The organism is Paenibacillus sp. FSL H7-0357 (assembly GCF_000758525.1).
GTDB lineage: Bacteria > Bacillota > Bacilli > Paenibacillales > Paenibacillaceae > Paenibacillus_AQ.
Map to the genome: position 1 here is coordinate 3,517,159 of NZ_CP009241.1, position 57,671 is coordinate 3,574,829.

The following is a 57,671-nucleotide window of genomic DNA, read 5'->3' on the forward strand; positions in this document are numbered from 1 at the left end:
CCGGTAAAAAGTGATTTCGCCTGATATCCCGCTCCCTTTAATGCTTCGGCCAGCATTAGATTGATATCCTCATGATCTTCAATAATCAGAATAGTCCCCACAGCCCTATGCTTCCTTTCTGTTTTCAATTCCTTACATACATAACACAGGGTTTCCCTTGGTGGCAACTGTTTTGACTGGAGATGGTATAATAATACAAGTGCGCATAAATGTGCGCCAACGATTTGGTATAGGGGTGAGCAGAGTGCTGGAACGCTCAATGGAAAATATCATGGGTTCAGGAAGGGAAAGGAGGGATGCGCAAAAAAAACAAATGAAATGAGGATGATTATGAGATGAACAGAGGACAAGTGATAAGCAATGACGGTGTTAAACTGAATTATGTTGTACAAGGAACCGGGCCAAAGATATTGGTTATAGGCAGCAGCGTCTATTATCCGCAACTCTTCTCGGCAGAGTTATTTGCACAATTTCAGTTTATATTCCTTGATCATAGAGGTTTTGCCAGTCCGTCTGCAGCCTTGAAGCCGGAGCAGTACCGGCTGGACCGGGTGCTGGATGACCTCGAGCTCGCAAGGCAGCAGCTTGGCCTGAGTGATGTGGTCATAATGGGGCATTCGGGGCATGCTTTTATGGCGCTGGAGTATGCCAGGAAATATCCGGAGCAGGTTCACAAAGTAATTCTGCTGAATTCAGCCCCAAGCAATAGCCGGGAAAGGCAAAGTCAGAGCACTGCATTTTTCAATGAGACTGCAAGTCTGGAGAGAAAGACAGGATTCGAACAGGACATGGCTCTGCTAGAAGGCGACATCAGGCTAGACCCGGAACGCCGCTTCGTTCACATGTGTATTCGAATGGGTGCACAGAGCTTCTACGACTATTCCTTTGATGCAGCCTATATGTGGGAACAGGTACAAACAAATATGCCGGTTATGGATTATTTGTGGGGTGAGGTATTTGCCGGGATGAATCTGCTGCAGATGCTGAAGGATGTCAGCATGCCGGTTTTTATCGGGCTGGGAAGATATGATTATCTGGTTGGGCCTGTTTCCTTATGGGAGGCTATCGACGAGACATATCCCCATGTAAAGAAGGTAATCTTCGAGCACAGCGGACATAATCCGATGTTTGAACAACCGGAGCTGTTTAATCAAATATTAATAGAGTGGATGACACAGGAGTAAGCTTTGTTTAGATACGCTATATGAGTTGAACTAAAGAACTACCAAGAGGCTAAAGCAACGGAGGGGAATTTTGGAACTGTAGGAGCGATAGCGACCGCCTTTGTCTCCGGATTTCAACCGCAAATGGCGGTATAAATCAAGAAATCTGGGGACAACAGCGGCCGAAAGTCCAAACATTCACCGCAGTTGCGTTCTATGCCGGCTCGGTAAAACTAAAGTTTAACTTATATAATCGTTTGAAAAAAGGATCAGAGAAGATCGCCGACGGCGAACTTTCCTGATCCTCTTTACGATTCCGGTTGCTTAAAGTTGACCTAAAAATCCATCCATATAGGCATAAAACTCTTCCTTGTTACTGAGATGCACATTATGGTCGGGATGGGACATTTCATAGGCAAGACCATTCGCTAGCAGGGACTGCATTTTGTTATAATCCTCGTCTGGTACGCCCTCACTGTTCTTAGCTCTAATCAGTAAAACGGGACACTTGATCTCCGGCAGCAGGTGATACCAATCTGCATTGTAATGAATGTTGGCAGCCATCGCCTGGGGACTGAACATCATCTGGTATCCATCGACGGTTTCGATCAGACTGTTCATGAAATATTGATAGCTAAGCTCCGATTCCATGGCCTGCCGGATATAGTCCATCGCTTCGTTTAGGCTGGAGAAGGGCAGCGGCCAATCCTTGGTTACAGGCTCAACACATGGTAGCTGATCTAATGGCAGCAGGCTTGGCGTGGCAGGCCCGGCTGGGGATTTATCCAATATCGCTAAGGCTTGTATGTAATTTGGGTACATGGCTGTCAGATATCCGGCTACCCTCCCGCCCATAGAATGGCCTACCAGAATGATCGAATCGATTTTCAGATGATCCAATAGTTCAACAATGTCCCCGGCCATTTCTTCACCCGTATACTTGGATACAGGTTTGCTGCTTAGTCCGTGACCTCTTTGATCGGGGGCGATAATTCTGTATTGTTTGCCGTAATGCCGCATGAAATCAACCCACGTTTCTGCTCTGCCCCATCTGCCGTGGAGACAAAGAATGACCGGACCTTCCGTACGTGTATCCAGATAAAACATTTCCAGACTGTTCAGCTTAGCCAGGTTTCTGTAGATTTTTGGATGCTCCAGCTTTTCCTCTAAGATTGAATCCCGCATAATTAACCTCCAAGCGAATCTAATGTATTTGGATGAATTATACCATATGAACTAAATAAAGGGAACATATGTTTCTTTTTTTTATGCGATTACTCCCAGTAGGGTGTGCATGTGAACAGAAATTGTTCTTTGTTAACATAATGCTTAAACTCTCTGGAGGCCAGTCTTTGAATATGCTCCGGCAGCCAATCCTTGGCATCAGGCAGCCCTATCCAGAAATTCATGGTTTCAAGCTGTGCGGCTACAAAAAAAACCTCCAACAGCTCAATGTGATTAGGCGGCAGCATAAAATGACCGGAGTAGGATTTCAATAATTGTTCCCTGAATGCCGGGTGAATATAGGAGAAGGTCCACCCCAGATCAAACAGGAAATACCCGAACCCACAGGCACCAAAATCAATAGGGCGGCATTCTTGGTTATAAAAAATAAAATTGCTGGGGATCAGGTCAGCATGAATGATTCCCCAATAATTTGGCGTGGTATCGAGGGTATTCATCCTGTTCATCACAAGTTGGCCTGCTACTGTAAGCAGCTCTGCATTTTCTCTTTCGATTATCCCTGCCTTACCCCAATGATGAAGCTTATCAAGCGCTTGCCCGATCCGCTTTCCATCATAGACCGGTCTTGTGAACTGTTCAGGTACAGTCCATGAGAAAGCCCGCTGATGCAACTTTCCTATCATTTCACCTATCCGTCCGGCGTCTTCCACGGTAGTAATGAATTGTTGTTGTTCCCCTTCCAGCCATTCAATAAGTGTACACTTCACTCCGTCTACATCCGTCACCAATTCGCCATGATGATTCCGGCAGGGTGCTGGTGCAGTTAAGTCTGTCCCCGCCGACTGGGCCTCTAACCATATCATTTCCGAGCGGAGCGTTTCCGGTGAGGTCCAATCACTGTCCATGGTTTCACTTTTTGCTGCATGAATTCGCAGGCTATAACCGTTGTTGCGGGTATCCACAATTTTAAAAACCTGGCTTGCACTTTGTCCGACAAAATGAATAGACGCTACTTCTATGCGATACTGCTGTAAAGCTGCTTCTGCCAATGCGAGCATAGTGTTCAAAAGCTTCCCTCCAATAAAAGGTATTATAATTCCTTATTTTAACAGGATTCTTTGCTTCTTTTCCGGGAATTAACGCTTATAAATAAACTGTCCCAAATATAGCGTGTGTTAAAAAGTGGAACTTCTGGTAGACAAAACGGTCTACAAGTTGTAAACTGTGACTATATTAGTCTACAGCTTGTAGACCCAAAGGAGTTCTGCAGAATGGATAAAATCAGACTGACGGAGATGGAAACTAAATTTGCGGACCTCATCTGGAGCCATGAGCCAGTCCCGTCGGGCGACCTTGTGAAGCTATGCGAATCTGAACTGAACTGGAAAAAATCGACGACCTATACGATGCTGAAACGTCTGGAGAGCAAAGGGGTTTTTAAAAACAAAGAGGGTATGGTGGCAGCGCTCATCTCCAAAGATGATTTCTATGCCCAGCAGAGCAAGCAGTTTGTAGAGGAGACCTTTCAGGGATCGTTGCCGAAGTTTCTGGCCGCATTCACAAGAAGCCGTAAACTGAGCGACACAGAGATTGACGAGTTTCTAAAAGTGATTCAGGATCATAAGGAGGAATAGCGGTGGAATCGCTGTTTTTGCAACTTTTGAGTATGAGCCTTACCGGCAGCTATGTCATCGTGTTTGTGATTGTGGCCCGGCTGCTGCTTAGAAAAGTTCCCAAGGTTTTCTCTTATGCCCTGTGGTCAGTGGTGTTGTTCCGGCTCGTATGCCCGTTCTCCTTCGAAAGTGTATTCAGCCTGATTCCTGCCAAAGCGCAGGAGATCCCGCTTCAGCGGATCGCCACACAGCCGCCCCAGATTCCAAGCGGATTAGCCGGAGGCGGGCAAGCATTAAATAACCTGCTGGCTGAACCTGCAACTGCCGCTGCATCTGTGGTGGATACAAGTACTGCTGCCGATACGAATATCTGGTTGCTTGTGGGCCAATATGTATGGCTGTTTGGGATTGCGGTGCTGCTCCTCTACAGCATTAGGGCAACGGTCCGGTTAGTTCGGAGCTTGAAACCTGCACAGCAGATCAGCGGAAATATCTACGAGATGAAGGGACTCGCAACCCCATTTGTGTTCGGGGCAATCAGGCCCAAGATTTATCTTCCGGCAGAGCTTGGAGAACATGAGCGGGGGTATATTCTGAAACATGAACAGGTGCATATCAAAAGACTTGACCATCTGATCAAACCTTTAGCATTTGCTGTATTATGCATACATTGGTTTAATCCGCTGGTCTGGATAGCTTTTGTTCTGATGAGCGAGGATATGGAGCTGTCTTGCGATGAAAGTGTCATCCGGCAGCTGGGCAGCGGCATCAAAAAGGATTATTCCACTTCACTTTTAACACTTTCGGCGGGCAGACGGTTCATAGGCGGTTCACCGCTTGCCTTTGGTGAGAATAACACGAAAGGACGCATTCTCAATATCCTGAACTACAGGAAACCCGCGTTCTGGGTAGTTAGCCTTGTTATTATTGTCATTGCTGCTGTCAGTGTGGGTCTTATGAGTAATCCGAGACAAACCACATTAACTGAACGGGATTATGCCGAGCAGTTCATTAAAGAGGAAATTGCGGGTTTTGCCAGCAATGAGGCAAATGAGTTCAAAATTGTGGACAGCAGCATCACGAAGTTTGAAAAGCTGGCAGAGTTTGATAATCTGATGCCTGCTTCTTTGCAAATCTGGCACCTGGAGTATCGCCTGAAGCCTGATGATCCGGCTAAAGTAAGTGGGGCATTTGATCTGAAAGACGGAATGCTTATCGAAGAGGGCAGCATGGGCGATCCGATAATGGTTTTTTCCTATGAACAGGATACTCCGAATTATTTGGGCTCATTCCGGAGCGCAGAATATGATTTAAGTACAATTGCCGGCCAGGAGACCGCACTTCGTGTATTCCTTGAAGGCAAACAGCTATTATCTCATGAGACCTATAGCGGGAAGCATATTCTGGTCAAATTTCCACTGACCCTGGGGGAGACCAGCCAGCTGCTGTTATCACAGCCCGCGCAAGCAGGGGATAAAGGAATTTGGGCCGTTGAACGCTGGAAGGATACCCGTGGCAATGAGTACTACCATACTCCGCAAAGTGATCTCCCGCCCGCAGAATATTATGACCGTTTGCAGGCACAAGCTGATCAGGGGGAGGAGGCCTGGCTTCTTGATCCTCAGCAGGTGGCCATTCGGTATATCAAAACTTTTATCGGGCCAACGGTTGCCAAGGATAAGCTTGAGGTGGATTATAATGCAACAGCAGCAGACTTTGCCGTCACTCCGGAAAGCACTACTTTAGGATATGTTCTGAACTTCAGCTTGGACAGTGAATCCTTTGATTTTGACAATGTTGAGTGGCTGACACTTGAGGATTCTGCGCGGTTTAAGGATTTGAATATTACGGAGGAAAACTTGCCGGGCGGATTCTATATTCTTAACAAATATACAATTACAGACCCCATGAAAGTAACCGGTGAAACGAAGTATAGCCTCCTTGACCAGGAGAACTGGGGCTCTTATAAAGACGTAACCAAGCAGGAATTTATTGAATTTCTCAATCAATACTCTGACAATTCGCCCTTATGCAAAGTTACTTACAAGGATGATTTTGTTACCGGCATTTCTGAGGTGTATCTGCCATAATCTAAACCTTTGAATATTAGATTCAAAAACAGGCCGTCTTCCAGTTTTGGGAGGGGGTCTGTTTGCTGTTGAATGTGCGTTATGCGCAGAGTTGGGTGATTTCTTTGCATGTTTCGGTTGACCTTAGGTCAGACCTAAGGTTTATAGTAGAGATATCCAAAAGAGACAAAGGAGCCCCGCATATGAGAGATACCCTTACGATTAGCCAATTATCACAATTAATGAACGTTTCCGTTCATCAGCTGCGTTATTTTGAAGAAAAGGGCGTGCTATACCCGGCATTTACGGAAGACAATCAATACCGGATGTATGGGATCGATGAGATTTATCAGCTATCCCATGTTTTGCTGCTGCGCAAACTGAATATTCCGGTTAGTCAGATCGAGCAATGTCTCACTTCATACTCCGGCAGTCAGTACAAGCAGGTTTTTGAACAGTCGCTGACCAAAGTTCAGGAAGAAATCCACAGATTGGTTAAGCTGGAACAATTCATTCATAAGGTATTGAGTGAACAGGCGGAAATGGAGGGACGTGATCAGGAAGTTGTGATGGTTTCTTTGGGTCCCCGGTATTTGAGACACTGGCTGTCTCTTGATGAGCATCAAGTGCTTACTGCCGGAACATTGTATGAACACCGACCCGCTCCTTCGGATTTGTATGAACAGGATCTGCATTACTTAACAGGTGGCGGAGTGATCAGTATATGTTATGAGACCATGGAACCTGCCGATTACGTGCTTGAAGAAGGTGACTATCTGCTGAAGAACTTTTCTGTGCATCGAGAGGAAGAGATCGAACAAGAGGTTTTGCAGCTGGAACAATATATACAAGAACATGGGTATACACGCCAAGGTCAAATTGTGGTGATTGAAAAGTCCTATTTGTCCATGTTCAGCAATGAGCAGCTGCATTATCAAATCCAAGCCAAAGTGGGCTTATCGGAAAGGGAGACTGAAAACTATGCATCCACCCCAGTTTCAGATTGAGCCTTTTCATGAGGATGATCATGAGCAGGTGTGCGAGCTGCTGGTTGACTCTTTCCGGGGCAAATTTCAAGCCCTTGTTCATTTGAGCGATCGAGAGATGACTGAATTATTAATGAAGCTTTGGACCTTTGACTGCAGAGATGCATCTGTTAAACAATTTGTTGCCCGAAAAGACGGGAAGATCGCCGGTGTGCTCTGTTTAAAATGGAAGCCTTCAGAACCCCGGAATAATCCGCAGAGTCAGGTGAATTTAGTCCAGTTGATCAGACAATATGGCCCCGCAAAGGTTCTGAAGCTGGTGACAGGACTGGGTGCGCTGAGCTATGCTCCGCATGAAACCGAATGCTACATTGAACATCTTGCTGTCAGTTCCAGGGAGCGGAATCAGGGGGCCGGACAACAGCTGTTGAATTATGCCAAGAATATGGCTGTACAATCCCGGTGCAAAGTGCTTTCACTGCATGTTTCATGCAGCAATTCCCAAGCGATCCAGCTTTATCGCAAGCTGTCATTCGGCATCAGGAGGACCCGTTACAATGTGCTCAGGCATCTAATCTTCCGGGAACCAGCCTGGCATTTAATGACCTGGGAATCGAGTGTAATAACATGCAGGGAGTGAACATCACGTGAAGAAAGCGATGAAAATGACATTATGGATCATGGGCAGCCTGATCGCTGCCGCTGTTCTGTTTATACTCTATCAGAATGACTATGAAATGACTGAAAAGAGCGTGCGGATTGAAACGCCGCAAGGCATCTTAACGGGAACTTTGGTGCTGCCGGAGGAGTACTCCGGAAAGGTCGGGCTTGTTGTTTTTGTCCATGGGGACGGCCCGGTTAATGCCGATCATGAAGAAGGATACAGGCCTTTATGGGAGGTGCTGGCAACTAACGGATATGCTTCCTTGTCTCTGAACAAGCCTGGAATCGGGGGTGCTCCGGGCAATTGGCTGGAACAGAGTATGGAGGACCGGGCACAGGAGATTCAATATGCAATAGAATGGGCACAAACGTTGTCAATGATTGATGCCGATAACATCGGTTTATGGGGGGCCAGTCAAGCCGGATGGGTCATACCCAAGGTAGTGAGAGAAAACCGCCATATTGCTTTCAGCATTCTCGTCTCACCGGCTATAAACTGGATCACTCAAGGTCAATTCAATACTAAGGAGGAAATGAAGCAGGCCGGCATAAGCGCTCAGGAAATCATTCAAAAAGAAAAATACAATCAGCAAGTGTTGAACCTGCTTAAGGCAGGGGCTTCTTACAAGGAGTATTTGAGCATAGCCGATCCTGAACATCTCATCACGGAAGAGAGATGGACCTTTATCAGCAAAAACGTCCAGTCTGACGCTACCGCAGAATTAACCTATTTTAATTCACCGGTACTGCTTGTTCTGGGAGGCAAGGATATCAACGTGGATGTGGAAGAAACAGAGCAAGTTTACCGGAAAGAGATTTCAGCCGGACTGCTGACAGTAGTCAAAATCCCGGAAGCCGACCACTCCATGATGAATAAACCGCTTGCGGATTCACAGCTGCTGACCGTGATGACGGCTCTTTTTGCACCCGGGAAATTGACCAATACCGAGTATTTAAACTCGATCTCCGGGTTTGTCACTCAGCAGAAAGCAGACAGATAGCCTACACCGGGGGCTGGATTTATTGGTTATAACCAAACAATCCCTTGTAAAATATGGATGGGGGTCTGAAAATGAATGTTATGTAATCATTGCAGTTGACAGCAGATCTGGAGGATTAACCTATGATTGTTTTGAACAAAGAAGAATATAGTAAGGTAAGGCATCTTGTGGAAAGTCAGAACGAGTTGTCCGTATTTTCGGTGCTGAACGGAGAAATGCCGGGCGAGGTAAAAGTGAATTCAGCGGAACATCCGGATGCTGTACTTATTGCGACGAGTGAGACTATTTTGCTTGCCGGCAATGCAGGCGACACCGATTTTAATAAAGAAATTACTGAAGAGCTGGATTTTTGGGATAACGTAACCCCCGATTCGGGCGAGTGGCGAGACAAGATCCCAGCCATTCACCCCAATAGATTCATTAGAGAGTATACAAGGTATAAATACAGTCTCAGCAGCAGGGAGTTCATACAACCGGAGTTGTTGCTTCCTGAAGGTTATGTCATGGAGCCCGTTAACCTGAAAGACCTGAAGCAGCAAAATTACGGCAATGCAGACCGGATCTTGGAGTGGGCCCAAGCCTGGGGAAGTGAAGAACGGTTTGAGGAAGGTGGCTGCGGCTGCTACATCCGTAAGGAGAATCAAATTGTTAGCTGGTCCTTAAGTGACTGCTCCGCAGGAAACGCCATCGCAGTGGGAATTCATACAGATGCGCCGTTTCGAAAACTGGGATTGGCCAAGAAAGTTGTTGCCGGGGTCGTCCAGCTTTGTTTTGACAAAGGGTATAGCAGGGTTGAATGGTTGTGCGTCTCATCCAATGCCGGCTCCCGGGCCATTGCGGAGGGACTTGGATTTAAGAAGGAGAACGAATACGCCTCCTTTTCCTCCTACCCGCCAATTGAGAACCAGAGAGACTTAACTGAAGAGGGCTGGTATGATTGGGGGACTTATCTGGAGAGGGCGTCCAAGGAGGAGCCTAAGCTGGCTATGGATTGTTTGTATTGTTATATCAAAGCTAATGAAGTTGAAAAGACAATGACCTTCATTCGGGAACTCTCTGAGAGTGGAATGGAAATTACCTCACAGCGGTTGGCCGACGATATTTCCTGGTTTCAAAAAGAGGGATTATGTTCAGCGTTCAACAGTCCGCAGTGGGCCGAGTTTACCGCGGGAATGCTGCTGAAAAAGTAATTATAACTGCATAGGTAAACCCAAAGAAGCCGGGTTGAACACGGCTTCTTTGGGTTGTTCTTTTACTTGATTAGGACGCCGAGCCTATAGCCTGCTTGCTGATTTGTTTGCGGTATAGATGCAGCAAAGTATTGGAGAGGACAAAGGCGGCGGTAACCAGCCACAGCGGAATCCGCGGGTCCAGCTTGTAAGCCCATCCGCCGATAATGCCCGCAGGCGAGGTGAAGAGAAGAATCAGCACGGACAGCATGGAAAAGACCTTGGCGCGTTTATCATCGTCGATGGCATTCTGGACAGCGGTTTCCAGATAAGGCGAGCTGATCATTAGCCCCACTGCCGACAGGATGGTACTAAGGCCGATCCAGAGCAGGCTGGATGACGGGTAAAGCACAAGCATGACGCTTGATAAAGCGGACAACGCGAACCCCGCCATCATGGAGCGGTTCGCCCCCTGCTCCGGAATTTTAGGCATAATCAGCCAGAGCGTCAGCAGCATAATGACGGAGGACACAGCCGGAAAGAGCGACAGAATGCCGTTGTCCAGCCGCAAATAGTCTGCCAGATAAAGAGACAGATATGTCGTCTTCAATGTGGCCTGGAAGTTGAACAGGATGTACACGGCGAAGATTAGCAACAGATTACTGTCAGCCCACAGCTCGCGGAAAGCGCCGCTATACTCGATCAGGCTCTGCTTTAGCCCAAGCTCGCGCGTCTCCTGTCTTTTTTGGAGCCCGGCTGCGGTTTCGCGGGTGGTCAGATGCCGGCCGACAAACTGGAACGTCATCAGGACAAAAGCGAGAACGTACATAATCCTTACGCCTTGCACCATTCCGTACTGGGCGACGAGCAGACCGCCGAGCGGTGCGAACAGACCGCCGATGACACTGATGATCTGCAGCAGTGTGAACACGTAGGTACGGTCGGCTGGCCGGGTATCTTCAACAATCAGGCAGTAGAAAGCAACATGCGGCACACGCTGAAAACCGTTGATGAAGGCAGCGGCCACAAAAAACCACAGGTTCTGTGAGAACGCCCACAACAGCGTTGCCAAGCTCCAGCTAAGCAGGTCAAAATATAAAATCGCCCGCTTGCGGCCCAGCCGGTCAGTTAAATAGCCGCTGATAAAAGAAGACAAAACTTGAACGATAAGTCCAATTGTTGTGATCCAGCCGATATTCATCTCCGTAACGCCAAGCTCGTACATATACAAGGTTGCGTAGGTAGAGAACATGCTGAACGGGATCAGGAAAAAAGGCTCAAATGCGAGACAGCCCCGGCTGTTCCCCTGCAGACGGGCGAATAACGGTCGTGCCATGATGGTTCCTCCGGATTGTTATAATTATTGGATTCAAGCTTTAATCGTATATGAATTTGCGGAAAAATAAAAGAAGGAAGTATATGTATTATCCGATCCTATTTCCTGAAAAATGTTTACATTTCATGTGATGTATATATACTTGTAATTAAAGTTATTAAATTACCCGGAATTATCCGGCAGGGGAGGATCATCATGAGCAGCAACATTAGAGTAGGTATTGTAGGATACGGCAATCTGGGAAGAGGGGTACAGCAGGCGATTCAACAAAATCCGGATATGGAGCTGGTCGCCATCTTTACACGCCGGGATCCCGGCCCGTTGGCGGAGGAAACAGGTGTCCTGACAGAACGCCTTTCCGATGTTGAACAGTACATAGGCCGAATTGATGTAATGATTTTATGCGGAGGATCGGCGACGGATCTGCCGGATCAGACGCCGCAGCTGGTGAAGCTGTTTAATACGGTGGATAGCTTTGATACCCATGCTAAGATTCCGGATTTCTATGAAAAGGTAAACGCCGCTGCACAAGAGGGCGGAAAAGTCGGTGTGATTTCCACTGGTTGGGACCCTGGACTCTTCTCCATGAACCGCCTGTTAATGCAGGCCGTGCTGCCGGAAGGACAGGATTATACCTTCTGGGGTACCGGAGTCAGCCAGGGGCATTCCGATGCGATCCGCCGTGTGCCGGGCGTCAAGGCAGGAGTCCAGTACACTGTACCGGTGCAGGCAGTAATTGAACGTATTCGCTCCGGTGAGACGCCACAGCTGTCCACCCGCGAGAAGCACCGCCGCGACTGCTTCGTCGTAGCGCAAGAGGGGGCAGATCAGGAAGCCGTACGGCGTACCATTACAGATATGCCCGATTATTTTGCCGACTATGACACGACGGTGACGTTTATTACAGAAGAAGAGCTTGCCGCAGAACATTCCGGCATGCCGCATGGCGGATTTGTTATCCGCAGCGCAGTCACGGGCAACGGCAGCAAACAAATTGCTGAATTCGGTCTGAAGCTCGACAGCAATCCCGAGTTTACGGCCAGCGTACTTATTGCTTATGCCAGAGCCGCCTACCGGCTGAGCAATGAAGGGGCTGTTGGGGCGAAGACGGTATTCGATATTCCGCTGGGCTATCTTTCCCCGAAAGCTGCGGAAGTCCTGCGCCGCGAATTGCTGTAACTGCAGCACAGACAGATCAGGCGCGATGCACTCATAGACAAGCTGAAAGTATCATCACAAAAAGACGTGCCGGGTTGCGGCACGTCTTTTTGTTAGCTGTTTTTAAGTATGTTCTTTAAGCAGTAGTCAGGCAGCCTGTCAGTCTTAGACGACCCCTTGGGCCAGCATAGTGTCGGCTACCTTCAGGAAGCCAGCGATGTTGGCACCGGCCACTAAGTTGCCGGGCACTTCGTATTCATCTGCTGCCCGGACAGCGCTGCGGTAGATGTTCTTCATAATCTGCCGCAGCCGTTCATCCACCTCTTCAAAGGCCCAGGACAGCCGCATTCCGTTCTGGCTCATTTCCAGACCTGATACGGCTACACCGCCGGCATTGGCTGCCTTGGCCGGTGCGAACAGGATTCCATGCTCCAGAAAGTAATCAATGGCCGGCAGTGTAGAGGGCATATTGGCGCCTTCTCCGACAGCCTTCACCCCACCTGCTACAAGCGTCCGCGCTGCCTCTTCATCCAGCTCGTTCTGAGTGGCGCAAGGCAAGGCAATCTGGCAAGGGATGGTCCAGATGGCTGTGCTGCCTTCCGTATATACCGCATGGGGATGCTCTTTGACATATTCGCTGATCCGCAGCCGGTCTTGCTCTTTTAATCGCTTGACAGTATCGACATTGATGCCTTTCGGATCATAGATGTACCCGGCGGAATCGCTGCAGGCGACAACGAGTGCACTAAGCTGCTGTGCTTTTTCCATGGCATAAATCGAAACGTTGCCTGAACCGGAAACGACGACGGATTGCCCATGGAAGTCCAGTCCTTGCGCAGCCAGCATTTCCTGCACGAAATAAACGAGACCGTAGCCTGTAGCTTCTTTTCTCGCCAGGCTTCCGCCGTATAACAAACCTTTGCCGGTAAGCACACCTGCTTCATGGCCCCCGCGGATCCGTTTATATTGCCCGAACATATAGCCGATCTCACGCGCGCCTACACCAATATCACCGGCGGGGATATCCGTATCCGGGCCGATATGGCGGTACAGCTCAGTCATGAAGCTCTGGGCAAAGGCCATGATTTCCCGGTCTGACTTGCCCTTGGGATCAAAATCGGCACCGCCTTTGCCTCCTCCGATCGGAAGGCCGGTCAGAGCATTTTTGAATATCTGTTCGAAGCCCAGAAATTTGACAATGCCCGAATAGACGGATGGATGGAAACGAATGCCGCCTTTATAAGGTCCGATAGCACTGTTGAACTGGATCCGGTAGCCGCGGTTGACGCGGATCTGACCGGAGTCATCGCACCAGGGAACACGGAAGGAAATGCTGCGTTCCGGCTCAACCAGCCGTTCCAGAATCGCATGCTCCATGTAATGGGGGTGGCGGGCCAGCACGGGCACTAGGCTATCCAGAATTTCTTTGACAGCCTGATGGAACTCGCGTTCCTGTGGATCGCGGCGTTTGACCTCTTCATAGATACGCCGTACATAACTTTCGGCCGAAGCTGAGGCTTCCGGTGTAAGGGTAGACACTTGATGAACACTCCTTGTCTGTATAGTGGATATGGTTAAACCCATCATTTACTAAGAATTTAAAAGAATTTTACTAAAACCTGACATCCTTTTGCCAATCAATTCTTTTTTGATGGCCTATCAATAATTTCTATGAAACTAACAAAAGGTGTTATATTTATGCAATGGATAGCTTTTATTCTGCGCCGGCCGCAGAATAAATATACGTGTGATCCGGCAGGGAGAAGACGATTACAGCGGGGGGAATGCGGGTAAAAGTGTAGTGATTATGCACTGCGATCCACCTATGCCGTAGAGCCAAAGGGCCAAGTGTAATTCTATTGAAGGCTGTTTGAGAGAAAAAGAAGCTTACTCCTGAAATTGAAGCCTTTCTCAAAACAGCATTAAAGCCTCTTAGCGCTTCAACTCTTTAAAGGGCTTATCCGATACTTTCGACGATATTTCCTTCACTGTCTTTGATATGGGTAGGTACGATACTCACAATGAGTTCCGGCCAAGCTGGAACCGCGAAAGTTCCGGCTAACGGGGTAAGCAGCTGGGCAATTGCTGTCGCCGCAGCAGGATCAAGCTTAATTGTGACTGAATCCTCCTGTTCCTGTACTTCTCTGGCCTCACCCGGCTCGAAGACGATCCGGGTCTCCGGGCCGGATAAGGTCAAGTTACGCTTTTTCAAGATTCTTCCCCGCAGCAATTTACCAACAACCTCAGCCTGCTTTGCGCCGATGGTCAATGTCTTGGAGATGCCCCCGGCAGGTGAAGGATTCCAGGACAACTGATCAACATAGAGAATTCCGGTATTTGAACCCTCCGCCTCACTGCCAATCCGAACGGCTTCAGAAACCGCAGGGAGGCTCAGCAGCGAAACTCTCAGCAGATTAGTTGTGTAGAGCGGTATATGCTCAGAGATTGCCGAAAGAACGCCAAGCGTATTCCAGACCTGCATAGCCAGCAGCTCTTCTTGCGTAATACCGATCATTTGCAGAAACTCCACCCGCCCGTTAGGGGTCTCGATCTCCGGTAGCTGAGGATCGGCAATGAAGGAGAGGGCAGTCAGAAGCGTATCTGCTCCCTGACAAATAGGTCCATTCGCGTCCATGTAATCACCGGACCGGAAGATATTGCCGCTGCCAAACACATATCTCCCCATATTCTGAAGGAGATTCAATGCCCAGGCCGGGGGCTCATCTTCGTTGTCTGGTTTGGACAGCCGGAAGGTCAATTCAAAACCATAACCGCTGTATTCAGGATCACTGCTCTCTTTATCGTAAAGCTCTGAGAAGCCGTAGGTAACAAAATGCCAATGGGCTACAGGCTCTTTCACTTCATACACACTGATGCCATTCAGAGGATCAGGGCCTCCCAGCATATACGGAATTATAGTTCCATAGTGTTTGGGCTCTTGGTCTCCATAGATGTTCTGTAAAGCCGCGTCTATAGCGTCCCATCCCGAGGCGTTTTCTACTTCACTCATTTTCTGCAAACCTCCTTGCTTAATGTGGAAACAACTGTTTTTGCAACAACAGCCTTAATTCGTCTATGCTTGCTACACTATCTCTTGGGATGTCAATTCTTTCGAAATAATCCTTCAAGATGAAACCACAGAAAAGATGAATAGAAAGGCCTTTAATTAGTGCATCCAGGAACAATTCCCGGTCTTCCTCACCGATATATTCCGCCACCAGCTCTTGATCGCATAAGAACAATTCAAATATGATTGCAGGCAGCTCGTAATAGGCTGGAGCCATGATGCAGTCTGCAAAGTCGATTAGCGTAACGGAGCGATCAGTACCAATGATCAGATTATCCCTCGTGATATCACCGTGTACCAAAACCACTTCATCATAATCCAAGTTCTCAGCGCATCTTGCCAGCTCTTTGATGAGATTCGGATTCAACCCATCCATGCGGTTCATTCGGTTGTCTTGATTTCTGAGGTCAATACGGGGCAGCAAGTTTTGCGCCGGCTGATGGAGTTTTACAGAGATCTGTTTGATGTGATCTGCAAAATCTTTCTTCTCGGATGAAGAAGCTAATAAAAGTTCCTGAATGGAAGATGCGGCAGGTACATAATCCATAATAAGATAACGAAACAAATACTTGTCCATAAACTCACCGTGCCCAATGATCTTGGGGGTGGAAATATTATGATTCATAGCAAATTCCATTACTGCCAGTTCAGTAGCGTAGTCTTGTTGCGTATCCATATTAGTTTGTATGGGGGCGTAGATTTTAATGATTAGCTCATTGGCTTGGAAGACTGCGTTGGTGCCTGGAGGAAGATTCTCTAAGGATTCTGCCAAAGGTAAACCTTCTTTACGGAAGATCGCATTGGCTAAAGGGAAAAAGGCCTCCCTCGATTGGAAAACGCTGCTCCAGGAATCCCACCCGTTCAAAGTATGTTCAAATAACAATAAATTCTCCTCCGAACCTTCAGATTTTAGTTGGCATAGAAGACTATACTCATTAGGATACACATTTTGTATCTATTTTCCAAAGGAATATTTCACTGTTAGCGGATTATTGCCTATTTCTCCAAAACTACACTTTGATACATTATACGGATATACAACAAATTGTGGCAGAATCAGGTCTGGAGGGTAATCAATAAGGAACCTGGATTTGGTTCAGGAAGATATTCTCTTGAAGAGAGGCGTGATCCGAAGCATGAAGGCAGTTGTGATTGAACAATTTGGCGGACCTGAAGTATTGGTGGGCAAAGAAATTCCCAAGCCGGTGATTGAACCCAATCAGGTATTGATTCGGCTGAGGGCAACATCTGTAAATCCGGTGGATTTTAAAATTCGGCAAGGTGCTATGGGCTCTGCCACTGGTGATTTTCCATTAGTGTTAGGCGGAGATGCCGCCGGTGTGGTCGTTGAGGTAGGCGAGAATGTGAGCCGGTTTAAGGCGGATGAACGTGTCTTTGCACGTCCGCGTGATTTCGGCACTTATGCCGAGTATATCGCGGTAGATGCGGATATGGTGAGTAAGATGCCCAAAGCATTCAACTTTGAAGAAGCTGCAGCCGTGCCGCTGGCAGCGATGACAGCGTGGCAGGCGCTCGTTGACCACGGAAAGATTAAAGAAGGCGATAAGGTTCTAATTCACGCCGGTTCGGGCGGGGTCGGCACGTTTGCCATCCAGTTGGCCAAACATTTCGGAGCAGAAGTGGCCTCAACAGCCAGTTCCAGGAACAAGGAACTGCTGGAATCGCTCGGTGCCGATCGTTTTATTGATTATAAAGAAGAAGATTTTTCGAAGGTCCTCTCAGACTATGACCTCGTGCTGGACACGATGGGCGGGGATATCCAGCGTAAAAGCTTTGAGATCTTAAAACCCGGCGGCAGGCTGGTCTCTCTTGTTGAGAAACCTGATGAGCAGCTGCAGGAGAAATACCAAGTCACCGGCGTTCAATTCATGATGGAGCCCAGCGGCAGTCAGCTGGAGAAGCTTGCAGAGCTTGCCGATCAAGGCAAACTGCGGGTGGTAATTGACAGTACCTTCTGGCTGAACGAAGAAGGAATCAGGCAGGCGCATGAAAAAAGTGAAACGCATCATGCAGCTGGTAAAATTGTCCTTCGTGCCGAGCAGTAGGGGGAAGGCTGCGGTATTGCCTAGCGGTGCGTTCAGCTATGGCAACCGCGGGCTGTGAACCTCCGAAAGTACGTAGTACAAGCCGGAGGCAGTCTAAATAACGAAGCAAGAGCCCGCGTCTGTCGCCGGCTCTTGCTTCGTTATGTGTAAAGGCAGTGCAGCAATAGGCTGCTGATCAGCCGCAGATAGATTAGGAGGGACGGACAACAAGTTCATTAATAGCGGTATCGGCCGGTTGTTCGATGGCAAAAAGGATTGTCCGTGCGATAGCCTCGGCCGGAAGTGCCTGCTTCCGGTATTCCTTCATCAGCTCTTTCGCATACTCCTCCGAAATGCTGTTGGCCAGCTCGGATTCAGTAACTCCCGGCGAAATTAACGTTGCCCGGATTCCGCTCACGTTTTCCAGACGCAGTCCTTCCGTGATGGCCCGGACCGCAAATTTGGTGGCGCAATATACGGCCGCCGTGGGCGAAACCTCATAAGCGCCGATCGAGGCGATGTTGATGAACTGGCCGTTGCCTTGCTCCTTCATAATAGGCAGGGCGGCGGCAATTCCATGGAGTACACCGCGTATGTTCACGTCAATCATCTGGTTCCACTCCTCCAGCTTGAGACTCTCCAGAAGAGAAAGAGGCATGACGCCTGCATTGTTCACGACCACGTCAAGCCGTCCGAATTGCCGGCAGGTGAAGTCAACTACAGCCTGCATATCCACCAGCTTGGTGACATCCGCCTGACGGAAGTACACGGTGCAGCCTTCTGCTTCCAGTTCGGCAGCGATTGCTTCCAGCCGTTCGGTCCGCCGCGCTGCCATAACAACATGGGCACCGCTTCGGGCTAGCAAGCGGGCGGTAGCTTCACCTATACCACTGCTTGCACCTGTAATAACTACGGTTTTTCCTGAGATATTCTTGTTCATTTCCGCTACACTCCTCATAGGGTTACTGGTGACTCTGCTTATCATTATGCGGGGAAGCAGAGTGCTGGAGGTATAGCGTTTGTCGCGGATTATTGCCTAATTCTCCAAGCTGGATTACAGTAAAGAGAGAGGAGGGGGCAAAGATGAACCAGACACAACCGGAAGAAGAGCTGTCCTTAGAAAGGCAGAAGGAACTGGCTTCCTTGATTGAACGGCATACAAGAACCGATGGAAAGCATCTGAGCGCAATACCTTCGCTGCATTTATTCCGCGCTTCCTGCGAGCAGGAACCGCAGTTCGCGATCTATGAGCCGGCTCTTTGTATGATTGCCCAGGGAAGCAAATTGGTAATGCTGGCCAAGGAGGGCTACCGTTATGACCCGAGGTCGTATTTGCTGGCATCCGTACATCTCCCTATCAAAGGTCAAATCCTGGAGGCGACGGCAATTCGGCCGTACCTGGGCCTGCAGTTAAATTTTCAACCGGATCAGATTGTCGATATGCTGCAGATGCCGCGTTCTGGCGGGGAAACCGGGAACCATTCCAGCCGGGGGCTGGCGGTGGGTTCCGTCAGCTCCTCTCTGCTGGACGCCGTCATTCGGCTGATCCGGTTGCTGGATAACCCAGAGGACATTGAAGGTCTGGCACCATTGATGATCCGGGAGATTTTGTATCGGGTCATGCAGGGGGAACAGGGAGCGTCTATCAAGTCTTTTGTTGTCAGCGGCAGCCATGCCCAGCGTATTGCAGCCGTTATAGACCGGATTAACCGTGACTACAGGCAGCGGCTTCAAGTACATGATTTGGCCAAAATGGTCAACATGAGTGTATCTTCGCTCCACTATTATTTTAAAGAAGTTACTGCGATGAGTCCCCTGCAGTATCTGAAGCAGGTCCGGCTGCAGGAAGCCCGGCGACTCCTGTTGTCAGAGACCACAGAAGCCGCAGAGGCAGCATTTCAGGTGGGATACGAAAGCCCGTCGCAATTCAGCCGGGAATATGCCCGCCTCTTCGGGCAGCCGCCCATCAGGGATGTCAATCAGTTGCGGCATAGGTTGTCAAGAAGCTGACGCCGCAATCCCTCTATTTGACAATGATTTTGCTTTGCCCGGCCAGCAGCCGGAGTTCACGCGGAAGCCGGTCGCGTTCATGTTCGGGGATGTCCAGCTGAACGCCGTAATAATGATTATCTGCTTCCTCACGGCCCCAGCGCAGCGTGCCCTCCAACTGCAATGGTTCTTCATACAGCACGAGATTTAAGCTGACCCGGATTTGATTGCTGTCTACTCTAAGGGCAAGCGGCATCTTAAGACCACAACCTGAACGGCTGATGTCATACATGAGTGCCTGTACGGGTTTGGCGGGAGCGGGTACTCCATTTATGCTTACAATAAACAAGTTGAAGGAGACCGGCTCTTTAAAGGTGTATCGGAAAGGTTCTTTTCTGTGATTGATCTTCATCGGTACCTCCATAATTTTCCTGGCAATATCAGCATATATCTATCATCGTCAGGAAACGTCCTGTGATGAAGAGTAACACTTCAGTTCCATTGCTAGATAGGGGTTCCTAAGACAAAACCACAAATTTAAAGAAATTAGTGTTGACGTCTGCTCACTTGCCGTGTAACATATGAACAGTCGAAACACAGAAAACTACATACTGTTCTCGTATAACCTCGCAGCCATTTGCTATATACAGGGCGAGGGTTTCTACAGGAAGCCTATTCTTCCTAACTACGATGACAAGGATCAAATGTTATGATCCTTGTCCCCGGAGTTAGGATTTTTTGTGTGCAGCGGCCGATTCAGAAGATTCAGGAGGATTAATAAACATGAAAGATTTGAAATACCTCATATCCGTCTTAGTGGGGGCCATGAGCTATGGTATCCTATCAACAATTGTTGTGCTGGCTTACGGAAAAGGATATCAGCTCGGGGAAGTGGTCGGTACACAGTTATTGACCGGCTGCATACTCGCTTGGCTGCTGGCTATCTATACAAAAGTCAAAGAAAACCGCAAACAAAAGAGCCGTGGCATTCCAGCCGCAGCAACGCAGCGTGTGTCAACAGCACTGACCTGGAAGCATAGACTGCTGCTCATGCTCGCCGGAGCTCCGACGGTGTTGACTGGTCTGCTGTATTATCAGTCGCTCCGTTATATTCCGGCATCGCTGGCGATCATCCTGTTGTTCCAGTTCACATGGATCAGCGTACTGATTCAAGCTGTAAGCAAACGCCAGCGTCCCGATAAAATTACACTGCTGACTTTGCTGCTGCTGTTCGGAGGAACATTGCTGGCCGCGGGGATTTTGGATCAAGGTGCCGCCCATTTCAATATCTTGGGGCTCACTTTAGGCCTGCTGTCTGCGGTAAGCTATTCGATGTTCATTATATTCAGCGGCAAAGCCGTTCCTGCCGCACACCCGGCCTACCGGAGTGCCTGGATGATTACCGGCGGATTTGTATTATTATGCATTTTATTCCCGCCAACCTTCATCTTCAACGGTTTGCTGTGGGGACAATTGCTACTGTATGGTTTCCTGCTGGGATTGTTCGGCGCTTTTATACCGCCTGTGCTGTTTGCAATTGGTGTTCCCCATATTGGAGGCGGAATGGCAGGGATTCTTGGTGCCGCGGAGCTGCCGGTTGCAGTTCTGCTGTCCTCATTTGTACTGCATGAGCATGTAAGCTGGCTGCAGTGGACTGGCGTTATTATAGTGCTGATCGGAGTTGTGCTTCCTGAACTGTATAAGCTGCGCTGGAAAAATACACGCGTAATAACGTCATAATCTTATTGTTCCTTTGTCAAAGGCCGATATCCACTCAGGATGAGTTGGACAACCGGCCTTCTTTGATATTGTTACTCTTTTGCGAATATCATCTGTGCCACGCGCACAATTGTACGATCTCGGTTACAATAAAATAAACGGACAAGGAGATGAATTCAAGATGAACAAAAAAACGCTGGCGGCTGCTGGAGTAGTTGCTATCGCGCTGGGGGCATACCTATTTGCGGGAAACACCGAAAAACAAAAACCTGAACATGACATAGCACCAAATATTAAACAAATGGTACATGATTTCAGTACAGGCAACACAACGGCCCAATCGGCTTCCATCACTTCCGGGCAGCTTATCGTGACTGGTGACGATTCAAAAGAAATCACCTACAATCTGCCTGAGGATGAGTTTTTTCTGTCCATTGCGCCTTACATAGATAAAACACACCCTTGCGCAATCCATAGCCTGACTGGCTGTCAGGGCGAAATGACGGATGAAGAGTTCAGTGTAGCGATTGAGGATTCAGAGGGGAACTCCGTAATGGACAAAACCACAATGAAATCACAAGACAATGGATTTATTGATCTGTGGCTGCCGCGGGACAAAACATACCATATAACAGTAGAGCATGACGGGAAAACCGCGGAATCCGCCATCTCTACTTTTGAGAACGACGACACCTGTATTGCAACCATGCAATTAAAAGACAAACAGAGCTTGTAAGCCCCCTTGAGAAGGAAGCTGTTTAGCTCTAGTAATGATCGGGGGGACTATCCGGCACAACTGGAAGGCCCCCACCGTTACACCACCTTATGTCCTGCTATTGAGGATTATTTTGGTGTGTGCAGTAAAATTGTCCGTCTCGCTCTATTTCCTTCAACACTGCATATTCATGGCCCCAGTCACACATTGTATTTAACACGGGCACAAAAGATTGGCCCAACTCCGTTAGACTATATTCTACTTTTGGTGGAACCTCCTGAAAAATCTCTCTTTTTACAAGTCCGTCTTTTTCCAGCTGACGCAATTGATCGGTTAATACTTTTTGTGTGATCCCCGGAATGTACTCATAAAACTCCTTGGTTCTAACCGGATTTCGGCTCAAAAAGAAAAGAATTAAACACTTCCACTTTCCGCCCACAATATTCATAAATATATTTATCCCTGAATTATATTGGACCAAATCCCGTTCCTCCCCAATAGGCACTTAAAAGTGGGTAAACCACAATTTTGTGCGTTATTTTCCTGTGTAATCTTTACTACTATAATTTGAAAAGCAAGATAAATAAAGGTGGGAGTGGATAACATGAGTGTGAAAAATATTTTAGAACACCGGAATTCAGTCCGGCATTATGATCCGGATTATAAAATCAGCCCGGAACTGCTGGCTTCATTCATTGAAAGTGCAAGCAAATCACCCAATGGAAATAATGTACAGGCTGTGCGGTACCTGATCATTGATGATCCTCAAATCCAAAAGTCACTATTGCCTATCGCATACAATCAACAACAAGTGGCAGACGCATCCGCTGTATTGGTGATGCTTGGTGATTATAAAGCGTTCCAGGACGATAACATTATTCAGATTCACGAGGAAGGGTTTCAAGCTGGTTATTTCGATGAATCTTTAAGAGACTACCTGGCAAATGCGGCCATCGGATATTATGCCAGTAAATCAGAAGAGGACCTCCGGATGGAATTAACCAGAGATGTAAGTCTTGCGGCTATGTCATTTGTGTTGCTGGCGAATGAAGCCGGACTGGACACGATTACAATGTCAGGTTATGATTCCAGGCAGCTAAAGGCAACTTTGAATATTTCTGAAAGATATCTGGATGTAATGCTTATTGCTATCGGTAAAGGGATTAAAGCAGGGCATCGGACGGTGAGACATGAGGTATCTAAAGTAATTTATAGAAATATACTGACTTAACTCAGACCGAATGGATAGTTGCAGATACTCTAAAATCAATTATGATTATGGTGAGAGCTCCCGCTAAAAGCGATGGAAAGGAAGTCATTAAGGAATTGTAATGAAAGGCAGTGAGGCTAAAATGGGGAGTTTGTATTTTGCCGACAGAGTAACTAAGAGGAATCCATATTCGGAAGATGGATTGTACGATGAAAGCTGGGTAGAGCTGTCTATTGATGAATGCGCCGAATACGAAATGTTCACGGGCAAAACAGAGATCTTCGGCTTCAAGCTGAGCAAGCACTGCAATGGATGGCAATTTCGGGCCATGGACTATATTGCTTATCATCATCTGTACCGGCGGAAGGTGATTATTACCGCATTGCCTAAGGATTACGAGGAAGCAAAGGCTGTGTATACAGGTCATAGCCCATTTGACAGATTCCTGCGTCCTTATGAACCTAAGGTTCTGGTCCACAGCACAACACCAGGCGCTTACCCGGCGATCTGCCGGGAAGGGGTCTTGAAATCCTGGCAGAAGGTGCAGGCGGCTAACGTTGTGAGGGAAACGGCTCCGATTGGCCTGACCCTTGGAGATCCCGCTGATTTTCAGGAGTTTGTAATGCTGGGCAGCGGAGTTACGCCGGAAATTGTTGTGAGTTCAAAGCAAAAGGGCTTCGTCTGTATGGATAGCCACTGCGAGTATACACCAGGGGGCAGATTTTATTTTGACGTAGAGCAGTTGGCAGCGGACGGGCTTTTGGTGAGGGATGGCTGTCACTACAAGGTGAAGGATGAACTGCCTATAAGTCACGCATTTTTCTGCGGGACGCTGCAAAATGTGGAGATGCGGGGGCAAGCGATCACCCCCGATTCTTTCGCGCAGGCTGCGGATCAGGCATTTAAGCGGCACATTGGATCAGTTGGAGTATAATCCTATTAATTTCTGTGTCTGTAAGCAATCTTCGTTATTTACAATAGCAAAATAGGGCAATTGCCAGCTTTGTGTTGCTATAGCTTGTTTGCTGGTAGGGGTATCCCAACTAGGGTAGACTCTAATGGCCATTTTTCCATTTGCCTTAGTTGTTGTAAGTATATTATGTTTCACAAGAACATCTTTTGGAAAAACGAATTGTCCAAAGCGATTATTAGGTGCATCAAAAGTATTAATAACCAATAAGTCTGTGGCCTTTTCATATGAAAAGGCTTGGTTTTTATGATGATCATCTTTTTCCCATATGGCGACAAATTGTCCTGTTTTGGTTGGTGTTATTTTGGCAACTCTGAATCTGACCGATTTAGAATTCAGCTGGAATACACCAGCCCCATAATCTGAATTTTGGGGTTCTTCCCGGACGGATGCTATCGTTAATTGATTAGGTTCATACAAAATTTCTTTTACATAGGATAGTGCCTCATAAAATCTATTCATTGTACAACTCCTCATTTTAATGCTTCACAGAATCCCCCACAAATACTAATCCCAGTCCATAAAAAATGTGGATTCCAACTGTCCATGTTCACACTCCGGGCAACTCAAATGAACAGGCACTAAGTGTTCCAAGGGTGTAAGCCTCATGGTATCCTTGCATCTTTTACAAGTATAGATCGTTTCAAACTGAGATGTGTCCGAGCGCATGTTCATAAATAATTCATTTCGGACGTCATTACAGGATGGACAGACATATAAAGCATCATAAGCGTCGAAGGTCGTGGCAGGATCTTTTTGAAAATGTTCAATCTGTTGTTTGAGCGCAAGGTCTTTTACAAATGAGGCAATGGACTCCAAGCTAAAATAATAGAAACCGATTCCTATATAAATATCTTCAGTGTATGTACAGTGATCACAGGTTAGTTTGTAGCCTTGTCCCATTTTACGCACCTCTTGTAATTTAATGCGGATGTTCAAATGCCTAGTATAAGTGATTGTAGCACAGTTTTTGGCCAGGAGGATGGACGGATTGATTATACTGTGATGTTCAACACAATGCAGCGCTCATCCAGTCGTGGACAGACAAATGTACATTGACAAAAGCGACAGTAGTGTCATAAAATTAAAAAAACGACAATAGTGTCACATTTTGAGCGGAAGTTCTTTTAGCGAGTGGAGGAATGAGGATGGCCAAAAAATCAGTGGAAAAGAGACAATTGATTCTGAGTAAAGCACTAGAGTTATTCGTTCGTAAAGGATTTCATGCTGTGACGATGAGCGATATTGTAGAGGAGTGCCAGATTAGCCGCGGTGGTTTGTACCGTTATTACAGCTCTACAGATGATATCTTCCGCGAACTGTTGCGTGCAAATGCCATACATACAGAGGAAATCTTTGAATCTATGATGGGTGCAGGCAAGCCCTATCGTGAAATCATGGAGCTGTTTTTGTCCGGGCAAAGAGCGGAGCTACGCCAGATTACTAACAGCATGATGACTGCAGCCTATGAGTTTTTTCTCTCACACAAAAGCAATTCAGACAGGGAGTTCTTGCAGCAGCAGTACATACAATCAGCGGCTTTTCTCAGCAGGCTGATCCAGTACGGCAATGAACGGAAAGAGACGGAGGTAGCTTCCCCGGATACAGTTGCCAATCAGCTGCTGATATTTTTAGAGGGCCTGAGGGTGCTGGGTTTATCCGTTGATCTTACAGATGAATTTCTGGAGGAGCAGTTCAAGTGGTTTCAAAATAATCTGTTCGGAGGCCATCCCCCTTATGAAAACAATCCTTACAGTTAACGAGGTAACGAAGCAGTACAGGAACAATGAACTCATTCTCAAAGAGGTTTCACTGGAAATAAAGGAAGGAAGCTTTACGGTTATCATTGGGCCAAGCGGGTCAGGCAAATCCACCTTGCTCAACATCATGTCCGGATTACAAAAGCCGAGCAGCGGAAGTGTATTCTTCGGAGACAAAGACATTACACAATTCAGCGAACATAAGCTTGCTGATTTTCGCAGACAAGATATCGGTCAGATTTTCCAGCAATATTTACTGCTCTCCCATCTCACGGCAGAAGAGAACATCAGAATTGGTGCTCCTGCATCGGGTGGAGCGTATTCCGTGCAAGAATTGGCGGAGATGCTGGATATCTCTGGTGTTTTGGACCAATATCCAGGCGAACTGTCGGGAGGACAGCAACAGCGGGTAGCTATTGCCAGAGCTTTGATCAAGAAGCCGCGTATGCTATTTTGCGATGAGGCAACCGGGGCTCTGGATGAAACAAACAGCAGGAAGGTTATTTCTTTGCTGCATCAGATTTGTGTTAAATATGGTGTAACTGTACTTTTCATCACCCACAATTACGAAATCGCGAGAACCGCAGATCGTGTGATTACGATTAAGGACGGATCGATGATTAAGGATATTCACCAGAAGAATCCTATTCCTGTGGAACAAATGAGCTGGGTATAGCGCATGTAGACTGAAGGGGAATGGGGCGGAATTGGATTGCACTATTTAAAAAAACAAATAGTTAGCCTGTTGAAGCAAAACCGTGCTTATGGAGCAGTGCTGCTGTTGATTGTTTTGTTAACCTCTTTTATGTATTTTTTCGTGCAATTTTCAGTTGACCGGAATGTAACGAAGATGGAGTACTACTTGAGAAATCAAAACCAGGAAGATGTCAGATTCCAGTTCACCGGCACAGCAGACAAGAACAAGGTATTGAAGGGGTTCGAGAATCAACTGATTACCGAAGAACGCAGCATTAAGAAAATGAAGAGTGAGAACAAGACCTATTTTCTGCTTAGCGAACCTCAGCGGCTGAATATGCCCTATATCGTGAAGGGCAGGCTGCCGGAGCAAGCAGATGAAATTGCGGTCTTGCCGCAATTTCTGCAACAGAATAACCTGCAAGTTGGCGATTCATGGAGAATCGGAGAAATAAGCTTTACGATTACTGGTTCAATGTATTTGCCGGATTACTTATCGTTTATACCCTTTGGTGAGGTTCAGCAGAATTATTCCGATGCTACGTTCGTTCTTGTCTTACCGGAAGTCTATGACAGACTAGAGGGGCAGGAGAGTCAATATTATGCCGGAGCCTTGCGAGAGGGCGTTGATCACCTATCAAAGAAAAGCCTGCTGGCAGAACCAGCTTTTTCTTATTTAGCATCGGCTTCTGAGATAGACAGCGATACAGAACTGCAAAAGGCACTGGAATCAAATAATGGACTGGCGCAGTCTTTTTTGATTGTGCTCGGTTTAATATCTTTGTTCATCTTTTATATGTTTTTTAAACGATTCATGTCGCTGCACAAGCAAGATTTGGGCTGTTTAAAAGCACTTGGCTTTACCGGGAGGCAAATAACTTTTGTCCTGATAAGGTTCACCTTCGGAATTGCAGGCATAGGTTGCCTCTTGGGGATGGGGTTAGGGTATCTTGGATCCAACGTGCTCATGGGCATGCTGGAAAGCACTTATTCCTTCCCGTTTTTTGAACGGGGGATTCATTTCGGGTCAGCCGTTAAAGGCATCTTATTTCCAGCCGGGGGAGCAGTTCTTATAACGTGTTATGCAGCGGTTCCGTTTTTGAAGCAAGAAACCCATGCTTTGTTAAACATTTCAGCGCAGCCGCGGCCGGTCAAGGGTGTCTTGCGGGCTGCCAACCGGGTAGTTAATCTATTGCCGGAGAAGTGGCGGTTGCCGTTCCGTGTTGCACTGCGAAAATGGAATGCCTTAATCCTTAGTGCTTGTGCGATTCTGCTGACTACCTTGTTGTTCTTGCTAAGTTATTCCTTATATCAATCCAGCGGTACAGCCATGAATGCCCAAATGGCTGGCATTGATTATACCTATGACATTACCTATCCGGAATTTCAGAATGATGATGCGAATGCCAGATCCTCCCGGATGTATTATCTCCAGCAACAAGTGCAACTAAAGCAAGAGAAAGGCAGTATCATCTCAGCGCAAATGCTGGGACTCGATAGCGGGGGGACGCTGTTCACGCTGCTCGATGCCAATAATAACGGCCTCAGGATGGATAACCTGAAAGGAGTCATTGTCAGCCGCTCATTCAGTTGGTTATATGGCATCAAGAAGGGGGATACTCTCAACCTTATACTGGATCGGCAAAATGTGGAGCTTGTCGTTCAGTCGATCAGTCAAAACGGGGATACGGATACGATATATACTTCCAAAGATAACCTCGCTGGTTGGATGAAGGTGGAGCGTTCACTGCATTCGGGCGAGTTAAGTAATGAAATGAATTCTTCCGCCAACGTTAAAGTGGTAACTGCTGAGGATAAAAAAGCAGCGCTGGAAAGCAGCGCTGTCTCAAGTCGTTCAAGTGCTGTCATTAATCAAATGATTGGTATTGTAATTGGCGTTTTACTGATATACCTGATTCTCCTGCTTAATTTTCAGGACAGTACCCGGGATATGAAAATACTCCGGCTGCTCGGTTACAAATCAGCCGAAATCAGCCGTTTGCTGATTGACGTGTACAGACCGCTGCTGGTATTGCTCTATGTTATTACTCTTCCGTTTGCGGTGTTTATTACAGAACGGATTTTGCGGATTCTATCTCTTCAGACTGGTGATTATATGCCGTTTAACCTGAATATATGGATGCTGATTCTTCCGTTGGTGCTTATTATGCTGCAATATATGCTGGTTATGCCGATATTCAAGGGTAAGCTGCGCAGAGGAAATAGAGACAACAACAGTATTGATACGAATACATGTTGAAATTTTGGTGCTGCGGATCAAAGAGATAAATAAACACAAACAGCGCGCGCCGATGGAATATCGGTGCGCGCTGCCTGCTTAGCATGATTCTGTTATCGAGTTAACAGGGGATAACTTGAGCACTATTCGACCTGAAACTGGTTCAACTCATCCTGAAGCTTTTTGGACAAATGACTGAGTTGCTGGGATAGCTCAGCGACTTGTTCAATGCTGTCCAGTTGTTCCTGCGTGCTTGCACTAACCTCTTCCGTCGAAGCGGAATTCTCTTCTGTAGTGGAAGAGATGATTTCCAGTGCCTGGAGAATTTCATCTTTATGTTTATGGACTTTGGAAGTGTTGCTGCTGATCTGAATCATGCGTAATTTCAAGGCCTCCAAATCCTTGTTAATGCTAAAGAATACCTGCTTCGTAGCCTCCACAGATTTTGCGTTTTCTTCAGCAATTTCAAGACCTTGTGCTGTGTATTTAACGGATGCAACAGTTTTTTCCTCGATTTCATGTACCTTTCTGCCAATCTCCTGTGTGGCCTGTGCGGTCTGCTCCGCCAGCTTGCGAACCTCCCCGGCAACAACGGCAAACCCGCGGCCCTGTTCTCCCGCCCGAGCGGCTTCAATGGAAGCATTGAGCGCCAGCAGATTGGTTTGTGTGGCTATTTGATGTACTGTATCCACGATGCTTGAAATTTCATGGCGGCTTAGATCAATATCATGAATAGCAGACGATATCGACTGAGTGGAGTTGTGATTCTCATCTGCCCACTTGGATAACTGATCCAATACACCCAACCCCAGCTCGCTTTGGTCAGCAGAAGCTTGCACCATCGTCTCTATGGCTATGGCATCACTGGCGATTTCGTCAATTTGGCCCGATAGTGATCCGGTTTTTTGCAATATCGTATCCGTTTCGATCGACTGATAATTGGTTGCATTGGCAATCTCAGTAATGGCCGTCGCTGTATCGTTCATGGTTATAGCCGTTCTGGAGGAAATGGATTGCAGATCCTTGGAAGACTGGTTCAATACCTCAGCGGAGGTGCCAACCATCTGGAGCATACCTTGAATTTTCTGGACCATGTTGAAGATTCCGTTTGAAATTTGTCCAATTTCGTTGTTGGAATGGGTATCAAACTGAACTGTCAAATCCCCGTTTTCCACCCGCTTGATTTTGGTGAGCAGTATGGGGATTGATCTGAGCAGGTAACGGAGCGTGATATAAGAAAATAGAACGAGCAGGATCGCAGCTGCAGTAAATCCGCCAATCGTAACCCAAGTGAACTTTTTTAATTCTGAGAGCACTTCACGCTCTGTAATGGTCAAACCTACGGACCATCCGGTATCTTTACTGATAGCATAGCCGATGTAACGGCTTTCTCCGTTGTCATCAATCAGTTGTACTCCGGATTCGCCAGCTATCATTTTCTTGCCGATCGCTCCAAGATCTCCAGGGAACTCATTAATCTTTTCCTTGGATACCTTAGTCTGATCAGGGTGATACAGAATATCACCTGTTTTGGAGGCGAGAATGGAATAACCGGTGCTGCCGAGCTTATAGCTTTCCATAATGGCAGGGATGTCTTTAGAGGCTATATCAACCGCCGCAAAACCGATTAACGCATTGTTGTCATCCTTAATCGGATAAAAGATACCCATCAGCATATCACCCGAAGTGATGTCAATATAAGGATCGGAATAGTACAGCCCGTCTGCTGCGACTGCCGGTTTGTAATACGGCCGTTCTTTGATATTAAAAGATGCATCAGATGCCTTACCGTCGTTTAAGAGGTAAAAGCCTTTGCCGTCAATACTTGCAATCCAAGCATCTGCAAAAGAGGGCTCTGCTTTTACAATGGCAGCCAGAGTTTTCACTACTTCATCAGCAGACGGAGAAGTTTTAGCCATTTCCGGAGATTCAGTGGTTTCAATGTATTGTTTAAAAATATCATTTGTTGACATTTGTTTAACAAGTGAACCCTTTTCCTTAAATAAAGCATCGAATTGACTTACGAGTGCGTGTGTCTTGGTCTGCAGCATGGATTCTTGTTGTTTCACAAGTATGCTTCGAGTGCTGGAAAACATATATGTTCCCAAGATCGAGAAGACGACAACAATAATAACTAAAAGTACAATGGACAAAGTATTTGCTATGCTTGGTGAGCCGAATCGCCATTTCTTTATTTGCTGCAACATATTACCATCTCCCCCGATTCTTTTCTGAGCTAAAAGTCTCATAAGAATATGTCGGAAGATTGTGACTTTTTTAATATAGCTTTCATCTAAATGAACGAAATTTAATTTAAAAAATAAGGATTTGGGATAAAAACTATGCTAAGTGCGATATCTGCAGTCCTTATTCTGGATATTTTTCCAGACTGGTGGAAGGAGGTGGGCAGACTGTAGTCCAACCATGAGTTTATATTGTCAATAAAAGCTCCATGGCGGAGCGTTCTCTCTGGGCAATATCGCTTAAAAGCTCGGATCCCCGTTTTATCTCCTGCTGATTTCCGGTTCTTCCAGCATTGTCAATTGACGCGGATACACTGTTCCACAAGCGGGCGATTTCCGTAAACAGCAGATAAGCCTTTTCTATTTTTGAATTACTGAGCAATTCTGCGCATTCTTTGAGAAAATCTCTGTATAGGTTGCGAAATAAGGCACCGCCGGTTCCGGCCTTTTCCATTAACATAGCAGTCAAACATAGATCGTTCTCCAAGTCCTTACTGCGAGCAGGCCATTTCAGAATTTCATTGCTCATTTTTTCAATGCCTTTATTGCCCATATTGCGGATCGGCGGATTCAAATAGTCGTGCGCATTATTAAGAATTGAGGATCGTATTGCAGGCAGAAGCGGTGGAAGGTCACCTGTCAGTTCAAGCGTAAAGGAACGGTTTCTGGAACTCATGGATCCCTTTGCGTTCCTTGCCATGGCCAAACTGGATAACCGCGTGGTTACAAGCCCGCCTTGTTGGCCTGTGTCTGACATGTAGGCGTATTCGTCATCCATACCGTAGATCACGGCATAGTGGGCGGCAAAGTGTATTTTATTCGTAAAGTAATCTAAATAATATGAATCTAATTTAAGGCCTACGGGAACACCTTGCTCTATGCAGCTTTGCACGTTCTGCCATGCTTTTGTGACAGAGGAAGTTTCCTTCACCTTCATGTTCAACTGGAGCCGGGATGCCAGGCATGCAGACAGTTCATCTGGCTTCGCTCTGCCTCCAATAAAAGGAAAGTCCATTCCCTTCGAATCCCAATAAATAAATCCCAATCCTTGTCCAATTCCGAATAACATCGGCTCCGATAATTGAACACCTGCATGTTGAAGAAGATTACCCATGGCTGTGGTCTCGCAGTGTTCTCCCTGATAAGGAGCAAAGTTTTCAATCCTCATGAACTTGACCCTCCAATTCCCCTATTAGTTCGTTGATCAGATTGGCGACAAAGATCTTTTCGTTCTCGATGAGACTCATCGGGTGAAGAAAAAGAGCCCTGACGTGCAACGGCAAACGGCAGCCGCCTTGCGATTCATATTTCTGCGCGATGTTCCTCAATGACTCCTCCAGAAAATTTTGCCGTGTCTGCAATGCTTCTACAGCTTCATTTATCCCGATAAAAGGGAGAGCCGCCAGCCCAAGATCGAAACGGTTATCCCGTTCCCGTGAGGTAGTTAGGCTAATGATGACTTCATTTCTCAAAGTGTGCATACCGTCTTCCAGCATGACAAAAGTGGACGGGAGAGGACCTTTGCCAGATTTGTGGCCGGATTGTTCGGATCGGATCAGGCCTTTGTCTTTCAATTTCTGCAAACCGTTGTAAATAGAAGTAGTGCCTATGTTCGCCCATTCCCGGTAACCCCGCTGCTCGATCAGCTTATTAATCTGGTAACCTGACGCTTGTTTGGATTCCGCAATAATTTGCAATAAGATGAATTCTACGTTGGAGAGACTATACATTTTCTTCCTCCTTATATTACATGAGTGTAATATAACACTAGTGGAATATAACGTCAAGGTGGTTAATGTGAGGAACGGGCCAGTTCCGCCAGAAAACTCTGAACATGCATGAAACCTTCGCAGATAAGAACTGCTTCAGGTTGACATAGATGAGATATAATTGTATATTATTGGAATTGGATTACAAGTGTAGTCATGAAACAGAAAGAAGGGTGGAAAGAATATGTCTACGGAAACTCCAAAAATCTCGGATGCCGAGTGGGAAGTAATGAAGGTACTGTGGGCAGAGGCCCCGCGCACCGCAGGTGAGATTATTGAAGCGCTGGAAGACAGCCGGGACTGGAACCCGAAGACGGTACGGACACTGATTAAGCGTCTGACCGAGAAGCGGGCCATCGGCTACAACCAGACAGGAAGGGTGTATTCATACTACCCGCTTGTACGGGAAGAAGAATGCGTTCAATCGGAGACCCAATCGTTTCTGAAACGGATCTACGGCGGAACTCTGCGCCCGATGTTGGTCAACTTTTTGCAGGATGAGAAGTTGTCCCGGGAAGATATTGATGAATTGAAGAGAATTTTGGATGAACGAAAGGACTGAGCTGCTTGCTGGAAGCAACATACAATCTGTTCGTCAAGGTAATGTCGCTGTCCGTGATGGCGAGCGTACTGGCTCTGCTGATCCTGGCTGCCCGGTTTCTGTTTAAGGATCGTTTAAAACCGGCCTGGACGTATCTACTATGGATACCGCTGGTAGTGAGGTTGGCCATACCTTGGACACCGGAAAGCGCGTTCAGCATTTTTAATCTGTTGCCGCTGGAGAAAGAACCGGCGCAGACTGCCTCCATTCCGTCAACGCAGCCAATGGTCGGCATTAAGCTTGAAGCCGGGTTGACCGGTGGAGAATCCGGCTCCGCGCCTGACGCTGGAACAGCAGGTGCCGGACTTTCACCGCTAGCGACGACACCGGGTCTAATACCGGATAATCCGACCTCGCCGGTTAATGTTATACAGCCGGGGACAGGTAGTGCTCTGGTTGCAGATGCAGGCTGGACGCCGATATATTTGCTGGGACTGGTCTGGCTTGGTGGAGCAGCAGTGGTACTGGGCCTGTCGGTTCGGGCGCAAATGCGCTTCACGGCGAGGGTTCGGCGGGAACCGGAGGTTATTTCTCCGGACATCCGGCTGTTATTCGAAACCTGTCTGCGCGAATTGCAGGTGCGTCGTCCGGTGAAGCTGATCGAGACGAGGCAGCTTGCCGTCCCGGCGCTGCTCGGCGTTATGCGACCCAAGTTGCTGCTGCCGGCATCCACGCTGCATACTCTGGAGGCAAGCGGGCTCCGCCATGTATTTCTCCATGAACTGGCGCATGTGAAACGCCGTGACATTCCACTGAATTTGCTGACAAGCTTGCTGCTGGCCCTGCATTGGTTCAACCCGCTGCTGTGGTATGCCGTACGCCAAATGAAAGCGGATCAGGAGGTTGCGTGTGATGCACTGGTCTTGACACATCTTGAACCGGAATACCACAGAAGTTACGCGCTGACTCTTCTCGAACTGTTGGAAACATTACCTGGCCCGATCAGTCTGGCCGGAGCAGCTGGCATTTCAAGCAGTAAAAAGGAAATGGAAAGAAGGATAATCATGATCACAAGGCATAAGAAAATCACAGCAAAGAACACGCTGTTGGGCCTGGCCTTAATTATGCTCTTAAGCGGCTGTACCCTGACCGGGGCCAAGCTGAATTCTGCGCCGGTTCCGGAGAAGAGTGCTCCTGCTGCTTCCCCGGCAGCTTCAGAGGATAAAGATACCCCTGCATCCGGTGTCAAAGGGACCCTGTTGGGAGAGAAAAACGGGATCACTGTGACCGCTAAGCCCACAGGGGAGAATACGCTTTTGCATGAAGTCACAGTTAATGTACGGGGTGAAGTGAGCCGCACGTTCTTGTGGAATGCAGGTAAAGACGAGTCGCGGCCTCCGATCATTGATGAAGCCGACCTGAACAGGGACGGTACTAAAGAAATCTTCATTCGTATTACGACTGGCACCGGCACAGGACTTTATATGAATGACATTCATGTTCTGCGGCCTGTTACCCTGGAAGAGCTTGTGGTCGAGGATCCGGTCGAAGCGTTGAATCAGAGGCTGAAATCCTCCATTACACATCGCGATAACCATACCTATGTATCTGCTGAACTGGATGGAAAGCATATGAGCAAAGTTTATGATTACACGGAGGCAGCATGGGGAAAGAAGGTCGGATTTGGCGCCATAGTTTCATATGAGCTGACAGACGGCCGTATCGTGGCCCACTTGGCCGGCGCTGCGTCTATGAATGAATTTCCACTCGAAGTTGTTGCCGTTTACGGCAAGGACCTGACCCTTGACAGCGTACAGATGTACTATGGCTCGTTCGTTGCTCCGCCGCTCAGCGAACAAGAGATCAAGTCCATGATGGAACAAAGGCTTCCGGCAACCGGCTGGACCTTTGGCAAAGACGGCGACCAATACACTGTGGATTTCACAGATCTGCCGAACGGCGAAGGGCAAGGTAACACCTATAAAATCAATCCGTTTACCGGAACGGTTTATGACGCTATCTCCGGCAATCCCTTGAGAAGCCTTGTAAACAGGGAAGCGATAGATTTGTGGGAGATCTCTGACGGCAGCAAATACCAGAAGGAGCTGTATAAGCTGCTCCAGCCCATCCTGGATACCGAAGGCTTCGAGCCGGTGAGCAAGGACTGGATTTCCGGCTTTACCGGGGATGGATATTTGTTCGGTGAAGTCAGGAAAGAGGGCAGGGAATTCACAATTAAAGCCGATGTCTTTACCAGCCAGTGGGAAGAAATTCCTGATCCGTATAAATAGTTAAGCAGCCATTCAGATTTGCAATACGGTTACTAACTCGTTGTTACAGATTTCGCCGTTGTCACGGAAGCCGAAACTTTCATAAAGCTTTTGGGCGACGGAATTTTCGCCTGCATAAGGGATCCAGCAGTAATTTGCAGGCCCGGCTGGAAAGGTGCGGATAAATTCCAATATCTTTGTCATGGCTGCCCGACCATAGCCCCGATTCTGGAATTGCTTGTCAATCATTAGCCGCAGGATGCAATAGTTACCATCTGCGACTGACGGGAGATCGTACCCGGTGATACCATAAGTCAGCATAACAAAACCGACAGGCTGTTCATCCGCATAAATAGCAAACGGAAACGGATGTCCCCCATTGGTGGTCAGAACATAACATGAAGCCATACTTGACAGATTGGACGCAACATAACGGCGTTGGTCTTCTGAAACCTCCAGATTAAAGATGGACCGCCGGTTTTCCAGCGTAATTTTTCTGAGCGTAATCATGTAGTGCTCTCCCTTCATTCTTCGTTTTGCGCCGCGGCCGCTTATATAACATACAATTTATACAAAAAAAGTAATAGACTTATATTGTATTTTTTTATAGACTAATATATATCCATGGCTTTTTTAGATATCGTCTTAATTGGCAGTATTGGCTACCCCCATATAATTGTATCGGTTTTATTATTTCGTTAACGTATAACTTTACGCCGCCAGAACCTTGGCGGCTTTTTTGCATTCTCCGCAAAAATATACTTCTATATAGATTGAACTTAAAAACTTGAGATAAGGAAAGGAGGAACGGAGGGGGATTTTGGAACTGGAGGAGCGGTAGCGTCCGCCTGAAAGCTTTCCGAAGGAAAGCTAGCATCGAAAGCATAAGCAGTCTTTGGATTTCTACCGCTAATAGCGGTTAAAATCAAGAAATTTGAAGACAACAGCGGCCGGAAGTCCAAATATTCACCGTAGTTGCGACTGATCCTGTACTCTAAAACCTTAAGTTCAATCTATATAAGATTAAAATTTTAAGAGAGTTATTCATAAAATTTAAGTTCTCCTTCGGTTATTCCGATAAGTATTAAAGGAATATCCACAATCTGGATGAGCATATACGGAAGGAGAAATATAGTAATGATTAATATCATCGATACATCTGGCAGACTTGGAAAAGAAGACTGCTTGCTATCGAATACGCAGCAATTTATCCGGAGAAGCGCTCCGAATCAACTTTTAATTGAAGTTTTCCAGGACTGTATATTCAATATTAAAGAACATCTTTCCGGCAACTTTTTATTTCTTCTTACGGATGAAGAGGGAGTTCTGCTCGCGATGGATTACAGCCCTAACTTGGAGAGAACAGTGAGCAGGTCGCCTATTCACTTAGGGATGCTTTTTGCAGAGGATCATTGTGGTGTAAATGCAATATCAGAGGCCATTGCCCAAGGCTGTCCCGTGTATTTACCACCTGAAGATCATGAGAACCCTTTTTTTAAAGATTGGCATTGTTTTTCGATTCCTTTAATTGTTAATCAAGAAATTATTGGTTATCTCGATGTCTCCACGATTAATGCGGATATGAAAAGTGAACTAATCGCGATTGCCAAGCTGATTCCGGCAGATATGTTGATCAATTACCAGGATCAGCTTGTAAATCAGGCTGCTGAACAGCTTTCAGCACAACTAAGTGAACGTCAATTAAACGTACTCGAACTGATTTCTCAGGGACTGACAGGAAAAGCGATTGCCTCAGAATTAAAAATTAAAGAGAGTACAGTGAATCATCATAAGAAAATTATTTTTGATAAGTTGGATGTTCGATCTAGCTCAGAAGCTGTTTCTGTCGCGACTCGGATGTCATTGTTTTAGCACTCCCTATAGTTTTATATAGTGGGAAATGATGGGACCGCATGCTAATATTATCTGGTGTTTACAAAAGAGAGAAACATCAGGAGGGTATTATGAAGAAAAAAGTAGGATTATTATCAATGGTAATGGTGTTAATGCTGATGATGGTTACGGCATGCGGGGGGAAAGATAAAGAAGTTAGCTTAGGTGTGACTGAAAGCGGTACTTATAAGAATGATTACTTCGGTGTGTCTCTTAACTTTCCAAAAGAATGGGTTTACCAGAGCGCAGACGAGATGATGGAGACTATGGAAGCTGGCATGGAAATTGTTGCCGGTGATAATGCAGATAAGAAGAAAAAGCTTGATCTGGCAAAGACCAAAACACTTAACCTGTTGATGGCTTCCAAATTTTCGTTAGACTCAGGTGAAGTAGGGCCTTCCATTGTCTCTGTTGCCGAGAAGTTAAGCATGCTCCAAGGTATTAAGGACGGTAAGGACTATCTGGAAGCTTATATAAAGCAGGCGAAAGCAAGCCAGCTGCCGTATGAATTTACAGAAATCACGACGGTAAAAGTCGGTGGCAAAGATATGGACATGTTGAAAGGTACCATTGATAACGGAGACTTGGGAGTAGTCACACAAGAATATTACAGCACATTAATTGAAGGCTATTCATTCAACTTTATTCTTACATACGTAGATGATGCGTCGAAGGCTGAAACGGATAAGATTTTGGAATCTGTTTCGTTTAAATAACAGGCTGGTCTATAAGTAGATCTTCTACGAGCGGAGACAGTCCTCTACATACTCCAAACTGTAATAAAACGCAGAGCAGCGGTTCTCCTGTTACCGGAGAATTGCTGCTCTGTGTTTTTGGGTCATTAGCGGCTTGAAATGGAGGGAATGACATCTCTTTATTGGCGAGAGAGCTGCTGAACAGGTGCTGGAAGAGATCCTGGAGACAGGAGTTGAACGGCCTATCAGGATGTCAGATGTAGAGGCTGTTCTGCAAGAAGTCCGGCCTTCAACTATGGAATGGCTGCGGACAGCTAAGAATTATGTGAAATACTCCAACCAATCAGGCATTTATAATGACGTGGAGGAATATTTGAAAAAATTTGGACGACGCATATAAACTGGTTTTTCCTGAGAGCAGATTAGCATTTATTATGAGAGGGGACAATCAGATGGTTACATTGAATCATACGGCGTGGAGCCGGTTATCCGGGCCTGAAAAACAACAAATGCTGCAGGAACGGCTGCCGCAAGGCTTCTCGTTCTGTCGGCTGGAGCGCTTTGAACGTTATGGGCAGAGTTTGGAAACGGGAGTGTGCGCCTATGAAGGGGTCGAATTTGTATTTGTTCCCGGCAACGAGGTAACCTTGGGCTGGGACGGATGGTCCGGGGAGCCGGACAGTACAGCTACCAGGGTTATGGAAGAAAGTTTTGCGCTAATCGGGGTGGCGTCCGAGAAGGTAGAGGAGAGGCTGCGCGGAATAATGACTCCAGTCAGAAACGCTGTCATCCAGCCGATGTTGGTAGAACGTAATACCCAGTCTGTTGGCTGGACAGAAGTGACTGCCCGGGAGCTGGATGCAGAGAAACACGCCGAGCTGTTCGAGCGGTTGGATACGTTCAAGAACAACTCTAACGGAAACCGCGAATACTATCCTTCCTATCGTCTGGATCGTGATGGCGAACAGATCCGCATCTATCTGTTCAATGAAAGTGAGGATTTCGAGGATTGGGCCGATTACACATTGAAGCGGGGGTTTGACATTCCGACTGAAGACGAGTGGGAGTATTTGTATGGCACTGGCTGCCGGACCTTGTTCCCATGGGGAGACGGTTTGAACGATTCCATGCATTTTGAGCTGCCGAACGCTTTCGGGCTTTACTTTTTGGGAGATCCATATCAGAAGGAGCTGACCAGGACTGGAGACAGCGGGTCGATTGGCAAAGGAGGTGACGGTATGGTTATTCACAGCGGCGGTCCGGGCGAGTTTTTCAGTTATTTGACAACGGCTGTATATTACCATGACCATCATGAAGACGAACAGGAATGGATGGATTGGCTCGATCAGCTGCATTACCGGCGGATTGTGAGGCTGTAGTCTATACCTGGTAGATTTTAAGCTCCTGTTGAAATATTCTGTCTCCATAACGGAGGGTAAGGGGATATTGCTCAGGTCTTGTCAGCTTATAAAGTACAGACTGGCCTTCATGGTAAAAGACTTTGTGTTCGCACTCATCATATAGTTTTCGGGACAACTGCTGAATCAGCTTATGATTATTGGTAGCACGCCATCCGAACTGTACCATGCCCAACTGGTCTATCGGATCTTGATAGGTGTCCAGGATAATGTAAGTTCCAGGTTGATCCTTATGGACATATTTAAGCACATGACCAGTATGGACAGGCTGTTCCAGAGCATATTCATAGATGTCATGAAAAGGGATTGTAATGTCCAGAGCGTCCATGATGTTCTGAAAGTTAGGGTGTACCAAATATTCTGCCGCATCTTCATCGGGCCAATAAGCCAGTTCAGATAAAGGTGCCATTATTAAAAATTGTTGCTCCAAACTGCTTCCTCCTTTTATTTCACAGTACCTTCAAGTGTAAGAGAACAAGGTTTGCTTGTAAAGGGAGGGTTCATACTGCAGAGGCATTAATTACTCAGGGGAGGAAATATGATGAACCTAACTAATTTGTCAAAAAAAGAACGCGGGAGCCTGGCGATTGACTTTACGGAGGCCGAGCAGAAGGTTGGATTTCCATTATGCGAGGGCATAAAAAGCTTGTATACTCGATCATTTGGGGAGATGGACATCAGTGTTTTGAATCTCAGCGAGAAAGTCCATATCAAACCGCAAGGAACTCGCTGGGATACTTGGTTTTCGTTCAACAATTGTGAAGGAAACTGCGAGGTCATGTTGAGTATGCCCGGCTCGGAAAAAGAGCTTGCCGATTTTATTGCATACGGGTTTCGTGAATGGACCGGCGGCAATGATTTTGGCAAACGGATGATGATCGGTTCCTTGTTTGTCAACATCGGCGATATTTGTATCCTCCTTAATAATGACACAGGCAAGGTTGAGTGGATTGATTGCGGTTACGGTTATTTTGACACTTATGACGAAAATCCAAACGGTGTTCTAGCGGATTCGATTGAAGAATTTTTGGGGTTTTTCGAGTGAATGGTAGAGTTTATCAAGCTGCTCGCTGTTAATGTCCCCGCCCTAATAACTCAATCGGATTCAAGCGAAACTAAATAGCCAGTCGCCACTTCCGGCGACTGGCTTCTTTGACTTGTAAGGTGTTTTGATCCCAGTCTCACAAACGGGGGGCTTTCCCATTGCTGTGGAAGAATTTTATTGTTTATATGGAATATAATGAAAAAATATTTTGTAACCGATATACATAATAAAGGAAAAAATGGTTCTTTTGTCTTGAGGATATAATTGGAAAACTGGCGAATCGAGGTGGATGGATGGGACTTTCCATGAGAATTGAAGGGCTGGATACGGAAGACAACATCATTGAATTGTATGAAGAATCGTTAGTATCTACCGAATATCTACACAATACCATTGGGAATGCGATGGCAAGGACAGGGGATACGGGGTATGTCCTGAGAATAGTCGGAAGAATAGAACCTTCCCTTAAGAGTGCACAGCGGACTACTCAAAAAAGCATTTTGGAACTCACCAAATGGGCGTATTTACCCTATGCTCCTGAAGCGGACTTTTACCGGAAGGTGTCTATTGTCTATGAGAAAGGAGAACAGATTGTACGTGAATTGAACTTTACCAAAGCTTATGTACTTAATTATGAAGAGAATTATGACAACTACAGCGGTACAGGCAGCTTCCACTTAACGTTAGGACAAAAACGGGGTGAACAGGGCAAGATCAATTTTGGTGAGCAAGAGCAGGCAGACGCTGCAAAAGTGTTTACTCCTCTATTACCTAACGCATTTCCTCCGAAGCCCCCGGCTTATTATGATCTCCTGAAAATAAGGATACCCGAACCTGTGGATGCAACCTCGGGAGCCGCACCTACGAGAAAAGAGCTTATTGAAGCCTTATTCATTAAGAAGATGGGGACCTTTTCCGGGATGGCAGATCATGAGAAATATCTTAAAGAAGTGATTAAACGATATATGAAGGGCACACCTATTGCGCAGGAAGTATTTTTGAAGTATGTGAAAGATGACTCAATGAAAGAACTCACAGGTGTTGATGATGGTTCCTATTATCGTGATTCCAAAGAGACGGTTTTTCTAAATATTAATAAAGATTTCACCAGAAAAGGAACAGGTGTAGTCTTCTTTCATGAGTATGGACATTACATTGATCATGCTGCAGGCGATTTATCCGACGATAAAACCTTCCGGGAGAACTTAAGAGCTGATTTTAAAAATATAATGGAATCTCGTGCGAATGCAATGTACTTAAGCGAGCTGGATCCTAAACTAATATCGAAGCTCGGAAATATAAAAATAAGAGTCGAAGACATTATGAATCCGGATTATTGGAATGGGAAGCAGAAATCATCGATCGATTACAAGGAATTATACGAGAAAATAAGTAAGGAATTAACGCCAAATGAACTTTCTGCGATATCTGATCTGTACAGTGGATTAAGTATAGTAAAAGTAAACAAGAGCACGGAGCGAATAGAAGGTTATTGGCAACATCCTGTGAATTATTGGACGGAAAACCCTGACAAAATATACATAGAGGCTCTCGCTCATTGTTATGAAGCTCAGTTTGACGCTACTAGGCGAGCGAATTTTAGAAAATATTTCCCTACTGCCTATAAGAGATTTGAAGAGTTACTGGAGGGAGCTCATGACTAAGAGGAAATGGAAGTATTGTGGATTAATTGTGTTCATTGTCTTAATTACAGCCAGTGCTTGGTTATGGTATAGCCACTCCAGGCAGGAAGTTCGGTTATCTGGGGAAGCGGCTGAACGTAAGGAACTGGAGGAATCGTTAAGAGCGAAGGATAAACAGATCGATTTTTATTTTCGTAAAGTGAATGAATTGATACACGAATTGAATCAAAATAAATTAGAAGATAATCCAATAAAAGGAGAAAAAGATCTATATATGGAAGATCAATTGGTATGGGATGTATTGGAATCGGAAGAATACAAAGCTGTTCTTGAGGAGTACATTAAGCATTACGGTATCATTGATGAGTATATTATTCCCAAGACTGAGACTTTGGGAGGGTTCAGGTATAAAGTCGAGGAGAGTATCGCTGAGGGGTATGATTTGTTACCCAAGTATTATGGCTGGACCGAAGCTTTGATGAATATGGCTACGAAAGAGTTTCGAGATCTGAATACCCTATACAAAGAACATTTTGGTGAGGGTATCCCTACCGAGGTGATCTACGGAACAATGGAAGAGTTAATCGATATAGTGAATAGAAGTGTGAAAGAAGGCAGGGATTTGCTGCCGGAGTATTATCGGTACTAAAAAGCAATATAAGACCGTATTTCCGTAACTTTAGCTGGAAATACGGTTTTATTATTATTCTGCAAGAGATTCGGAGAGTTACTGGAGGGCGTACATGACTAAGCGGAAATGGAAGTATTGTGGAATAATTGTGTTCATTGTATTAATTACAACCAGCGGTTGGTTATGGTATAGCCACTCCAGGCAGGAAGTTCGTTTATCTGGAGAAGCGGCTGAACGTAAGGAACTGGAGCAATCGCTAAGAGCGAAGGATAAACAGATAGATTTTTATTTTCGTAAAGTGAATGAATTGATACAGACATCGGAAGATCAATTGGTGTGGGATATGCTGGATTCGGAAGAATACAAGGAGATTCTAGAAGAATACAATACACAGTACGGTTACATGTATGAGGAAGATATTCCTAAAACTGAAACTCTTGGAGGGTACCGGTACAAGGTGCGAGAAAGCATTACTGAGGGTTATAATCTGTTGCCCAAGTATTATGGCTGGACCAATGTGTTAATGTGCTTGAGAACGAAAGAGTTTGAGAAAGTGGACGCTATCTTTAGAGAAAATTTTAATGATGCTATCCCTACAGAGGAAATCTACGGAACGACGGAAGAGTTAATCGATATAGTGAACAAAAGTGTGAAAGAAGGCCGGAATCTGCTGCCAGAGTATTATCGGTACTAAAGCAGGATAAGACCGTATTTCCTTAACTTTAGCTGGAGATACGGTTTCATTATTATTCTACAAGAGATTCGAAGAGTTACTGGAGGGCGTACATGACTAAGAGGAAATGGAAGTATTGTGGAGTAATTGTGTTCATAGTCTTAATTACAACCAGCGTTTGGTTATGGTATGGCCACTCCAGGCCGGAGGTTCGTTTATCTGGGGAAGCGGCTGAACGTAAGGAATTGGAGGAATCGTTAAGAGCGAAAGACAAACAGATCGATTTTTATTTTCATAAAGTGAATGAATTGATACATACGTCGAAAGATCAATTGGTGTGGGATATGCTGGATACGGAAGAATACAAGGAGATTCTAGAAGAATATAATAAACAGTACGGCTACATGGACGAGGACGGCATACCCAAAACTGAAACTCTTGGAGGATACCGATACAAGGTACGAGAAAGCATTGCTGAGGGTTATAATCTGTTACCCAAGTATTATGGCTGGACCAACGTCTTGATGAGTTTGGATACGAAAGAGTTTCGAGATCTGAACACCCTATATGATGAACATTTTGGTGAGGGTATACCTACCGAGCAGATATACGGAACTATGGAAGAGTTAATCGATATAGTGAATAAAAGTGTAAAAGAAGGCCGGAATTTACTGCCGGAGTATTATGGACTCTAAAAAGCAGGTAAGACCGTATTTCCGTAACTTTAGCTGGAAATACGGTCTTATTTTATTCTATAAGAGATTGAAAGAGTTGCTGGAGGGCGTACATGACTAAGAGGAAATGGATGTATTGTGAAGTAGTTGTGTTCATAGTCTTAATTACAAGCAGCGGTTGGTTATGGTATAGCCACTCCAGGCCGGAAGTTCGTTTATCTAGGGAAGCGGCTGAACGTAAGGAACTGGAGGAATCATTAAGAGCGAAGGACAAACAGATAGATTTTTATTTTCATGAAGTGAATGAATTGATACACGAGTTGAATCAGAAAAAATTAAGAGATGATCTTACAAAAGGAAAAGACATGAGCATAGACGACCAATTGGTATGGGATATGTTGGAATCAGAGGAATACAAGAATATTTTGGAAGAGTATAGTGAGTATTATGGCGTTCTAGATGAATTGAATATTCCTGAGACAGAGACAATAGAAGGGCTGCGCTATAAAGTTAAGGAAAGTATTGATTATGGATATGATTTGTTACCCAGGTATTATGGTTGGTCTAGAGCAGTGATGAATATAGATACGAAAGAGTTTCGAGATTTGAACACCCTATACAATGAACATTTTGGTGATGTTATTCCTACAGCGGTGATCTCCGGAACGATGGAAGAGTTAATCGATATAGTGAATAGAAGTGTGAAAGAAGGCAGGGATCTGCTGCCAGAGTATTATCGATATTAAAGCAGCGCATGACCATATTTCCGTGATTTTTGCTGGAAGTGTGGTTTTATTTTTATTCTTCTATAAGAGATTTGAAGAGTTACTGGAGGGAGCTCATGACCAAGAGGAAATGGAAGTATTGTGGAATAATTGTGTTCATCGTCTTAATAACAACTAGCGGTTGGTTATGGTATAGCCACTCCAGGCAGGAAGTTCGTTTATCTGGGGAAGCGGCTGAACGTAAGGAACTGGAGGAATCATTAAGGGCGAAGGATAAACAGATCGATTTTTATTTTCGTAAAGTGAATGAATTGATACAGACATCGGAAAATCAATTGGTGTGGGATGTATTAGAATCGGACGAATACAAAGCTGTTCTTGCGAAGTACATAAAGCATTATGGAATCATTGATGAATATGATATTCCCAAGACTGAGACGTTGGGTGGATTTAGATACAAGGTTGATGAGAGTATAACTGAGGATTATGATTTGTTACCTGAGTACTATGGATGGACCAATGTTTTAATGAGTTTGCAAACAAAAGATTTTGAGGTAACGGATGCTCTCTTTAGAGAGAATTTTAATGATGCTATCCCTACTGAGGAAATCTACGGAACGATGGAAGAATTAATTGATATAGTGAATATAAGTGTAAAAGAAGGCCGGGATTTGCTGCCGGAATACTATCGATACTAAACGGCAGCATAAGTCCGTATTTCTGTGATTTTTGTTGAAGTGCGGTTTTATTTCCAGCACAACGGCCCGCGTCCTACGCGAGCTCGTTATGCCGATAAATATAATGGTTAAAAAACTTATAAAAATTCCAGCAAACAAGCTTTTCCAAAGAATTAAAATTCCTTATTCCTATGTATCTGTACCGATAGGAGGTAAGATGCCACAAACATTACAACCGCAACAATTAAAGAGGCAATTCCTACCTCGCTGCCATTAAAATTTACATTATCCCATATCATTCTTAGAAGAACCCACACCACAATTCGGATAACCACTGACAAGCCTGACGACACAAAAATCATCATCTCACTTTTCTCAACTCCGAATCTTAAAATAACCGGATATAAAATGGAAATTGTTGAAATAGAGAGTGACAGACCCATAGTATACCCAGATGACAAATTCAAATAACTAGTAGTATCTAAATCTCTTAAATAGAAAAGAACCGGAGTAAACAAGCTGATTGCAGTGCCCATTAATATCAACATGATAAATGAAAGGTATTTGGCATTGATAATAGTTTTCCTTTTTATTGGCAAGGTAATTTCTATCCTACTCCATTTAGATGCTTCATCGATCTGCAGAGAAGCACCTACATTCACAGGGAAAACCATAATCTGTGCAGCAATGACCGCATTAAGTACAGACGTATCGCCTGCCACAAAAGAAACAAACAACAAACATAAAGCTATTCCAAAGGATGTCTTTATGTTGTTCTGCATGGAATAAAAATTGTTCAACAGTAACCCTTGCACGTTATTCCTCCCCCTTTACCAGGAGCAACATAATTTCATCAATAGATACATTGTCAACAATAATACCGTCATATTTTCGCTCAAACTCTTTTTTATCTTTTACAAGAACGTCTGTTTGAAAATTCTTTACTCTGTACGCAAGTCTATCGGCTTTATCAATACGATTGAACTGATCTATTTTGCAGCGGGCCACTCCGTATCGATAAATCAAATCATCTTTCTTCGCAGTAAGAATAATTTTTCCTTGATGAATAAAGGTTATAAAATCAGCGATTTTTTCCAAGTCACTTGTGATATGGGAAGACATAAGGATTGAATGACTTTCATCCTCCACGAACTCCAGAAAAACCTCCAAAATTTCTTCTCTGGTAATGGGGTCTAAACCGGAAGTTGCCTCATCTAAAATAAGTAACTTGGGATGATGTGATAATGCGACTGCAATAGCAAGCTTCATTGTCATTCCTCGTGAAAATTCCTTGATCTTTCTATCCATAGGAAGGTCAAACTTACTAGTGATATTTAAAAAGAAACCCTGATTCCATTGTTTGTAAATTCCGCCCATAACCTTTGCAAGTTTATTGGGTGTCACAACACCTGAAAAACTCGCAGCATCAAAGACAACTCCGATGTCTTCACGAATTCCTATGTCTTTGTCTGTCATAACCTGACCCAGAATTTTAATAGTTCCACTATCTTTTTTAACTGTGTTCAATATGGATTTAATGGTCGTTGTTTTTCCAGCTCCATTTTCACCAACAAACCCCATAATTGTTCCACAAGGAATAGAGAACGAAACATTATCTAAATGAAAATCAGAATTAGTATAGGTTTTAGTTAGTCCTGCTATTTCTAGACTATGATTCATTTTTTATCCTCCGCATAAAAGACAGTCAGCATTTCTACCATCTTTTCCAATTTAATTCCGCTCGTTCGGGCAATTTCAGCTGCAATAGTTAAGTGCTCTTCAATTTTCTTCTGTTGCTCTTCTTGAAAGAGATCTTTATTGGGGGCAGATACGAAACTTCCACGTCCAACAGTTGTTTCAATGAATCCATCCCGCTGCAAATCTTCATACGCCTTTTGGACAGTAATGACACTGACTTGAATAGATTTTGCTAATGACCTCATGGAGGGAATAGGGTCCCCCGCTTGCAGTTCTCCACTCATAATCATTGTTTTTATTTGCGAGGTTATCTGTTCATAAATGGGCTTATTCCTATTACTGCTAATAATAATTTCCAAAAAGGTCCTCCTTTCCGCAAACAGTGTACTTATTGTACCAGTACAATATAACTGATCTGCTTGCTTTTGTAAATAATTCCTGTGTAGGAAGGTGCAAGTTTTAGTGGCCCCGAAGTAAGTCCCCTTGCTTCCAGAAGCTGTAGCTGATTAAATAATTAAACTATTTTCCTTGAAAATCTCAATTAATTAAGGGGATTAACCGATAAAAGGTTTTAGATTCTGATGAATCAACCTATACATACTTGGAGGAATCAGCATGCCTTACACGATGGAAGTAAATGTGCAAAAAAATCAAGTGGTAGTAAAAGCATTTGGTCTTACAGAAGAGGATGTTCCGTCCTACATTTCCGATTTTGAAAAAGCAATGAAGCAACTAAAACCAGGTTTCACTGGAGTGACTGATGTATCAGGCTCACCATCTGTTCTTTCTCCTGAGGTTGCCGCTAAGCTTGCCCCCACAGGCGATATCGCTGTTGCAAATGGAGTAGGCGGATGGGTGTATGTGGCCAATTCTCCAGTTTGGAAAATGCAGATGAAGAGACTGTTCGGGCAATTTGCCGTACATTATCCAACCTTTGAAGAAGCGGATGCTTATCTGCAAAGCCTGTCTAACTAAGGTGAATAATTGATTGTTTTTAGAGAAGGTCTTCGGGCCTTCTCTTTTTATGTAAAAGTGAAATTAAAAAAACAATATGAGGACGGCTGCTGGCCAAATTTACTGATTTATGGCCGACCTGTTTGGCTATACCGGGTTGATGCTTGCAGGATAACGAAGCTAAGGCAGGGAGGGGGCCTTGTGGGTTTTGCTGGCGAGTGAAGTCACATCAGTCTCAATCAACTCGTGTAAGCTGCGCTGTGACGCAGAGCCTGAACGGCTCTGCCGTGCGCAATATCAGGGTGCGGCGTGGAGTGTCTTCTGGCTGAATATGGCTAAAGAACACCGGTAGCCAGTGTCACAGGTCGTAGGACTTGAGTTGCTGTTCAAAGACGGTATTATAGTGGAAAATTCGCGAATATGGACCTTTTCTTAGTATATGGTAGAGTACACTCTGACCTTCCTCGTAGCGAACGGCATATTCACATTCATCGTAGAAGTGCCTGGATAACTGCCGTATAGTCTCCCCTCTGTTCACGGTGCTCCAGCCAAACTGTATCATATCAAGTTGGTCCAACGGGTCTCGATAGGTATTCAGGACAATGCATTCTGAGGGTTGTTCCTGATTGCGGAATACCAGCATATCGCCAGTATGTACAGGATTGCTGAAGTAGTGTTCATGAATCTCCTCCACAGGCACGGCTATGCCAAGTTCATTCAAGACCGCCTGGAAATTCGGGTGTGTCACATATTTATCAGCCCACTCATCGGGATAAAACACCAAATCGCTGATCGAAGCTGTAATCCAAAATTCAATATTCATTCTGTATGCCTCCGTACTCGAACTCAAGGGATAAATTACTTGGAGATCACTATAACACCAAACGGACATAGGGATTAAAGGGTCAATGAAACAGAGAGCACGAAAGCACAGCGAATGGAACGACGGTCCGTTCACGGAGTGTCTTCTTCATCAAGCCTAATGTTGATCCTACTAACAGAAGGGCTGATCCAAGTAGCCATTTCATGGCTTTGGGTCAGCCCCTGCATAGAGTAGCTTATCTTACTGCAATTGGTTATATTCTGCGATTAATTCACTTAAAGACTTGCTGAATTTCTCGGGTGTGCCTGACTGATTTTCGCGGAAGAAGGAGCTTTTCAAATAAAAATCTTCTACACGCTGCTTCTTGTTGACACGTTCGATAATTTCAGCACCTGAAACTTTGACTTTCTTGGCTGCATCAACATATCTTTCGAGCGAGTGGCTTGAGAATCCTTCCGATACGACTCTTGTCTCGTCTGCCGCATATTCCATCAGCAGCTTGAGATCTTCCGTCAGAACAGCATATTTCGCTTTGAATTTCGCCATATCCAGCTCCAGAATGTTGTCTGCCAGAATTCCCTGGTCATCCATCTCCGTTGCCAGGCTTTCCGCATCCAGTAAAAAGAGCATCACGATGTAATTCAGATCCTGACCGTTATCCTTGTATTCTTGAAGACTGTTTCTTGTACGTTCATCGCCCATCTTGCCAAGCAGTGAGAAAAACTCGCTCGAAGCTTCTTCATAGGCAGCATCAGCCTTGAGAATTCGGGTATGCAGCGTCTTACTTCCGGCAAACTGGTCATCGACATAGCCCTTAATCTCGTAATACTCGTGTGCTTCAGCCAGTACGGCAAGCAGTTCTGTCAGGATTGGCTCCAGCAGGCTGACCTGGGCGTCCAGTTTCCCGAAGCTTGGCTTGTCGGCAGCAGCGGCGAACGCGGTCTGCATGGCCTTCTCACCGGATTCGGTGAAGGAGAGCATTGTGGCGCTGAAATACTTGTCAATCACCGGTTTGGCCTCATAACCGAACTCTTCAAAATAATCAATCAGCACATCCTGGAGCCGTCCCGTCATTGCGTTGTTCAGGTCTACATAGGCATTGTATTTGGCCAATTCCAGGGCTTCGAGTTCTAACTTTGCGGCTTCCTCGTCAATGGCTTCGGTGGGCGCAGGCGTTGAGCTTGAAGCTTGCGCGGTTTCCAAGGCTGCCTTGGAGTTGTTGCCATTTGCACCTGTTTCATGTTCGGACTTGCTCATTGAACAGGAAGTCATTAGGGTGCTAATAAGTACTAATGATGCAATCAGTGTAACATGGGACTTCACGATTATTATCCTCCAAATCTCTCAAAACAGTTAATATTATGTATTAAACATAATATATTCTTCGGCTGCTAATCCCTGAAAGTGAATATTTTGAAAGAAATCTGCTTTAGTGTTCATAGATATAAAACCAACTTGGACCTCAAGCAGTAACTCAGATTAGAAACCATTTTTCATAAGTAGTTTTGCCTTAATTGAAAATTTACATTTGTGCAGAATATGAAGGGATATTTTGTATGATGTCGAATTATGTATTACGGTATAACTATTAAATAATAATACCACTAAGTTTAGATTATAATGGGAGAATAAGGAAAGGAGGTGCTAAGTCCCACCTGTTGCAGATGTTCCATTACGGAGCCAACAAATTATATAGTGGCGATCCTTGGCCTAACTGATAGGAGTTAAACATGCGCGCGAAATTGAATGCAATCCTCTTAGCTATTATGATTTTATTAACGTCAGGCAGCCTTCCAAATACAGTAGAGGCGAAAACAGCAGATGTAACATCATTAGCCAGTACAATGGGGAAGACGGTTATCTGCATAGATGCGGGACACCAGAGTAAAGGTAATAACTCTAAAGAGCCCGTAGCGCCAGGAAGCAAAACGGTTAAACCAAAGGTGTCAAGTGGTACGCAGGGCATAGCTACTGGTAAAACCGAATACAAACTTACACTGGAAGTGGCGTTGAAACTGGAGCAAGCCCTTCAGAAAGATTACAAGGTGGTAATGATTCGCCGCACTAATAATGTGGATATATCAAACAGCGAGCGTGCTATTAGATGTAATCAGGCAGGTGCCGATATGACCCTTAGACTACACGCAGATGGGAGTGTTAATCGCGAGATTCAAGGCATGTCCTTTCTCTATCCTTCTACTGACATCCCATCTACGAAGAAGATTGCATCGCAAAGTTTGGAGATCACCAAGGTTCTGTCTAAAGCGGTGCTGAAGGAAACGCAGGCGACATCGCGCGGGTTAATTCCTAGGAGTGATCTTACCGGGTTCAACTGGTCAACCGTACCGGTTGTACTCATCGAAATGGGCTTCATGACGAATCGTAACGAAGACATGAAGTTAAGTGAGGATGAATATCAGGACAAGATTGTTCAAGGAATTAAAAGAGGTCTGGATTCGTATTATAAAGTTGCGGCGAAGAATTAAACTCTATACATGAATCCCCCGTTCATATTTGATGAACGGATTTCTTTCTGTCTTTTGCGGTTTACATAGAATATATATAAAGGGGAATACCAACATATTTAAGACAATTACAATTAAATTATCAATTCTTTTAATGATGTTCATGTGTTTTGTAAGTGTGACTAGTGTAAATGCTGCAAGTAACGAAGTTGCTGTGAGGCTCGATGGTACGAATTTGCAATTTGATGTTCCGCCCCAAGTAATAAATAATCGTGTTATGATACCGATGCGAGTTATTTTTGAAGCATTAAATGCTACTGTTAAATGGGATGATGCTACACTATCGATTACAGCCTTATCTAAAAATGGTGATGTGGTTAAGCTCTCAATAGGAAATGAATATATTTATAAAAATGATAGAAAAGTGACTATCGATTCCCCGCCAGTATCGATAAATGGGCGTACATTAGTGCCCGTTCGTGTTATCGCAGAGTCATTAGGCAGAGCCGTAAGTTATAGATCAGATTCGCGGACGGTTATTATTGAGCCTGTTGACACTTTAAAAGAAGACAACCTAATAGAAGACACATCAATAGATACTTCAATAAATACTTCAATAAATACTTCAATTAACACAACAACACCTGTACCTACAGAAGAGGCTGCTTATGAAAAAATGATTGCCCTAAAGGAACAATATCCTGAGGGAATGGCATGGACAAACGGTAATGTTTACGCGTGGAATGGTGGCATTTATAGTAGAGGTTATGGCTGTGTGGGGTTTGCTTTTATATTAAGTGATGCAGCATTTGGTAACTTACCCGCTCGCAAGCATACGGATTTTAACAATATTCAAGTTGGAGATATTGTAAGGATAAATAATGATACCCATTCAGTGATTATTCTCAGCATAGATGACACAAATATTACCCTTGCGGAAGGGAACTATAATTCATCTATTCACTGGGGACGTATGTTTACTTTGGAACATATAAAAGCTGTAGGCGATTATATTATCACAAGATACCCTGAGTAAAAATAAGGGCTGGCTCCCGTAAAGGGGCCGGCTTTTTCGATCTGACAAATGAACATTTTGTGTGAAAATGGGGCTATAGATTAAATGAGAACACTACATGTTTTACTACTGTTACTATTGTGTATTACGTTGAACGGATGTACTAACTTCCAATCAAAACCGGATATAGGTTTGCCCCGTATTAACGAGTCGGATTCAAGCGGTTCCTATCAACGTGAATTGGAACATTTGAAAATTAAACTAAATAACAGTAAAAATGAAGAATTGGAGAATGAGATAAGAGAAAATAATCTGGATCAGTTTACATCGGGGTTAGTTGCTCTATTGAACATGCAGGACAGTATTCAAATAAAGGATAGTGAACTTAGTAACAAGTTTGATGAAGTAGTTTTTTCATCGACTAAAGAGATAGTACTTGAAGACGGAAAATTTAATATTAGAGTTGTTAATTTCCAGGCGCCTCTTGGTCTAAAGGGTTATAACGATAAGATAGAGCTTTTATTAGGAGGTTACCTTTCTTTGTATTCACCTAAGCCCGTATTTGTATCGTCGTGGGAGCTGGACAATCAGAAATGGACTGAGAAGAAACATAGTTTCACTAACACAATTGACTCTAATGATTTTTGGGACCTGAGTATTGAAGATAACACACTTATTATTGAAAACCAGCAGTATATAGAAATGAATATAGAGATCTCAGAGGATACAAATGGATTTGTAATTACAAGTGATAAAGATACAAGTGTAACCGTACAATTTTCTGGAAAAGGTGTTGAGGTACGTCAAGCATTGAAATCATTTAATATTGATGGGGGAAAGTGAATTAGGTATTATTGGTGTGTTTGATTTGGGTATATATTGGTAGAAGTACATATAGCCGCATTTTTTGGCGCGATCACGAGATACGTTATAAATGAGAGAGGCGGAAGAATATGCACTCATTATCTGTAGCAGAATTGGTGGATTTGGAGAATCATGCTTGGGAAGAAGTCAGAGAGCTGCTGAGTCAAGGTACTCGCACCTATCGGCTGACAGCAGCGGAACCGGAAATAGCAGCACAGACGCTCGTTTGCTTACAGGTAAGCACCAAGTCTTATCTGGGAGCGATTGCTTACGAGACCGGAGGGATCGTTTTTGAGCATGGCTGGATTACACTTCTTGGCGCTGGTGGCGAAGGTATCTATGGGAGTCTTACTTCCTGGAATGGTCTTGCAGCCTCACAAGATATTCCTGCATTGCCCGGTCTGCTGATTGTGGCTTATGATGCTGCAGGCGGTTTTTTTGGACTTGATGTGGGACGGTTCGGGCAGAGCGGGCATGTATATTACTTCGCCCCGGATACGCTGGAATGGGAGTCGACCCAATTGGCCTATTCCGGGTTCATCGGCTGGCTGGCGGAAGGGGATCTTGATCTGTTCTATGAGACATTCCGCTGGGAAGGATGGGAAGAGGCGGCCCTGAAGCTTCAACCTGGTCAGGTCTTTGGCTATTATCCTCCGCTGTGGGCTAAAGAAGGCAGCGGTCAATTTAGCCGCAAAGCGCCAATTCCTATACTGGAGGCTTGGCAAGAGGCGAGGAGTGAAGGCAAAGCGTGAGCAAGAGAAAGGCAGGAAAAAAAGGCAGAGCAGTGCTTAAGATCGTAAGTATTGCCGAAGAACCGCTTGAGCAAATTCCTTATGTCAGTGCTGCGGCGGGCGGCAAAGGGATCTCATATGAATGGCTTCCTGTATATTGGGGAGAAATTCTGGGGCTCCCTCAGGATGTGGATGCGCTGATAGTGGCATCGGATCTTCAAGGTATGACCATTCATAGCACAACCGGTGAATATGGCAACTCACTGCTGGGTGAGGTACTTCCTGAATCGCTGGAATTTTTGCTCCAAATCCACATGCCGGCCGTAGATCCCGAGAAGGTGCTAGTCTGTTTATGCGGTGATTTATACGGTGATCCCGCCAAAAGAGGTTCAAGCGGTGACCCGCTTCCAGTATGGAAGGCATTCCGCAACAAGTTCGGCACGGTGCTGGGCGTTAACGGCAATCATGATTTGCTGTCCCGGGAAGGGCAAGCCGAGCTTGCGTCTCATACCGGAATTCATCTGTTCTCTGAACCTGATATTATACGGCAGAAGGGGCTACATATAGCAGGTCTTGGAGGTGTGACCGGAAGAGGGGATAAACCGAACCGGAAGCCTGAAGGAGAATATCTGGAAGCGCTGCGGAACCTGCTGCATCGTGGCCCGGATGTGCTTCTGCTGCACCAAGGCCCCGAGGTTCCCGAAGCCCGGCTTCCGGGGCATTCAGGTATCCGTGAACAACTGGAAGCCGGGCCCGAACTCTTATTATTTTGCGGGCATGTCCATTGGGACCAGCCTCTGGCGGAGCTTGAGAATGGCACCCAGATTCTAAACACGGACGGAAGGGTGCTGCTGTTCACCGCTGCGAGTCTGCAATGAATGAATAACTGCTGAGACAATGCCGGTTGCTGCGATTCATATCTATGAAGGGAGCATACAGGAAATTCAAACGATAGTTCGTAATTATTGAATACATCGCCAAGCGGCTTATACGCACCGGCGATGTATTTTTTGTGTCCCGAAGTTAACACAGAGTCAACGCTTCGCTTCGCAAAACATTTTCAGTGTAGGTATGGAGTGTTCACTCGTAGCCGGCCATATCGATCTGTTTCCAAATCTTCTGGGAATAGCTCAGATCAGCCGTTATTCCGTGCAGCAAATGGGCGGCAATGCGATTATCCTTGAAAGCTACGCTGCATCAATATTTTGACAGCTTGAATATCGGCCTCGCAATCGTGCGAAGCCAATAAGCAAATACGGTCGTTCCGGTCCATGAGTTGCGCTTATTCTGTAGGTATTGATCGTTGATAATATAAGTCCGGGTGGAAGCAGGGCTCTTCAGACCGAACTTTTCCCACTCAGCCGGGTCATTTGAACCTCCGAGCCTTTCAAGCATATTCTCCGACGCGCTATTTATTTTAAAAGGAATTTGCTCGTAGGCTTCGGTGATTTGCGCATGAAATTCGTCGATCGGATTGCGGCTGGCAAGGCTCTCCAGGTGAATCCCTTCGCGAAGGTAAGAAACGTATGCAAGATGGTCAGCCCAGAACTCGTCGAGATAAAAAAGCCGTACCCTCTGCTCCGCTGGGCTCAACGGCTGCTCGCCTTTCAAAATTCGGAGCCGCTCCGCGTATAGAATTCGCCTCTGATCCTCCACCATATCCGAATAACAGTTCAGTTCCTTGTGGATATCGAAGTTTTGGCCCATAACAATACGCTGAATACTGGTGATCTTGCTGCTGAGCCCCGGTGCTTCAAGAGCCTCATCCTGCCTGGAAGCGCGAACCGCTTTATGGATGCCGAAGCGAAGCAGCAACTCGTCCTCTAAGCTTACATAAAAAACGGAAGCTCCCGGGTCGCCTTGGCGGCCGGAACGCCCGCGTAACTGGTCGTCGATCCGCACGCTTTCGTTCACATGGGTGCCAATCACGTACAACCCGCCAAGCTTGGCGACTACCTCTGCTTGCGCGCCGCCGCCGCCGAGCCGGATGTCGACGCCGCGTCCCGCCATATTTGTAGACACCGTCACTGCGCCGGGTTCTCCCGCTTTGGCGATGATGTCGGCTTCTTCCGCGTCGTTTTTCGCATTCAGAACATGGCAAGGTACGCCGGCAGCCGCTAGCGCCTCTGCCAGCATGGCAGACTCTTCGACGCTTGACGTACCAATGAGAATTGGACGTCCCGTCCTATGGACGGATGAGATTTCTTGTACGAGTGCCTTAAGCTTGGCTTCTTTATGGGTATAAATCCGGTGTCGGTGGTCGATCCGGATGTTTGGCTGGTTCGGCGGGATTTGCACGACCTGCAGCGCATAAATATCTTCGAAGTCCATTGCGGAAGCATGCGCGGTAGCCGTCATTCCGCAAATCTGCGGATACAGGCTGATGAAGTGTTGAATGGTGATCGTCCCGAGAATTTTCCCTCCGGCTATGGAGTACAGCCCTTCTTTGGCCGTAAGAGCGGCTTGCAGCCCGTCCGGCAAATACCGGTTCTCCGCCACGCGGCCGGTATATTCTTCGATCAGCTCGATTTTGCTGTCCCGGACGATGTAATCGACATCTTTCTTTAATAACGATTCCACATGCAGCGCGCAATTTAATGACGTCAGCAAGTGACTGTTATGGCTATCGTACAAATTTCCGCATCCCAGCAGCGATTCCGCTTTCGCAGCGCCTGTTTCATTTAAGTAAAAGTTCCGCTGGAACTCGTCGAAGTCGTAATGCTCTGCTTGCTTGAGCTGCCTAGCCACTTCTGCGAAACGAAAGCCGTCGCTCCTGGAAGAGGCCGAATCGCCGCTGATGACTAGCGGCACCCGCGCTTCGTCAAGAAGCAGCGAATCCGCTTCGTCGACGATGACGTAGTGGAAAGGACGATGCACGGTATCGGCTTCGCTTAGCGCGATTGTGTCGCGCAAGTAATCGAATCCCGCTTCTTTGGCCGTAACATAGGTTACATCCTTGGCGTATGCTTCCCGTTTCTCGGACAGGCTCATGCCCGCTTGAACCGAGTTTACCGTTAACCCGAGGAAACGATAGATCGGGCCCATCCAATCCGCATCCCGCTTGGCCAAATAATCGTTAAAAGTCAGCACATGAACACCTTTGCCGGTCAGTGCATTTAGATATGCAGGCATAACAGCAGAGAGTGTTTTTCCTTCACCGGTATGCTGCTCGATCAGAAATCTCTCATGTAGAGCTATGGCAGCCATGATCTGGACATCGTAAGGCTGTAATCCGAGCGTTCTCTTCGATGCCTCACAAACTAGCGCATAGGCATCGACAAGCAGCTCGTCCAATGGCGTACCCGATTTTGCTTCTTCTTGCAGCCGGAGGGATTCCGCTTGAAACTGCCCATCGTCCCATGCTTCCAAATTCCGTTTCCTGATGAGCTCCGCTTTGCCCTGATAAACTTTCAGCTTATTCTGGTTATCGAGGTCTTTGAATTTTTGCATCAACTTGACGGCTATATTCAT

General features: G+C 45.7%; 59 protein-coding genes and 1 riboswitch (1 of these 60 running past the window's edge). Of the genes, 37 read left to right on the plus strand and 22 right to left on the minus strand.

Annotated features, from left to right (window positions below):
• Nucleotides 1-101, minus strand: partial view of a response regulator transcription factor gene (locus tag H70357_RS15215; RefSeq protein ID WP_038590995.1) — the 5' end (the start) only. It extends 574 nt beyond the left edge of the window; 101 of the gene's 675 nt are visible here — the first part of the coding sequence; it begins with the start codon at nucleotides 99-101; the stop codon falls past the left edge of the window.
• A gap of 234 nt (nucleotides 102-335) precedes the next feature.
• Between H70357_RS15215 and H70357_RS15220 the strand changes: the two genes are divergently transcribed.
• On the plus strand, nucleotides 336-1,184 hold the full coding sequence (locus H70357_RS15220; RefSeq protein ID WP_038590997.1) for an alpha/beta fold hydrolase: 849 nt from the start codon (nucleotides 336-338) through the stop codon (nucleotides 1,182-1,184).
• Nucleotides 1,185-1,487: 303 nt separating this feature from the next.
• Here the strand turns inward: H70357_RS15220 and H70357_RS15225 are convergent, their stop codons facing one another.
• Nucleotides 1,488-2,348 carry an alpha/beta fold hydrolase gene (locus H70357_RS15225; protein WP_197073692.1) on the minus strand — a complete coding sequence of 287 codons (861 nt, stop codon included), beginning with the start codon at nucleotides 2,346-2,348 and terminating at the stop codon, nucleotides 1,488-1,490.
• Nucleotides 2,349-2,437: 89 nt separating this feature from the next.
• Nucleotides 2,438-3,406 carry a phosphotransferase enzyme family protein gene (locus H70357_RS15230; RefSeq protein ID WP_231578483.1) on the minus strand — a complete coding sequence of 323 codons (969 nt, stop codon included), beginning with the start codon at nucleotides 3,404-3,406 and terminating at the stop codon, nucleotides 2,438-2,440.
• 213 nt (nucleotides 3,407-3,619) lie between these two features.
• On the opposite strand from H70357_RS15230, the gene H70357_RS15235 reads away from it, so the two are divergent.
• The 6 genes from H70357_RS15235 to H70357_RS15260 all read left to right on the plus strand — a co-directional run bounded on the left by H70357_RS15235 (nucleotide 3,620) and on the right by H70357_RS15260 (nucleotide 9,870).
• Entirely contained in the window at nucleotides 3,620-3,982 is a 363-nt protein-coding gene (locus H70357_RS15235; protein ID WP_038591003.1) for a BlaI/MecI/CopY family transcriptional regulator, read from the plus strand.
• 2 nt (nucleotides 3,983-3,984) lie between these two features.
• Entirely contained in the window at nucleotides 3,985-6,051 is a 2,067-nt protein-coding gene (locus H70357_RS34355) for a M56 family metallopeptidase (RefSeq protein ID WP_052092045.1), read from the plus strand.
• 182 nt (nucleotides 6,052-6,233) lie between these two features.
• Nucleotides 6,234-7,037 carry a MerR family transcriptional regulator gene (locus tag H70357_RS15245; protein ID WP_038591006.1) on the plus strand — a complete coding sequence of 268 codons (804 nt, stop codon included), beginning with the start codon at nucleotides 6,234-6,236 and terminating at the stop codon, nucleotides 7,035-7,037.
• Nucleotides 7,012-7,656, plus strand: coding sequence for a GNAT family N-acetyltransferase (locus H70357_RS15250; protein WP_038591009.1), 645 nt, complete (start codon nucleotides 7,012-7,014; stop codon nucleotides 7,654-7,656). Before H70357_RS15245 ends, H70357_RS15250 begins: the two co-directional genes overlap by 26 nt.
• Nucleotides 7,657-7,663: 7 nt before the next feature.
• The gene (locus H70357_RS15255; RefSeq protein ID WP_038591012.1) at nucleotides 7,664-8,680 is read left to right on the plus strand and encodes an alpha/beta hydrolase family protein; all 1,017 of its coding nucleotides are present in this window, start codon (nucleotides 7,664-7,666) and stop codon (nucleotides 8,678-8,680) included.
• A gap of 122 nt (nucleotides 8,681-8,802) precedes the next feature.
• Nucleotides 8,803-9,870: a GNAT family N-acetyltransferase gene (locus H70357_RS15260; protein ID WP_038591015.1), complete on the plus strand. Its 1,068-nt coding sequence runs from the start codon at nucleotides 8,803-8,805 to the stop codon at nucleotides 9,868-9,870.
• 70 nt (nucleotides 9,871-9,940) lie between these two features.
• Here the strand turns inward: H70357_RS15260 and H70357_RS15265 are convergent, their stop codons facing one another.
• Nucleotides 9,941-11,185, minus strand: a complete 1,245-nt coding sequence (locus H70357_RS15265; RefSeq protein ID WP_038591018.1) for an MFS transporter — start codon at nucleotides 11,183-11,185, stop codon at nucleotides 9,941-9,943.
• 195 nt (nucleotides 11,186-11,380) lie between these two features.
• Between H70357_RS15265 and H70357_RS15270 the strand changes: the two genes are divergently transcribed.
• The gene (locus H70357_RS15270) at nucleotides 11,381-12,364 is read left to right on the plus strand and encodes a diaminopimelate dehydrogenase (RefSeq protein ID WP_038591021.1); all 984 of its coding nucleotides are present in this window, start codon (nucleotides 11,381-11,383) and stop codon (nucleotides 12,362-12,364) included.
• A 144-nt stretch (nucleotides 12,365-12,508) separates the two neighbouring features.
• Here the strand turns inward: H70357_RS15270 and gdhA are convergent, their stop codons facing one another.
• From gdhA to H70357_RS15285, 3 genes are all read right to left on the minus strand, one after another.
• Entirely contained in the window at nucleotides 12,509-13,882 is a 1,374-nt protein-coding gene (gdhA, locus tag H70357_RS15275) for an NADP-specific glutamate dehydrogenase (protein ID WP_038591024.1), read from the minus strand.
• Between the two features lie 418 nt (nucleotides 13,883-14,300).
• Nucleotides 14,301-15,353, minus strand: a complete 1,053-nt coding sequence (locus H70357_RS15280; RefSeq protein ID WP_038591026.1) for a suppressor of fused domain protein — start codon at nucleotides 15,351-15,353, stop codon at nucleotides 14,301-14,303.
• 19 nt (nucleotides 15,354-15,372) lie between these two features.
• A complete protein-coding gene (locus H70357_RS15285; RefSeq protein WP_038591029.1) occupies nucleotides 15,373-16,293 on the minus strand; it encodes a phosphotransferase in 921 nt (306 codons plus the stop codon).
• Nucleotides 16,294-16,522: 229 nt separating this feature from the next.
• Here H70357_RS15285 and H70357_RS15290 point away from each other — a divergent pair, with 229 nt between their 5' ends.
• A complete protein-coding gene (locus H70357_RS15290; RefSeq protein ID WP_331281765.1) occupies nucleotides 16,523-17,476 on the plus strand; it encodes an NADP-dependent oxidoreductase in 954 nt (317 codons plus the stop codon).
• Between the two features lie 190 nt (nucleotides 17,477-17,666).
• Here H70357_RS15290 and H70357_RS15295 read toward each other — a convergent pair whose 3' ends face one another.
• Complete coding sequence (locus H70357_RS15295) at nucleotides 17,667-18,395, minus strand: SDR family oxidoreductase (protein WP_038591033.1); 729 nt, start codon at nucleotides 18,393-18,395, stop codon at nucleotides 17,667-17,669.
• A 143-nt stretch (nucleotides 18,396-18,538) separates the two neighbouring features.
• Between H70357_RS15295 and H70357_RS15300 the strand changes: the two genes are divergently transcribed.
• Nucleotides 18,539-19,465, plus strand: coding sequence for an AraC family transcriptional regulator (locus tag H70357_RS15300; RefSeq protein WP_038591036.1), 927 nt, complete (start codon nucleotides 18,539-18,541; stop codon nucleotides 19,463-19,465).
• A 13-nt stretch (nucleotides 19,466-19,478) separates the two neighbouring features.
• Here the strand turns inward: H70357_RS15300 and H70357_RS15305 are convergent, their stop codons facing one another.
• Nucleotides 19,479-19,856 (minus strand): PilZ domain-containing protein, encoded by a 378-nt coding sequence (locus tag H70357_RS15305; protein ID WP_038591039.1) that lies wholly within the window; start codon nucleotides 19,854-19,856, stop codon nucleotides 19,479-19,481.
• 185 nt (nucleotides 19,857-20,041) lie between these two features.
• Nucleotides 20,042-20,152: riboswitch (purine riboswitch) on the plus strand.
• Nucleotides 20,153-20,227: 75 nt separating this feature from the next.
• Between H70357_RS15305 and H70357_RS15310 the strand changes: the two genes are divergently transcribed.
• On the plus strand, nucleotides 20,228-21,184 hold the full coding sequence (locus tag H70357_RS15310; RefSeq protein ID WP_052092047.1) for an EamA family transporter: 957 nt from the start codon (nucleotides 20,228-20,230) through the stop codon (nucleotides 21,182-21,184).
• Nucleotides 21,185-21,344: 160 nt separating this feature from the next.
• Nucleotides 21,345-21,899, plus strand: coding sequence for a CueP family metal-binding protein (locus tag H70357_RS15315; RefSeq protein WP_038591042.1), 555 nt, complete (start codon nucleotides 21,345-21,347; stop codon nucleotides 21,897-21,899).
• Between the two features lie 97 nt (nucleotides 21,900-21,996).
• Here the strand turns inward: H70357_RS15315 and H70357_RS15320 are convergent, their stop codons facing one another.
• Nucleotides 21,997-22,359 (minus strand): winged helix-turn-helix transcriptional regulator, encoded by a 363-nt coding sequence (locus H70357_RS15320; protein ID WP_038591044.1) that lies wholly within the window; start codon nucleotides 22,357-22,359, stop codon nucleotides 21,997-21,999.
• A 123-nt stretch (nucleotides 22,360-22,482) separates the two neighbouring features.
• Between H70357_RS15320 and H70357_RS15325 the strand changes: the two genes are divergently transcribed.
• Both H70357_RS15325 and H70357_RS15330 read left to right on the plus strand, forming a co-directional pair.
• Entirely contained in the window at nucleotides 22,483-23,109 is a 627-nt protein-coding gene (locus H70357_RS15325; protein WP_038591047.1) for a nitroreductase family protein, read from the plus strand.
• 100 nt (nucleotides 23,110-23,209) lie between these two features.
• Nucleotides 23,210-24,022 carry a hypothetical protein gene (locus H70357_RS15330; protein ID WP_038591050.1) on the plus strand — a complete coding sequence of 271 codons (813 nt, stop codon included), beginning with the start codon at nucleotides 23,210-23,212 and terminating at the stop codon, nucleotides 24,020-24,022.
• Here the strand turns inward: H70357_RS15330 and H70357_RS15335 are convergent.
• A complete protein-coding gene (locus H70357_RS15335; RefSeq protein ID WP_038591053.1) occupies nucleotides 24,008-24,520 on the minus strand; it encodes a MepB family protein in 513 nt (170 codons plus the stop codon). The two genes, H70357_RS15330 and H70357_RS15335, sit on opposite strands and share 15 nt — an antisense overlap.
• A gap of 686 nt (nucleotides 24,521-25,206) precedes the next feature.
• On the opposite strand from H70357_RS15335, the gene H70357_RS15345 reads away from it, so the two are divergent.
• The 3 genes from H70357_RS15345 to H70357_RS15355 all read left to right on the plus strand — a co-directional run bounded on the left by H70357_RS15345 (nucleotide 25,207) and on the right by H70357_RS15355 (nucleotide 28,774).
• Nucleotides 25,207-25,818, plus strand: coding sequence for a TetR/AcrR family transcriptional regulator (locus tag H70357_RS15345; RefSeq protein WP_052092048.1), 612 nt, complete (start codon nucleotides 25,207-25,209; stop codon nucleotides 25,816-25,818).
• The gene (locus H70357_RS15350) at nucleotides 25,796-26,494 is read left to right on the plus strand and encodes an ABC transporter ATP-binding protein (protein ID WP_038591058.1); all 699 of its coding nucleotides are present in this window, start codon (nucleotides 25,796-25,798) and stop codon (nucleotides 26,492-26,494) included. The genes H70357_RS15345 and H70357_RS15350 overlap by 23 nt, the downstream gene beginning before the upstream one ends.
• Before the next feature lie 186 nt (nucleotides 26,495-26,680).
• Nucleotides 26,681-28,774, plus strand: a complete 2,094-nt coding sequence (locus H70357_RS15355; protein WP_197073693.1) for an FtsX-like permease family protein — start codon at nucleotides 26,681-26,683, stop codon at nucleotides 28,772-28,774.
• A gap of 122 nt (nucleotides 28,775-28,896) precedes the next feature.
• Here the strand turns inward: H70357_RS15355 and H70357_RS15360 are convergent, their stop codons facing one another.
• The 3 genes from H70357_RS15360 to H70357_RS15370 all read right to left on the minus strand — a co-directional run bounded on the left by H70357_RS15360 (nucleotide 28,897) and on the right by H70357_RS15370 (nucleotide 32,726).
• Nucleotides 28,897-30,960: a methyl-accepting chemotaxis protein gene (locus H70357_RS15360; protein WP_038591063.1), complete on the minus strand. Its 2,064-nt coding sequence runs from the start codon at nucleotides 30,958-30,960 to the stop codon at nucleotides 28,897-28,899.
• A 223-nt stretch (nucleotides 30,961-31,183) separates the two neighbouring features.
• Nucleotides 31,184-32,164 carry a BtrH N-terminal domain-containing protein gene (locus tag H70357_RS15365; protein ID WP_038591066.1) on the minus strand — a complete coding sequence of 327 codons (981 nt, stop codon included), beginning with the start codon at nucleotides 32,162-32,164 and terminating at the stop codon, nucleotides 31,184-31,186.
• On the minus strand, nucleotides 32,154-32,726 hold the full coding sequence (locus tag H70357_RS15370) for a PadR family transcriptional regulator (protein WP_038591068.1): 573 nt from the start codon (nucleotides 32,724-32,726) through the stop codon (nucleotides 32,154-32,156). Before H70357_RS15370 ends, H70357_RS15365 begins: the two co-directional genes overlap by 11 nt.
• 223 nt (nucleotides 32,727-32,949) lie before the next feature.
• Here H70357_RS15370 and H70357_RS15375 point away from each other — a divergent pair, with 223 nt between their 5' ends.
• Entirely contained in the window at nucleotides 32,950-33,327 is a 378-nt protein-coding gene (locus H70357_RS15375) for a BlaI/MecI/CopY family transcriptional regulator (protein ID WP_038591071.1), read from the plus strand.
• Between the two features lie 5 nt (nucleotides 33,328-33,332).
• On the plus strand, nucleotides 33,333-35,597 hold the full coding sequence (locus H70357_RS34360) for a M56 family metallopeptidase (RefSeq protein WP_052092049.1): 2,265 nt from the start codon (nucleotides 33,333-33,335) through the stop codon (nucleotides 35,595-35,597).
• A gap of 12 nt (nucleotides 35,598-35,609) precedes the next feature.
• On the opposite strand, the gene H70357_RS15385 is transcribed toward H70357_RS34360, so the two are convergent.
• On the minus strand, nucleotides 35,610-36,086 hold the full coding sequence (locus tag H70357_RS15385) for a GNAT family N-acetyltransferase (RefSeq protein ID WP_038591074.1): 477 nt from the start codon (nucleotides 36,084-36,086) through the stop codon (nucleotides 35,610-35,612).
• 627 nt (nucleotides 36,087-36,713) lie between these two features.
• On the opposite strand from H70357_RS15385, the gene H70357_RS15390 reads away from it, so the two are divergent.
• The 4 genes from H70357_RS15390 to H70357_RS15405 all read left to right on the plus strand — a co-directional run bounded on the left by H70357_RS15390 (nucleotide 36,714) and on the right by H70357_RS15405 (nucleotide 39,543).
• The gene (locus H70357_RS15390; protein WP_038591076.1) at nucleotides 36,714-37,448 is read left to right on the plus strand and encodes a LuxR C-terminal-related transcriptional regulator; all 735 of its coding nucleotides are present in this window, start codon (nucleotides 36,714-36,716) and stop codon (nucleotides 37,446-37,448) included.
• A gap of 92 nt (nucleotides 37,449-37,540) precedes the next feature.
• Complete coding sequence (locus tag H70357_RS15395; RefSeq protein WP_231578433.1) at nucleotides 37,541-38,185, plus strand: hypothetical protein; 645 nt, start codon at nucleotides 37,541-37,543, stop codon at nucleotides 38,183-38,185.
• Nucleotides 38,186-38,369: 184 nt separating this feature from the next.
• The gene (locus tag H70357_RS15400) at nucleotides 38,370-38,564 is read left to right on the plus strand and encodes a hypothetical protein (protein WP_038591079.1); all 195 of its coding nucleotides are present in this window, start codon (nucleotides 38,370-38,372) and stop codon (nucleotides 38,562-38,564) included.
• Between the two features lie 52 nt (nucleotides 38,565-38,616).
• The gene (locus tag H70357_RS15405; protein ID WP_038591082.1) at nucleotides 38,617-39,543 is read left to right on the plus strand and encodes a hypothetical protein; all 927 of its coding nucleotides are present in this window, start codon (nucleotides 38,617-38,619) and stop codon (nucleotides 39,541-39,543) included.
• Between the two features lies 1 nt (nucleotide 39,544).
• Here the strand turns inward: H70357_RS15405 and H70357_RS15410 are convergent, their stop codons facing one another.
• A complete protein-coding gene (locus H70357_RS15410) occupies nucleotides 39,545-40,012 on the minus strand; it encodes a hypothetical protein (protein ID WP_052092050.1) in 468 nt (155 codons plus the stop codon).
• A gap of 108 nt (nucleotides 40,013-40,120) precedes the next feature.
• Between H70357_RS15410 and H70357_RS15415 the strand changes: the two genes are divergently transcribed.
• From H70357_RS15415 to H70357_RS15445, 7 genes are all read left to right on the plus strand, one after another.
• Entirely contained in the window at nucleotides 40,121-40,627 is a 507-nt protein-coding gene (locus tag H70357_RS15415; protein ID WP_156130871.1) for a hypothetical protein, read from the plus strand.
• A gap of 305 nt (nucleotides 40,628-40,932) precedes the next feature.
• Entirely contained in the window at nucleotides 40,933-42,291 is a 1,359-nt protein-coding gene (locus H70357_RS15420) for a hypothetical protein (RefSeq protein WP_156130872.1), read from the plus strand.
• Complete coding sequence (locus H70357_RS15425) at nucleotides 42,284-42,919, plus strand: hypothetical protein (protein ID WP_038591089.1); 636 nt, start codon at nucleotides 42,284-42,286, stop codon at nucleotides 42,917-42,919. The genes H70357_RS15420 and H70357_RS15425 overlap by 8 nt, the downstream gene beginning before the upstream one ends.
• A gap of 94 nt (nucleotides 42,920-43,013) precedes the next feature.
• Nucleotides 43,014-43,595: a hypothetical protein gene (locus H70357_RS15430; RefSeq protein WP_038591092.1), complete on the plus strand. Its 582-nt coding sequence runs from the start codon at nucleotides 43,014-43,016 to the stop codon at nucleotides 43,593-43,595.
• 92 nt (nucleotides 43,596-43,687) lie between these two features.
• The gene (locus H70357_RS15435) at nucleotides 43,688-44,269 is read left to right on the plus strand and encodes a hypothetical protein (RefSeq protein WP_038591095.1); all 582 of its coding nucleotides are present in this window, start codon (nucleotides 43,688-43,690) and stop codon (nucleotides 44,267-44,269) included.
• A 92-nt stretch (nucleotides 44,270-44,361) separates the two neighbouring features.
• Nucleotides 44,362-44,994: a hypothetical protein gene (locus tag H70357_RS15440; RefSeq protein WP_038591098.1), complete on the plus strand. Its 633-nt coding sequence runs from the start codon at nucleotides 44,362-44,364 to the stop codon at nucleotides 44,992-44,994.
• Between the two features lie 95 nt (nucleotides 44,995-45,089).
• Nucleotides 45,090-45,671, plus strand: coding sequence for a hypothetical protein (locus H70357_RS15445; protein WP_038591101.1), 582 nt, complete (start codon nucleotides 45,090-45,092; stop codon nucleotides 45,669-45,671).
• A gap of 152 nt (nucleotides 45,672-45,823) precedes the next feature.
• On the opposite strand, the gene H70357_RS15450 is transcribed toward H70357_RS15445, so the two are convergent.
• The 3 genes from H70357_RS15450 to H70357_RS15460 are packed head-to-tail and all read right to left on the minus strand — an operon-like array spanning nucleotide 45,824 to nucleotide 47,707.
• Nucleotides 45,824-46,465 carry an ABC-2 transporter permease gene (locus tag H70357_RS15450; protein ID WP_038591104.1) on the minus strand — a complete coding sequence of 214 codons (642 nt, stop codon included), beginning with the start codon at nucleotides 46,463-46,465 and terminating at the stop codon, nucleotides 45,824-45,826.
• A gap of 1 nt (nucleotide 46,466) precedes the next feature.
• A complete protein-coding gene (locus H70357_RS15455; RefSeq protein WP_038591107.1) occupies nucleotides 46,467-47,330 on the minus strand; it encodes an ABC transporter ATP-binding protein in 864 nt (287 codons plus the stop codon).
• Entirely contained in the window at nucleotides 47,327-47,707 is a 381-nt protein-coding gene (locus tag H70357_RS15460) for a GntR family transcriptional regulator (protein WP_038591110.1), read from the minus strand. Before H70357_RS15460 ends, H70357_RS15455 begins: the two co-directional genes overlap by 4 nt.
• Nucleotides 47,708-47,963: 256 nt before the next feature.
• On the opposite strand from H70357_RS15460, the gene H70357_RS15465 reads away from it, so the two are divergent.
• A complete protein-coding gene (locus H70357_RS15465; RefSeq protein WP_052092051.1) occupies nucleotides 47,964-48,323 on the plus strand; it encodes a hypothetical protein in 360 nt (119 codons plus the stop codon).
• A 178-nt stretch (nucleotides 48,324-48,501) separates the two neighbouring features.
• A complete protein-coding gene (locus H70357_RS35880) occupies nucleotides 48,502-48,654 on the plus strand; it encodes a hypothetical protein (protein ID WP_156130873.1) in 153 nt (50 codons plus the stop codon).
• Between the two features lie 6 nt (nucleotides 48,655-48,660).
• Here H70357_RS35880 and H70357_RS36300 read toward each other — a convergent pair whose 3' ends face one another.
• Both H70357_RS36300 and H70357_RS15475 read right to left on the minus strand, forming a co-directional pair.
• Entirely contained in the window at nucleotides 48,661-49,125 is a 465-nt protein-coding gene (locus H70357_RS36300; RefSeq protein ID WP_038591113.1) for a hypothetical protein, read from the minus strand.
• Between the two features lie 240 nt (nucleotides 49,126-49,365).
• Nucleotides 49,366-50,448: a YiiG family protein gene (locus tag H70357_RS15475; RefSeq protein WP_052092052.1), complete on the minus strand. Its 1,083-nt coding sequence runs from the start codon at nucleotides 50,446-50,448 to the stop codon at nucleotides 49,366-49,368.
• 407 nt (nucleotides 50,449-50,855) lie between these two features.
• Between H70357_RS15475 and H70357_RS15480 the strand changes: the two genes are divergently transcribed.
• The 5 genes from H70357_RS15480 (at nucleotide 50,856) to H70357_RS15500 (ending at nucleotide 55,078) form a co-directional block, all read left to right on the plus strand.
• On the plus strand, nucleotides 50,856-51,611 hold the full coding sequence (locus tag H70357_RS15480; RefSeq protein WP_038591114.1) for an N-acetylmuramoyl-L-alanine amidase: 756 nt from the start codon (nucleotides 50,856-50,858) through the stop codon (nucleotides 51,609-51,611).
• Nucleotides 51,612-51,768: 157 nt separating this feature from the next.
• Nucleotides 51,769-52,626 carry a copper amine oxidase N-terminal domain-containing protein gene (locus H70357_RS15485; protein ID WP_197073694.1) on the plus strand — a complete coding sequence of 286 codons (858 nt, stop codon included), beginning with the start codon at nucleotides 51,769-51,771 and terminating at the stop codon, nucleotides 52,624-52,626.
• 84 nt (nucleotides 52,627-52,710) lie between these two features.
• Entirely contained in the window at nucleotides 52,711-53,448 is a 738-nt protein-coding gene (locus H70357_RS15490) for a hypothetical protein (RefSeq protein WP_038591121.1), read from the plus strand.
• Nucleotides 53,449-53,558: 110 nt separating this feature from the next.
• Nucleotides 53,559-54,221, plus strand: a complete 663-nt coding sequence (locus H70357_RS15495; RefSeq protein WP_038591124.1) for a DUF2625 family protein — start codon at nucleotides 53,559-53,561, stop codon at nucleotides 54,219-54,221.
• Entirely contained in the window at nucleotides 54,218-55,078 is an 861-nt protein-coding gene (locus H70357_RS15500; RefSeq protein WP_052092053.1) for a metallophosphoesterase family protein, read from the plus strand. Before H70357_RS15495 ends, H70357_RS15500 begins: the two co-directional genes overlap by 4 nt.
• A gap of 319 nt (nucleotides 55,079-55,397) precedes the next feature.
• Here H70357_RS15500 and H70357_RS15505 read toward each other — a convergent pair whose 3' ends face one another.
• Nucleotides 55,398-57,671 carry a preprotein translocase subunit SecA gene (locus tag H70357_RS15505; RefSeq protein WP_038591127.1) on the minus strand — a complete coding sequence of 758 codons (2,274 nt, stop codon included), beginning with the start codon at nucleotides 57,669-57,671 and terminating at the stop codon, nucleotides 55,398-55,400.

Bases quoted from the DNA above. Each gene is read 5' to 3' on its own strand.
- H70357_RS15220 (WP_038590997.1), top strand. From the start codon at position 336: ATGAACAGAGGACAAGTGATAAGCAATGACGGTGTTAAACTGAATTAT.
- H70357_RS15225 (WP_197073692.1), bottom strand. From the start codon at position 2,348: ATGCGGGATTCAATCTTAGAGGAAAAGCTGGAGCATCCAAAAATCTAC.
- H70357_RS15230 (WP_231578483.1), bottom strand. From the start codon at position 3,406: ATGCTCGCATTGGCAGAAGCAGCTTTACAGCAGTATCGCATAGAAGTA.
- H70357_RS15235 (WP_038591003.1), top strand. From the start codon at position 3,620: ATGGATAAAATCAGACTGACGGAGATGGAAACTAAATTTGCGGACCTC.
- H70357_RS15245 (WP_038591006.1), top strand. From the start codon at position 6,234: ATGAGAGATACCCTTACGATTAGCCAATTATCACAATTAATGAACGTT.
- H70357_RS15250 (WP_038591009.1), top strand. From the start codon at position 7,012: ATGCATCCACCCCAGTTTCAGATTGAGCCTTTTCATGAGGATGATCAT.
- H70357_RS15260 (WP_038591015.1), top strand. From the start codon at position 8,803: ATGATTGTTTTGAACAAAGAAGAATATAGTAAGGTAAGGCATCTTGTG.
- H70357_RS15265 (WP_038591018.1), bottom strand. From the start codon at position 11,185: ATGGCACGACCGTTATTCGCCCGTCTGCAGGGGAACAGCCGGGGCTGT.
- H70357_RS15270 (WP_038591021.1), top strand. From the start codon at position 11,381: ATGAGCAGCAACATTAGAGTAGGTATTGTAGGATACGGCAATCTGGGA.
- H70357_RS15280 (WP_038591026.1), bottom strand. From the start codon at position 15,353: ATGAGTGAAGTAGAAAACGCCTCGGGATGGGACGCTATAGACGCGGCT.
- H70357_RS15295 (WP_038591033.1), bottom strand. From the start codon at position 18,395: ATGAACAAGAATATCTCAGGAAAAACCGTAGTTATTACAGGTGCAAGC.
- H70357_RS15300 (WP_038591036.1), top strand. From the start codon at position 18,539: ATGAACCAGACACAACCGGAAGAAGAGCTGTCCTTAGAAAGGCAGAAG.
- H70357_RS15305 (WP_038591039.1), bottom strand. From the start codon at position 19,856: ATGAAGATCAATCACAGAAAAGAACCTTTCCGATACACCTTTAAAGAG.
- H70357_RS15310 (WP_052092047.1), top strand. From the start codon at position 20,228: ATGAAAGATTTGAAATACCTCATATCCGTCTTAGTGGGGGCCATGAGC.
- H70357_RS15315 (WP_038591042.1), top strand. From the start codon at position 21,345: ATGAACAAAAAAACGCTGGCGGCTGCTGGAGTAGTTGCTATCGCGCTG.
- H70357_RS15325 (WP_038591047.1), top strand. From the start codon at position 22,483: ATGAGTGTGAAAAATATTTTAGAACACCGGAATTCAGTCCGGCATTAT.
- H70357_RS15330 (WP_038591050.1), top strand. From the start codon at position 23,210: ATGAAAGGCAGTGAGGCTAAAATGGGGAGTTTGTATTTTGCCGACAGA.
- H70357_RS15335 (WP_038591053.1), bottom strand. From the start codon at position 24,520: ATGAATAGATTTTATGAGGCACTATCCTATGTAAAAGAAATTTTGTAT.
- H70357_RS15345 (WP_052092048.1), top strand. From the start codon at position 25,207: ATGGCCAAAAAATCAGTGGAAAAGAGACAATTGATTCTGAGTAAAGCA.
- H70357_RS15350 (WP_038591058.1), top strand. From the start codon at position 25,796: ATGAAAACAATCCTTACAGTTAACGAGGTAACGAAGCAGTACAGGAAC.
- H70357_RS15360 (WP_038591063.1), bottom strand. From the start codon at position 30,960: ATGTTGCAGCAAATAAAGAAATGGCGATTCGGCTCACCAAGCATAGCA.
- H70357_RS15365 (WP_038591066.1), bottom strand. From the start codon at position 32,164: ATGAGGATTGAAAACTTTGCTCCTTATCAGGGAGAACACTGCGAGACC.
- H70357_RS15370 (WP_038591068.1), bottom strand. From the start codon at position 32,726: ATGTATAGTCTCTCCAACGTAGAATTCATCTTATTGCAAATTATTGCG.
- H70357_RS15375 (WP_038591071.1), top strand. From the start codon at position 32,950: ATGTCTACGGAAACTCCAAAAATCTCGGATGCCGAGTGGGAAGTAATG.
- H70357_RS15385 (WP_038591074.1), bottom strand. From the start codon at position 36,086: ATGATTACGCTCAGAAAAATTACGCTGGAAAACCGGCGGTCCATCTTT.
- H70357_RS15390 (WP_038591076.1), top strand. From the start codon at position 36,714: ATGATTAATATCATCGATACATCTGGCAGACTTGGAAAAGAAGACTGC.
- H70357_RS15395 (WP_231578433.1), top strand. From the start codon at position 37,541: ATGAAGAAAAAAGTAGGATTATTATCAATGGTAATGGTGTTAATGCTG.
- H70357_RS15405 (WP_038591082.1), top strand. From the start codon at position 38,617: ATGGTTACATTGAATCATACGGCGTGGAGCCGGTTATCCGGGCCTGAA.
- H70357_RS15415 (WP_156130871.1), top strand. From the start codon at position 40,121: ATGATGAACCTAACTAATTTGTCAAAAAAAGAACGCGGGAGCCTGGCG.
- H70357_RS15420 (WP_156130872.1), top strand. From the start codon at position 40,933: ATGAGAATTGAAGGGCTGGATACGGAAGACAACATCATTGAATTGTAT.
- H70357_RS15425 (WP_038591089.1), top strand. From the start codon at position 42,284: ATGACTAAGAGGAAATGGAAGTATTGTGGATTAATTGTGTTCATTGTC.
- H70357_RS15430 (WP_038591092.1), top strand. From the start codon at position 43,014: ATGACTAAGCGGAAATGGAAGTATTGTGGAATAATTGTGTTCATTGTA.
- H70357_RS15435 (WP_038591095.1), top strand. From the start codon at position 43,688: ATGACTAAGAGGAAATGGAAGTATTGTGGAGTAATTGTGTTCATAGTC.
- H70357_RS15440 (WP_038591098.1), top strand. From the start codon at position 44,362: ATGACTAAGAGGAAATGGATGTATTGTGAAGTAGTTGTGTTCATAGTC.
- H70357_RS15445 (WP_038591101.1), top strand. From the start codon at position 45,090: ATGACCAAGAGGAAATGGAAGTATTGTGGAATAATTGTGTTCATCGTC.
- H70357_RS15455 (WP_038591107.1), bottom strand. From the start codon at position 47,330: ATGAATCATAGTCTAGAAATAGCAGGACTAACTAAAACCTATACTAAT.
- H70357_RS15465 (WP_052092051.1), top strand. From the start codon at position 47,964: ATGCCTTACACGATGGAAGTAAATGTGCAAAAAAATCAAGTGGTAGTA.
- H70357_RS36300 (WP_038591113.1), bottom strand. From the start codon at position 49,125: ATGAATATTGAATTTTGGATTACAGCTTCGATCAGCGATTTGGTGTTT.
- H70357_RS15480 (WP_038591114.1), top strand. From the start codon at position 50,856: ATGCGCGCGAAATTGAATGCAATCCTCTTAGCTATTATGATTTTATTA.
- H70357_RS15490 (WP_038591121.1), top strand. From the start codon at position 52,711: ATGAGAACACTACATGTTTTACTACTGTTACTATTGTGTATTACGTTG.
- H70357_RS15495 (WP_038591124.1), top strand. From the start codon at position 53,559: ATGCACTCATTATCTGTAGCAGAATTGGTGGATTTGGAGAATCATGCT.
- H70357_RS15505 (WP_038591127.1), bottom strand. From the start codon at position 57,671: ATGAATATAGCCGTCAAGTTGATGCAAAAATTCAAAGACCTCGATAAC.